The sequence below is a fragment of the Sphingomonas sp. CFBP 13733 genome, assembly GCF_014841795.1.
Classification (GTDB): domain Bacteria; phylum Pseudomonadota; class Alphaproteobacteria; order Sphingomonadales; family Sphingomonadaceae; genus Sphingomonas; species Sphingomonas aerolata.
In genome coordinates, this window is the sequence record NZ_JACYUP010000011.1 from 1 (window position 1) to 53842 (window position 53842).

The following is a 53842-nucleotide window of genomic DNA, read 5'->3' on the forward strand; positions in this document are numbered from 1 at the left end:
GAGAGAACCTCGCCATCGTTGTAACGCCTGGTCGTACCGTCAGTCATATGCCTCACTCTTATCTAAGAGCGGGGCCCTGTCAGGTCATTTAGGGGGCCACCTCAGAAGAAGCCCTCCCGGTCCAATCTCGCTTACTTGGCTCCATTGCCACTTGCCCCTTTCACCCTTCCAAACGACGGTACTAGCTTCGGCATAGATATGATGGACTGCAACGCTATCCACAAAGATAGCGGTTCCACCAATATGCTTTGGAGCATTGTAGCGCTCTCTAAGCGCGAAGCTCCGTTCTATCTCGGGTGCGGTTGGAGCAGAAAAATCCGCGTTGAGTGACACATTGCGGCCAGCGCAGGCTGCCAAAGCAGTTAAGAGAACGAGGGTGTACCATAGCTTCATCCCCCTTTGTCGCACACCTTCGGGTCGTCCGCTATTGGGCGAAAGGAGTCGTCCACTAGCACCAACGACGCTACGCCAACGCTATGGCAACCAGCGACATACAGGCCCGCCTAACAAGGATACTCACTGCCGAAGAGGCACCTATAGTGGATTGGCCTGTCGTAGACCGTCTCTGTGACGAGTTGGATCGCGATCTCGATGCATCCAGCGATGACATCCCTGAGATCGTGACGCATTTCCTCTCTGACAGCGACATCCGCGCTCGCGATGCAAGCTATGGTGAGACGCAGCGCGACGCTGTTCGAACCTATCTCGCCACTGGTGACTATTTCGACGGTGTTGCCGTACCGTGGTGGGGGTGCTTTGCGCTGGTAGCAGCCGTCGTGGGAGCTATTGCGTGGGCGCTGGCTTAGCCGAGCGGCTGCTTCTGGGCGGAAACAAAATGGTTGGAATTGGTGGCTAACGGACATTCCCATCAGGCTGCCGCGGTTCATATGACCAACCGCTATAAGCAGCGTCAAACTGGACAGCAGTTGCATTGAAGGTGCGAATTTGCTCCGCAATACGTGCTTCTTCTGGCTCTAGTAGCTGCCACAACTCGACCCCGACCGGATCACCGATAACGTCGATCAGCGCATCGGTATCAAGTTCCGCAAGCGCCCTCGGCAAGCCTGGCAAGTAGGCGTCCTTCATCGCGCCGTCCAAAGGCAAAAAGTGGTGGCAGACCCTCGGGTGGGCGGCGCCACCTTGGCCAGAAGCCTCAAGCTCGGCGATATATGCTGCACTGTTTGCAAGTAGCTCAGCTTCAGTAAAAGGCGTCATTTGCGGACAATTACGCCGGATCATGAAGGTCCGGTAGTGGGCGAAAGCGGAATGTAGATAGCGGCCCGGCAGCTACCAAGCAGACCAATCGACAAGGCGGCCGCTACATAGAACGAGGCAGACTACCACCGCTCCATCGTTGAAGCCGTTGAAGCGCCCCAAGCAGTTCAGCCGTCGCGATCTGCCCGCTTTCATTCAGGCCTAGAACCTTCGCGGTGGCTTCTCGTGCGAAGATGTCGTCGGGGTCCTCATGAAGCAGCAACTTTAGATACGGTACAGCACGGCTATCTCTACGTCGTCCTAGGCCAATGATGCCCTCGTAACGCACGTGAGCGTCGTCATCCGATAGCGCCACAGCAAGGGCTGCGCGTATCTGGTCTGTGTCGACATCGGTTAGTTGCCCGATACCGAAGGTGGCCCAATTGCGAACATCCGGCTCGCAATCCGTCATCAGCTTCAAAAGAGCCTGTCGAGCCTCCTGTGTATCGACCGCGCCTAAGCCGAAAGCCACGGCATGCCGGATGTTATCGTCCCAATGATCAGCAAAAGGGATGATGTGCGCGGCCGCTCGCACGCGGTCAACATGTTGAAGAGCGTATATCGCGTCATAAACTACGGTCAGCACCTCGTCCTTTAGAAGAGGAAGCACGGCTGAAAAAGATTCTTCGGGGAACGTGCGCTCGGGGAGGCCTAGTTGGCCCAACACATCCGCACCGCGCGCCCGCGATGCTGGGTCACTTGAACGTGTCAAGGCAACAGCGCGATCCAACACTTCCTTGGAGCCGCGCCAGTGAAGAGCGGCGACCGCGTTCCAAGCTGCATCGTCATCAGCCTGAAAGGCTGCTTTCCAGAGGTCCGCTATGGACCGGATATCATCGACAGGGCTCGTCATTCGGTCAGCATAATTATGCCGCTTAACGTCCGCTATCAGGAACGCTGCATTTCATGCCGAACGACTGGATTTGGGCGATAGCGGTCATCAGCTTGGCTGATCCTTTAGCGCCCGCCACAGGGTCGATCGGCTAACGCCGAGCAAGGTCGTCATGCTGGCGGTGGTTTCGCGATCAGCGGCGATCTCGTCTCTGGCTTTGCGAAGTTGCGCACCGGTCAGGGCGCGAGGCCGACCCAGGTGACGCCCCCGCGTACGGGCGGAAGTCATGCCGCAGCCGGCAGCAGTTAGCGCATCGCGTTGAAGGTCGAGGTTCTGTTCTCCGGACGAGACCCGTGCATAGCCGATTTTCATTCGTTCGTTTTGCTACAGCCTTTTGCAACGGCCAACCCATTGATTTCATTGAGGCCGAAATTTGTTGCGAAAGGGAACCCTTTCGCAACAACAAGAAAAGCAAAAAGCGCCCAATTGCGGACATTCGGCTCTTATGCTCCACTTGCGTGATGGGCCCTTCGAAACACGCTAGAGCTATGTTCGTTACCTTGGCGGCAGCATTGGCGATCCTCGGTGGCTGTAACAGGCCCGTGTCTGACCCTAAGCTGCTCAGGGCGATCCATTTCGAGGCTCAAAAGCTGATGAGGTCGTACCGGCCAGAGCATCCGAACGAGCGGAAGAATGTCCCAAAAGGTGAATGGCCAGTCGTTATTGCAGGCCTTCGTCCTGAGAATGTCATGGTTCACTCGTCGGGCGTCGAGATCGTGACGAAGAGCGGTTTCGATGGAGGCTACGGCTACGAGGTGCCGCGCACCAAAGCAGGCCTGTCGATGCCCGCCGCTTGCTACTCTGAACCCAGCCCAGGCGTATTCTGGCATAACCCGTGCTGACGACGGCAACCGCCCACTTGTGGACATACGACAAAGCACTAAGCTGCAGCTCTCACCCCTCAGGGCACAGCCATGCGAAACGCAATCAAATTCAGTGCCGCCTTGACGGCTGCGATGCTTATTGGCGGAGCGGGGTATGCGGCTGTCACGGGTTGGCGCCATAGCGTGCCAGAGTTCATTATAGATTTTCGAACTGCTGATGCAGCCCCTGAGACACCGACTTTGCTTTTGATCTATGGCGAGGAGGGGAGCGATCCCTTCATTGAAGGAAGCGGTCGAGCGGACATTCGGGTCACAGACTGTGAGACGAGAGGCGCGCTTTGTATCAGCCCGTCTTTCCGCAAAGAATATATACCAGGCCCGAAGAAGCCGCAGAGCCTCCAAGTTCGCATACTCAATGGGAATGGAAATCCGATTATTGGCGGGGTCCGCTGGGTTGGTTCATGGCATCCGGATCGTGTCCGCGTGACGTGCGATCTGCGTCTTGCAGATGTTCGAAGATCTTGCGTTATATCCGAAGTCACGTCCTAGACCGAACGTCTTCTTTCCATCAAACCCGGACATTCACGGCCGGCACGCATCGGATTTCTGCATCAAGCGATGCCACGATTTCTGCGGCTTCGAGCCTGATGCAGATCTTGTGATTTTTGCATCAGAAGCTTGAAAACGGGGGAGCTCTCACTCTCGCCAAAAAAGTTGAAATCGGAAAAGGTGACCAGTAGCATTCGATATGCGCTTACTTATTCCAGATATGAGTTCACAAAAGCTCATCGCGGCAGTTTTTTTTGCTTCACTTAGCTCGTGTGCAACAGACCAACCCGGTGTCTTGGGTCAGCGCGTAATACTCTCACAGCCATTCGAGATCGTTCAGGCAAATAGTCTGCCTTCCATGATCTCTTGGAAATTGGAGAGCCTGTCGGAAATCGATCCAGACCATCCCGTGGTATCGGATGGCGACACACAAACCCTTAGCCTGTTCGGGCGTGAGGATTTAATCGCAGCATCTAGCGACGATTATAAACCCACGAACTGCTCACCATCTGCACTGGCGACAGGGGCTGTAGATGAAATCGTGCGTAGAGCCGAGCAGACTTCCATAGTCATTATCAACGAAAGCCACGAACGATCGCGTCACCGCTGGTTTACTGCGGAAGTAGCACGACGCCTGCGCCCACTGGGTTACGATACGTTGGGGCTGGAAACGCTATCGAATCCGCCGGCTACTGTACCGCAGCGGTATCTGCCCTCGCTTCTTGGCCATCCGGACCTGCCCTATCTTTCCGATGACGACGGCCACTACTCTTCAGAGGCGGGCTACGGGCGGCTCGGGCGGCAAGCCAAGGCTCTTGGCTATCGCCTGCTGCCTTATGAGGACAACACACACAACGAGCCGAGCAAAGGTGTCAGTCAGAGCCAGCAGATTGCTCTTCGAGAAGAAGCCCAGGCCAACAACCTAGCGGCATTCGTAAAGAGTCACCCGGCCGCCAAGCTGTTGATTCACGTCGGCTATTCGCATGCAACCGAAGTTCCTCGGGCCGATGGTCAGAAATGGATGGCCGCACGGCTGAAAGAAAAGACCGGTATTGATCCTCTTACTATCTCACAAACGACATGCCGGGGCGGTAGCGAAACCATGCGGCTCGCGACCTTACCTTCGGACCAACCCGCCGGAACGTTCGATCTAATCATCGACCATCCAACCGAGCGGTTCACGCGCGGACGGCCGGATTGGCGTAAGATGGCAGGCGACAGGATCACTACCATTCCCCGCAAATTTCGACCGGCAAAGGGGTGGCGTGTGATCGAGGCCCGCCCCCTAGGTCAGCCGGACACTTCGGTCCCGATCGATCGAGTAGCAATCCGCCCAGGTGAGGATATCGGCTTGCTGTTGCCGCCTGGACGCTACTATGTCCGCGCGATCGACGTGGCTTATTCCAACCCCAAATGAGCATCAGTCGACAGGTAATTTATGGTGCCCTGTTGATGCAAAACTTTTCATTTTTGCATCAAGCGTGGCCGGGATTGGTGGTTAGCGGACGTCGACCGCCGTTGAAGTGTCCGGCGGCGCGCTTGCCACTTCCTTGATTTGGAGAACTGAGCGCGCGCGAAATTCGCAGGAGTATCGGTTTAAATGGCCGGAATGGACGCCGTCTACCCGGGTACCAAGCATCACTATTCCGAAGGTGGCGTATCCTTGCGTTGCTCCTGCCTTGGTGATCGCCGTGTTGATCAAGGTCCGAGCCTCAGGCGTAGCATCGAAGCCGCACTCCGACTCTTTGGCCTTGAAGCAGTTCCAAGGCTTTTTGAGTGAGCACTGCTGGAACGACTCCCCCTCGGTGTAGAGGGTCAGGACACCAGTTATCCTGCGCTCTTCGCCACGTTGCGATGGGTCGTGAGCCTGCTGGGCCAGTGGCGCGGCCTCCCATGGTGCTAAGGCAAGAAGGGCCAAGGCAGCGGAAGCACTCATCAGTCTAGTCTGTACCTATGCTGGAATGTCTACAAGCGGCCGGTTCGGTCCGGAGCAAAAGCGACCCCTTTTGCGACGCGGCCTATGTAGCTTCGATTCTCGAAATGAGATCCTATTTGGGAAGGCCTTTGCCCGCCGTTTGTAGAATGAGAGTTACCGGCCCTTCCGTTAGAACGCTTTGGCTGCCAAGGGGTGCTTAGGTTCTGGAGGGGTACGTCATGAGCGGCAAGGTACAATTCGGCATCATCGCAGCCAGCGTGTGCGTCACGGCCGCGCTAGTCTGGTGCGGCGCAAATCTAACCGCGCTTCTCATGCACGAACTAAGTCAGCATCCCGGTGCAGCAAAAGCTATGCCGCTTCTCCCTATGGTTGTGCTGCCTGTCGTTGCGGTCATTCTTTATCGTCGACGCAGTCGCCCGGTGATCTTGGCCTGAAAGCAGCGCCGTTCCATTTCTTTTGTTCGTGCCCCTCCCCCTTGTGGAACCGGCTCGACCGGCCCGGTTGCCAGTCCTCCAGGAGATCGAGCAGTTCAAATGCCCAAGCCAATACAAAATGCTCGACTTGGTTTCGCCTTCACCGCTACAACGCTGGGCTTGCATCAGTAGACCGCCACCGCCCAATATAGCCCTACACCGTTCGGTCGACCCTGGGCTAGGCACGTCTTTAAGTGTCTCAATTACCCACGTCCGCTTGCTGCCGTTCACTCGAAAGGGTAGCTGCAGGAATGAAATCTGACCGCCTAATCCTGCGAAGCTACGCCCGTGTAACGGCGAAGCTTAAAGAGCGGATCGCAAGTGGCGAGTTTGCAATGGGTGCCCGCCTGCCACCGGAACGCGAACTTGCGACATGCTACGAAGTGTCACGTCCGACGATCCGTGAGACGATGATTGCGTTAGAAACCGAAGGATTTGTGTCAGTTCGTCCTGGATCCGGAGTATACGTGATTTCCACGCGTTCGCGGCTCAGTAGGGCAGTCGAAAAAGACGTTGATCTATTAGAACTTATTCAAGCTAGATGCGCAATGGAATCTGAGGCATGCGTCTTGGCGGCAACTCGGATATCCTGTGAACAATTACAAAGACTTAAATGCGCGGTAGAAGATATGCGTGTATGCCATGAAAAATATGACATTATCGGCTTCGAGTATGCCGAGCGCCATTTTCATATGGTTAATGCTGAAGCTAGTGGGAATGCTGCCGTTTCCATCGCCATTGTCACGCTCTGGAATATTCAACCTTTTAAATCGCAGGCTGGCGTATTAACTAACAAAATAATTTCCGTAGGCGGCCCAAACGGCTTCAAAGATTATGAGGAAGTCATTGCTTCCTTAGGACTCGGAAATGGTAAGAAGGCCAGTTTTCAACTAAAGACATATTACAATATTATTATAGATATAACTTTAAAAGATATGGAGTTGTCGGCTATAAACCAAGTTCGTGCGTCTATTAAATTAAAACGAAATTGTTACAGTCTAGAAGGTATAGACTAGTCATTATATATAGTTAATACAACACTACGTTTATTGAAATATAAATCTAGTCTATACTTAATCTTTGGTTTTTCGCTCGAAGATCGACAAAAATAATGTCGGACAATTAAATGTTTTCTGCAAAGGCTGCATCTATTAAATTGTAATATTTAGTCTTTTTTCGTGTAATTTGGCCACCGAAATTATCTACACATTGCCGGTTTTAGGCGCCGTCACCCCAAGCCGACAGATTTCGCTGTCTGTTGACAATCCATCAATTTGTCGGACATGTTATCGCTATCAGACAGGCGGCGTCGTTAATAAGGCGGCCGTCGGTAATAGGAGCGACCGGTGGCCTTCGCCTCAAATGCTAGAAATGGGCGCGATACCTACGCGTTATTAAGCAATTGGCGGCGGTCTGCTCGATGGCTTGACGTTCTTCTGAGGCTGAGGTTTGGTAACGATCCGGACTGTATAGATATGAACAAGCCCCCACTACATGGACAATTGTATACTTAATGCCCCCTTTTACTTATTGATTCAAATAATCTGATCTTCTGAAACAGCATTTTAACAGTTAAAATATCCGCCTTTGTCTTTATGCCTTACTAAAGAACTCAATAAATACGCTGATTATATATCTCAGACTATATAAAAACAAACAAAAAAAATAAAACAAACAAAACAAAACAAATTGGAGTTGGATAATGAAACTTCACTCGGCTGTACTTACAGTTGCCGCACTAAGTGCGGCAACGCCTGCGTTTGCCGATGTCCCCTCACTCCGTAAGCAAGGTAGCGCGACTCAGCTGATCGTCGGCGGCAAGCCGATGCTGGTTATCGCAGGCGAGCTCAGCAATTCTGCAGCGTCCAGCGCCACGTACATGGCGCCGCACTGGAAGAAATTGCGAGCGATGCATCTTAATACGGTTCTCGCGCCGGTTGCGTGGGAGCTCATCGAGCCGCGGGAGGGGCAATTCGACTGGAGTTCAGTCGACGCCATGGTGCGTGACGCTCGTGCGGCCGACCTGAAGCTGGTCATTCTGTGGTTTGGCGCATGGAAGAACTCGATGTCGACCTACGCCCCGTCCTGGGTGAAGCGCGACCAGACGCGGTTTCCACGTGCACAAGGTCCGAACGGGCAAGGCGTCGACATTCTATCGGCGTTCGCACCCGCGACGTTGAAGGCCGACCAGCGTGCTTACGCTGCACTGATGGCGCATTTGAAGACGATCGACGGTACGCAGAACACCGTCGTGATGATGCAGGTAGAGAACGAGATCGGCATGCTACCGGTCGCGCGCGACTACGGCCCTCTCGCCGAGGCCGCATTTCGTCAGCCCGTACCGACCGAACTGGTCCAGTATCTAATGCAGCACAAGGCCAGTCTCGTTCCCGAGATGCAGGCGATGTGGGTCGAGCGTGGTGCAAAGACGCAGGGCTCATGGGAGGACCTCTTCGGCGCAGGCGACGCTGCGGCGGAAGTGTTCACCGCTTGGCATTATGCACGTTTCGCGGATCAGCTTACCGCGGCAGGCAAAGCGGCGTATCCGATGCCGATGTACGTCAACGTCGCGCTCAATCGCCCCGGTCGCGCACCGGGCGAATATCCAAGCGGCGGTCCGCTGCCTCATCTTATCGACATCTGGAAGGCCGGCGCACCCGAGATCGATTTTCTGGCACCGGACATTTACTTTCCGAACTATGTCGACCTGGTGGGTCGCTATAAGCGTCCCGACAATCCGCTCTTCATTCCGGAGGCGAACAACGCGGACAATACCGCAGTCCCCGCCAACGCCTTCTTTGCGTATGGCGAGCATGACGCGATCGGTTTCGGACCTTTCTCGATCGATTCGGTTGACGATGCTCCCAACGCTCTAACGAAGGCCTATGATGTGATCGACCAACTCTCACCGCAGATACTCGCGGCGCAGGGGTCGAACCGAATGGCCGGGTTTAAGCCACGCGTGTTGTACGACGAGACGGTCGTATACGAACCTCAGGTTCGAGACATCGGCGGCTATCGCTTCACGATCGCCTACGCTGACATTCAGCGGCCAGTCGCAAAGCCAGATACTGCGAGCTATGGCGGGTTGATCATCCAGACCGGTCCTGAGGAGTTTCTGGTGGCGGGTCAGGGTATCACAGTGACCTTCAAGCCCATCGGCGACGGTCCAGCGCTGGCCGGCATCGACAGTGCTTTCGAAGGACGGTTCGACGCCTCAGGTCATTGGGTACCGGGTCGGCTCCTCAACGGTGATCAGACCCATCAGGGGCGCCACATCAGCCTGCCAGCCGGCGATTGGCAGATTCAACGTATAAAACTCTATCGCTACCGCTAGGTAGTCCAGTTGACATGGCTGGTAAGGCCAATTAAGACCATTATACTGATAGCGCTATCACGCGCAGTGTATGACTGACACCGACAACGAAGCGGTGAAGTCGTGAGGAGAGGAACTAGAATGAATTCGATCGTACGCCGCCGTAATGTTCGTGTGGCACTACTTACCGCAGTCGCGGTCAACGTCATGATTGCCATCGCGCCTGCTGCCGCGCAGGTTGCCGCGCCCAGCACGACGACGCCAATCGCGCCGGAGCAGCAGGGCATTACCGGTACGACGACCCAAGCCGAACCGGCCCCCGCTGATGCCAGTGGTCAGAGCACGACCGCCCCCGACAACGGGCTCGGTGGTACCGACGAGATCGTCGTTACCGGAATTCGAGGTAGTCTTCAGAGCGCGACTAATGCCAAGCGGAACGCTGTCGCGTTCGGGGACTCAATCTTTGCGGAAGATATCGGCAAGCTGCCGGCGACCAATCTCGCCGAAACGCTGAATCGCATTCCGGGTGTGCGCCTGAACCGAGACATCACTGGGGAGGGCGTACAAGTCGCGATCCGCGGGCTCGGTCCGAGCTTTTCCAAGGTCCTGCTCAATAATACCCAGATCGCAATCGCTTCTGACGGCGGCACGAACGGTACCGGCGGCGGCAATCGCGAGGTAGATCTTGATTTCTTCCCGTCCGAATTGTTTACGCGCCTCGATGTCTTAAAGTCGCCGGTTGCATCGACGCTAGAAGGCGGGATTGCCGGTACGGTCAATCTCCGCAATGCGCGACCATTCGACAATCCGGGTACGCATCTAACTGTCGTCGGCCAAGGCCAGTATAACGATACTAACAACCGCTTTGGTCCACGCGGCGCGATCGTAGCGAGCAAGACCTGGGACAAGTTCGGCATTCTGATCGGTCTCCAGGGGGTTAACCAAAAGACCCGCGTCGATGGCTTCGAGACCGTTGGCTACACCGATGGCAACGTACCGACCGGTCGACCTGGTGTCGGCGACGTTGGCGGAAACGGTTTTGCGTATGCCCCAGTCGTCCCAGGAAACACCGGGTTCGGCCTGACGCCAGGCGCCCCCGTAGACTTGGCGGCAACATCAGGTTTGACCGATACGCAGATTCGCAGTGCGCTCATCCCGCGGCTTGGTCGTAACAACGTGACGCAGGGTACACGCTCGCGGTATTCGGCGCTGCTCGCCGTGGAATTTCGCCCGACCGATACGCTTAGCTTAGCGTTTGACGGCATCTACGCCAAGTCGAAGCGCGACTTCGTCAAGTCGAACATGAACTGGTACGTTCGCAATTCGGGCCCCGGCCGGGATCCTACGTCTACGGGCGGCATGGTCCCGATCGCTTTGACCGTCGACGCGAACAACGTGGTTACAAGCGGGACGTTCGCGAACTCGGCCTTTTTCCTCGAAGAGAGCATTTTCCGGCAGACCACCGAGTTCTACAATCTAAACCCAAGTCTGACATGGGCGCCGAGCGACACGTTCAAGGTCGAGGCGCAGGTCAATTACGGCAAGAGCACTTTCTACCGTGAGCAGCCTAGCTTCCTGATTCAGACTCCACGCGAGACGGGCATCAACGCCTTCTACGATAATACTGACAGCAAAAATCCGCAGCCGATCATTACATCGAATGTCGACTTAGGCGATCCCAATCTCGGCTGGAAGTGGTATCGGCAGAATGTCCAGAGCGTACGCCGCAAGACCGAAACCAAGGGTGCGCATGTCGACTTCACGCTCGGCGACGCGAACATGAACTTGAAGTTTGGTGGCGCCTACGACAGCGCGCTGCGCAACGTCCGCGCCTACGACAACTCGACTGCCTACCAGACCTCGGTGTGCGGCGCGACGTGCGACGGCACTACCGGCAGCGTCACTAATGCGCAGTTGTCGCAGTACCTACAGCGCCTGAACGTCACAGACATCGGCAAGCTGTCGAAGGGCAATGTAGGCTATAGCAGCATCATCTCGACGAAGCTCAAGGAACTGCAGGCGGCGACTAATTATCAGTCGTTCCTCGACAACGCGCCCGAAGCTCGCGGTTCGGTGACCGGTGGCACGACCGGCGACATTTTAGAAAAGACGTTCGGCTTCTACATGGAGGGCAACGGCGTCAGCGAAATCTTCGGTCGCGAACTGCGCGCTAATGCAGGTGTTCGCTACGTCCATACCGATCAACGTGTTGCAGGGCCGGTCCAGGTGGCGGCAGGACTCGTCGATGTGATTCAGGACTCGTCCTACGAAAAGGTCCTGCCGTCGCTTAACCTTACATATGACGTCATGAACCGCGTGAAGCTGCGCTTCGCCACATCGATCAGCATGACGCGCGCCGACGCAGGTTCGCTACTGCCGGGGCTTACCTTCTCTGATCAGGGCGCACAGGTCGCGACTGCGGGCAATCCCAACTTAAAACCCTACACGTCAGAGAATATCGATCTCGGCGGCGAATACTACACCGGGGGTATCGGCTATGTTGGCCTGTCGTACTTCCGCAAGAACATTAATGGTTTCACAGCTAACATCCAGTCGACGGTGCCGTTCACCGCGCTGAACCTGGCATTCAGCACACTGACCACGACGCAACAGCAGGCGATTAACGGTCGTGGTGGTCCTGATGTCGCACAGATCGTCGTAACGCAGCCGGTCAATTTGAACCAGCTCAAGATCCAAGGCGTCGAAGCGACGTGGGTTCAACCACTGGACTTCCTCGTAACTGGGCTCGGCTTCTCCGCGAACGGCACGCGTATCACGCAGAAGTCCGATACGGGGCTGGTCGCGTCGGGTATCGCGCCGTGGAGCTACAATCTGCAGGGCTTCTACGAGGGGCACGGGGTCTCGCTCAGCCTAAACTATGTCTGGAACGATGAGTCTATCGCGGCAAACGGCCCACAGAATAACATTCCGGTACCGCTTCGCGCTGACGCGCGTGGTCAGTTTGACATGTCGATTGGATATCAGCTGCCGTTCTTTGAAAACCGAATGCGTTTGACCCTCGACGTTCTAAACATTACTAACGAGCCGTTGCGTACTACATTTGGCTACGACAATGCTGCTTACAGCGTTTATTACCCTGGTCGCCAATTCCTCGGCGGTATCCGAGCTAAGCTCTAAGTCTCCTCCCCTCGAGGAACCTAAGAGGCCAGCTTGAGGGCTGGCCTTATTTTTGACAACTGGTAATCGGCTTTTTCCCACGTGGATATCGCCGAGGTGCAGACCGCCGAGGGCAAGGCTCTCCTGAGGTCGTCGAAGGGCTCTATCTGTTTGTAGGCATCGACCGCACGAGTAAGTTCGCAGTGACGCAGTTGGTCGACAAGGCTGACAGGCGGACGGCTTGGGAAATTTCCGGAACACCTGCTGAAAGCGGTGCCGTACCGGATCCACACGATCCTGACCGACAATCCTGTCCTGAGCGAAGTCGAAGCGGGCATCCAGTTCTCTGAGCAGCCGCGCAACCGCAACACCGCCTGTTCGCGGCAGATGCGCTTCGACATGATCTGTGAGGCGAACGACATCGAGCATCGGCTCACAAAGCCGAACCACCCTTGGACTAATGGTCAGGTCGAGCGGCTGATCCGCATTATCAAGGAGGCGACCGTTAAACGCTTCCACTACGAGGGCCACGAGCAGATACAGACGCACCTCGCCGACTTTATGGCTGCGTATAATTTTGCCCGCCAGCTTAAGACGCTCAGCGCTCTCACACCCTACGAATACATCGCCAAAATCTGGACTTCAGAACCAGACCGGTTCATCGTTAACCTGATCCACCAGATGCCGGGACTAAACAGCTAGCCTGCGGCTCCGATAGGCGTCGACAATGCTCGCTGGCTGCTCTCAGCGGTACGTATGAGCATTCGGCCGGCGATGAGCCGTGTGTCGCGTGCTAACAGCCCTCCCCCCAACCTAGAATGTTGCAACGCGGCACCAACCCTCTATGATACGCTATATCATGTCGCTTGCAGATTGAGGCTAATGCCCGATAATAACGGTAACCCTATCGCCATTCACGAACTGGCGCTTGCCTACGGTAACCATCGCGTTCTCGACGGTCTTTCGCTTACCGTTCCCACCAGCAGCATAACGGCGTTGCTGGGTGGCAACGGAGCGGGCAAGTCGACTACCTTGTCCGCTCTGCTTGGCTTCGTGCGCGCCGATGCAGGAGAGATCGCAGTCTGCGGCATCGATCCAGGTGCGGACGCTGACGCGGCACGCCGACGCATTGCCTATCTCCCCGAGAACGTCGCGCTGTACGAGCATCTGAGCGCTGTTGAGAATGCCGATTACCTGTTGGCACTCGCTGATCAACGTCAGGACCGGGGAACGATCACCAATGCGCTGGCATCTGCCGGGTTGCAGGACCGGGCGTGGGACCAACGGCTGGGCGGCTTCTCCAAGGGTATGCGGCAGAAGGTCGCGATTGCAGTGGCGTTGCTGCGCGAAGTGCCGGTGCTGCTGCTCGACGAGCCGACCTCTGGTCTCGACCCGCGCGCAACCGCCGACTTCAACGCGCTGCTCCTGAAAGTCCGCGACCGTGGCACCGCGGTGCTAATGGTAACGCACGACCTCTTATCTGCCGCCGATGTCGCCGACCGGATCGCCTTCCTTGAACAGGGCAGGATCGTCGAGGATGTCACGGCCACCGGGTCCGAAAGATTCGACATTCGCGCCCTGCATGCGCGGTTCCAAGTCGGCGTAGGGACCCGTGCGGCGTGAGTGCGACCCACCTGATCGCGCGTGACGAACTTCGGTTGATGGCACGCAACCGCGTCGCGGTAATCGCGCTTGTTCTGCTCGTCCTGCTGACCCTGGCGGCTGTACTTAGTTCATGGTCGCACCAACGCGGCATCGCCGAGCTGCGCACGCGGCATCAGCAGGTGGCTGCTGCGGCGTTCAAGGCTCAACCTGATCGCCACCCGCACCGCATGGTCCATTACGGCACCTTCATCTATCGTCCGCTGGGAGCGTTGGCCGCGTTCGATCCCGGTGTCGACGCTTTCACGGGCAACAGCATGTTCCTCGAAGGCCACCGCCAGAACAGCGCCAATTTCGGCGACGTCCGGCAAAGCTCCTTGCTGGTCCGTTTTGGGCAACTCACCCCCGCCTTCGTCCTTCAGGTGGTCGCCCCATTACTGCTGATCTTCCTAGGCTTCGGCGTGCTGGCGCGAGAGACCGAACGAGGAACACTGCGATTACTGATGCTGCAGGGTGTCTCGCGCGGACAGCTCGTGCGTGGCAAGCTTGCCGCGCTCGGGATCGTCGCCTTGATCGTCGGATTGCCGGCGATGGTCGGTTTTGTCGCAGTCGTCGCGCAACCCGGTACGCTGGCGTTGCCAATGGCCGCCATCGGGCTAGGCTATGCGCTGTATCTTGCATTGTGGGTCGTCCTGATCCTGCTCGCGTCGGGTTTTGCCCGGCGCGGGCGCGATGCCCTGCTTGCACTGCTGGCAATATGGACGGTCGCGGTCGTGCTGGTGCCGCGCATCGCCCCCGATATTGCGGGGGCCGCGGTGCCGCTCCAGAACCGTCTTCAGACCGATGTCGCCATCGCGCGCGACCTGCGCCAGCTGGGCGACAGTCACAATCCCGATGATCCGCATCTGGCAGCCTTCAAGCAGTCTGTCCTGCAGCGCTACGGGGTAACCCGGGTCGAGGATCTGCCGGTGAACTACAAAGGACTGCTCGCGATGGAGGGGGAGCGGCTGACGTCCGGCCTGTTCGATCGCTATGCAGGTGCCAGCTTCGCGGCGCAGACCGCTCAGAACCGGTTGGTCGATGCGATCGGTGTGCTGAGCCCAACGATCGCGATCCGCGCGCTGTCGATGGCTGCGGCGGACACCGACTTTGCCGGACATCGCCGCTTCCTTGAACAGGCAGAAACGTATCGCTACGCCCTTGTGCAGCGTCTCAACCGGATGGAGGCGAAGAATGTCAGCTACGCCGACGATATAGCCGAGGATGCGGGTGCCGATCGCCGCAAGCGGATCGCAGCGGACAATTGGCAACAGATGCCTGATTTCGCCTTCGTTGCGCCAAGCGCCGCGACGCTCGCGACCGCGGCGCTTCCTGGGATCATTATTCTGGGACTATGGCTGGCCGTCGCCACACTGCTGCTCACGCGTGTGACCCGTCGTCTGGGAGCCCGTCAATGACGCTGTGGATGCATGAACTGCGCCTGTTGCTCCGTGCGCGACTAAGCGTCGTGGCACTGATCCTGATGGCTATACTCACCGCCGCTGCTGTCACCGCAGGCATGGTGGAAATCTCCCGGCAGCGCACCGCAATCGCCGCAATCCCGGCCGCGCAAGCAGAAGACATCGCAGCCGTTGCCGACTATGTCGATCGGACCAAGGACGCAGGCAGTGCGGGCTATTACAGCTTCCACCCAACCTGGGACGCACCGTCCCCGTTGGCCTTCGCCGCACTTGGGATGCGCGACGTCTCGCCCTACATCCTGCGCGTCCGCGCGTTGGGGCTGGAAGCGCAGATCTATGACGGCGACGTTTTCAATCCTGAACTCGCTCTGCCGGGCCGGTTCGATTTCGCTTTCGTGCTTGTCTTCCTCGCGCCGCTGTTCGTGGCGGCGCTGTTCCATGATCTGACGTCCGGCGAACGCGAGGCGGGGCGGCTGCGAATGCTGGATGCCCTACCGCGGGGCGGCGCAATGCTGCTGCGGCGACGTATGCTGTTGCGTATCGCGCTGTTATGGGCCGCGCTTGCCGTGCCCTTCCTCGTTGCCGCGGTAGCGTCCGGCGTCGGGGGCGCATCCATTCTCGCGGTCCTCGCCGTGATCCTTGCCTACCTTCTGTTCTGGATGGCGCTCGCCGCACTGGTCGCGAGACTCCGCTGGAGTTCGGTCGCAAACGCTGCAACGCTGGCAGCGTGCTGGCTTGCACTGGTGCTCGTCCTGCCGACACTGGCGCACGTCGCAATCAACCGCGCCGTGCCGATCGGTCAGGGCGCAGAGATCGCGCTGGCCCAGCGCGAGATGGTCAACCGCGCCTGGGACATTCCCCGCGAAACGACAATGCGCCGCTTCTATGTCGGTCATCCCGAATGGGCGGACTCCGCCCCACTCGGGTCCACCTTTCATTACAAATGGTATTTCGCCTTCCATCAGGTCGGGGATGAAAGCGTCGCGACCAAGGTCCGTGCTTATCGAAGCGGGTTGGAACGCCGCGATGCCGCGGCGCGCATGCTTGGGTGGGTGCTGCCTTCGGTGGGAGTACAGGCTTTACTGACCAGGCTGGCTGACACCGACGTTCGCGCACAGCTGGCATATCAAGACCGAGTGCGTGCCTTCCACGCCAGGCTGCGCAATTTCTACTACGGGTATCTGTTTCGCGACCGGCCGTTTGGCAGAGCCGACTTTGGCCGGGCGCCGAGCTTTACCACTCGAATAAATGCCGCGGGTGGATCCGGCGAGACTGCCGACCTGTGACGATACCGCCCCTCCACGGCGGTGATCGCTAACCCGGCGCTACCAGGCCTTCCGCGCCTCAAAAAAGCGGCCATCAGCAATTCGCCAAACATAATAAGATAACATCACCTAAGGGGATCTACATGCGATCTTTCGCGATAGCGCTTGCCGCCACCGCTGCGATGCCGATGCCTGCGTTGGCGCAGGAGGTCGTTCGGGAAGCCGACGCAGTCGAAGACGACGATGAGGCCGGCGAGATCATCGTTACCGGCAGCCGTTTTGGTGGCCGAACGGCAACGCAATCGTCGACGCCAGTGGACGCCATATCGCGCGAGGCGCTGCAACAAAGCGGGCGTGTCGATCTCATCCAGATGCTGAAGGTTCAGGTGCCGAGCTTCAGCGCTCCGCGACCGCTGGCATCAGGTGTCGGCGATTTCATCCAGCCACCGTCCCTGCGCGGACTAGGGGCCGGCGAACTGCTCGTGCTGATCAATGGTAAACGTCGCCACACCACGGCCGACCTCAATTCGAGCAACGGCATCGGGCGCGGCGACGTCGCGGTTGATTTCAACGCCATCCCGACCCTTGCCATGTCGAGGATCGAAGTGCTGCGCGATGGTGCTGCCGCCCAATACGGCTCGGACGCGATCTCGGGGGTCATCAACATGATCCTCGACCGCTCGCTCGGCACCATCGCGCAGGCGGGCTATGTGCAGACTACGAAGGGCGACGGCGACACCTACGAGGCAAGTGCCTCCACAGGCATCCCGCTCGGAGCGAACGGCGTCCTGCGCCTGACCGCGGCTTACCAAGACCGGGATGGCACCAATCGTGCGCGGGCGGATACGCGGCAGCAGTATTTCGGGACGAACGCCGTTGGTAGGCCAGTCGCGCCTTCTGGCAACTATGGCTCCGGTGTTGGACTGACACCATCGAACGGGACGCTCGACCCGCGGGAAGCCGGGTTCGACCGGAACGTATTCCAGCAGGGCGATCAGCCAAACCGAAACTACCAGCTCTTCTACAACCTCGTCGCGCCCCTGCCAGGGGGGACCGAACTTTACAGCTTTGGAGGGTACAATCGCCTCGATGGCGACATCCAGTATTTCTTCCGCCGTCCTGGACAGGACGAGACGGTACGCGCGCTCTACCCGGACGGTTACAGCCCGGGCCTCGACACCAGGCTGGAGAACATTTCCACCGCGATCGGTCTGCGTGGAGACGACCTGGCGGGGTTCGGTTGGGACCTGTCGACCGTCTATGGCGTCAGTACCGTCCGCACGACTTACGTCGACAGTGTCAACGTGTCCTTGGGGGCTGCCTCCCCATCGCGCTTTTACCGTGGCGGTAGCGACTTCTATCAATGGACCTCGAACCTCGATTTCACGCGAGAGATTCCGGTCGGTGACGATCAGCCGTTCAGACTGGCTTTCGGCGCCGAGTATCGCGAGGAAGCCTACCGTCTTTTCTCGGGGGCGCCCGATGGCTATCGCAATGGCGGGGTATTGATCCCGGATGGGCCCAACGCCGGTCGTCCGGGGCCGATAGGTTCGCAACCCGGACCGAGCAACGGACCCGATGATCGTGCGTCGATCGCTCGCGATAGCGTCGCGTTGTACGGCGAAGTGGAAAAGCAGTTTTTCGGCCGGCTGCTGTTATCAGGTGCGGCCAGGCATGAACGTTATTCCGACTTCGGCAGTACCACGAATTTCAAGGCTGCCGGGCGGCTCGGTTTGTTCGGCGGGCTTGCGCTGCGAGGCTCTTACAACACCGGCTTTCGCGCGCCTGCGCTGGCACAGTCCGGCTATAACGCATCGAATACGCTGATCCTCAACGGCGCCCAAGCGATCGTGCGGGTGGCGGCAGTCGACAATCCTGCGGCGCGGCTCGCAGGCGCGACCGATCTGAAACCTGAACAGTCACGCAACGTGTCTATCGGAACCGTCTTCGAGGCCGGCGGTTTCACGGCGACACTCGATGCCTACCGGATCAAGGTGCGTGACCGCATCGCCATCTCATCGACCTTTCAGGACGCCCGCCTGACCAACTATCTGGCCGCCAATGGGCAGTCTGGCTTCGCTGCATTGTCGTTCCTGACCAACGCGGTCGATACGGAGACAAAGGGCATCGATCTGGTCATGAATTACCGACATCGCTTTGGAGACCGAAGCCGTATCACGGCCACGCTTGCGGGCAATTATAACAAGACGACGTTCGATAGGATCGCGGGCACCCCGGCGCCGATCGCGGCGCTCGGCATCACCACGCCGCTCTTTGACCTGACCCAGCAGCTCCGCTTTTCGGACAGCCTACCTCGCGACAAGATCACGCTGGATCTGAGTTATGCGCGAGGGCCGTTTACGTTCTCCGTCACGAACACCCGGTATGGTCGCGTCGCGACGGTAGCGTTGCTCAATCGTACGCCGGCTCAAGTCGCAGCATTGGTACAGGGCTATGACGTTCGCTTGGTTCCCTCGGTAGGTAGTGCGGCGAACTCGGACATCATCCAGCGCTTTGGTGCCAAGGTCCTGACGGATATCGATGTCAGCTGGCAGGCAACACGTGCATTAAGGCTGAGCGTAGGAGCGCAGAACGTCTTCAACATCTACCCGGATGAGAATATCGCCTCAACGGTCTCCAGTGTTGCGGTCGGGAGCAATGGCGCCGACAATGCTGGCACCCAGCCTTACAACGCCGTTTCTCCCTTCGGATTTAACGGTCGATCCGTGTTTATTCGCGGGAGTCTGAATTTCTGAATCAAGCTGGGCTGCCGATCAACGCGGATCTTCCGCACCGGCACAGTGTCTCATCCGGTTTGTCGATCGGTTTCTAAGATTGATCCCCGACGCCGTCGATCAGAAGGCCAGTATGTCATGGCATATCACACTGGCACGGATGTATTTCGTGTGCGGGCCATCTTCCCGCAGCGCCGGCTTTTCACCAACCTCTTCAGGAAAGTAGCCGATGTTGCCTCCGGCCGAAAAATAACGGGTGCGCCGTCAGCTACGCGAACATCACTCTCATGTGCCTCGCGGCCGTTCGTTCGGCCTTGCGAACTTCGCCAAAGTCCGACGCTCCGAATTGTCGCGGTGCCGCGACCAGCGCATAAAACCGGTCGTGAACAGGATCATGGGCAGTATACCCGCAACCAGCGCGAGCAGCCGGCCGGTGAGCCGGAACGCCTCACCGCCATGCAGCGGGTGGAGCCAGTTTAGCACCGTGTCGCCGCTACTCTCCGCACGGCCGTCACGCACGGCAAGGATGCGACCATCATGGGGATCGAACCAGACATTGGTGCGCGGGAAGCGTCGGCTCGGCTCGCCGGGGCGGGCGAGATTGATACGGACCGCCCCTGTGGGGGTCGCCGGCGTTTCGATCCAGGCCAGCGCAGCGTCGGGAAAGCGCCAACGTGCACGCATGATCAGCGCGTCGATGGTCAAGCGGGTGCTTCCTGGCATCACGGCCGGCTTGGGTGTCTGGTAAAGCGTCGAGACGCTGGAGATGATCGGCCGCGTCTGGTCGGGCAGGTCGAGCATCACCCCCGTCGCGGTCACGACCAGCAACAGGATCAGTCCGGCAAGGCCGGTCAGCTTGTGCCAGTCGTATAGTCGCCGGATCGGCAGGGCGTGCGTCTTGAACCGCAACGCGCGCCACCAGCCCCCTGCTCGCGGCCACCACGCCCATATACCGCTCGCCAGCAGCACCAGCATGACGATCCCGGCAATCCCCATCGCGATCCCGCCGGGCTCCTCTAGCAACAGGCGGTAGTGGAGATCGTAGATCCAGGTGACCAGCGTATCACCCCAGAAGCCGGTGCGGATCGTCGTCAAACGCACCGGATCGACCCAGGCAAGCAGCGGCGCAAAGGCGCGTCCGGTCGTCTCCTTCGGTGTGTAGTACCGGACGGGGATCGCGCCGCCCTCCCCCGACACCTCGATCCGCCACGCGCCGGTGCGCGCCGGATGCTCGCGGTGGAGCGTATCGACCACCGCCTGCCACGACGCAGGGCGTGCTTCCGAGGGCACCGCGCGCAGTACTGGGCTGAGCACAGCGTCGATTTCTGGGTAGAACACCAGCAGGCTGCCGGTCAGCCCGGCAAACGCGAACAGTACGCCGATCGTCAGCCCAAGCCACAGGTGGACGCGCCGCATCGTCACGCGCAGCGATGGACGCGCCGCCATTTTAGAAGCTCAACCGCACTGCGCCGAACAGCGAGCGCGGGTCCGCCGGCGCGTGAAGCCGCTGCGTGCCGTCGTACCAGACATATTCGTAATGATCGTTCGCGAGGTTCTTCAGTTGCGCCGACAGTTCGAGCTGCGGTGTCACCTTGTAGGCGAGTTCCGCGTTCAGCACGACATAGTCGCCATAGCGCCCCTGCGTGTTCGCCGGGTTCAACTCATAGCTTGACTGTCCGTTACCCCAGAACGATACGCGCAGCTTCGGATCCGGGGTTAGGTCCAGCCCGCCCGAGAAGACGTTCTGCGGTACATGGTCGATCGCGTTGCCCGCCTGCGACGGCGTCGCCGGATCGGGCGTCACGATCCGTGCGGTCTGGTGCGAATAACTGCCCCATAGCGCAACGCTGCGCACCGGCTTCACGTCAATTTGGAAATCGACGCCCCGCCGACGCGTCTTGCCGAGATTGTCGAAATCGCCCGATGGATCGTTCAGACGACGCTTCAGTTCGCCACTCGCGGTCTGCTGCCACAGCGCGACGCGCGCTTCCAGCCAGCGACCGCGCGTCAGTTTCACGCCGCCCTCGAACCCTTCGTTGATCGACGCCGCGACATCGACGACGCGGGGCGCCACCAGATACGCACCTGAGCCGGCACCGATCTGGAAGGTCCGGCCGTAATTGCCGTACACCGTGACGCCGTGCACGGGCACGATCGCGACGCTCAGCTTGGGCTGGCTGATCGTGCCGTAATCGTTGATCGGCGCGGTCGTGCCCGCGAGCCGGTTGGTGAAATCCCCCTCGACCCGGTCAAGCCGCCATGCGGGCGTGATCTTCAGCCAGTCGGTCGGTTCGATCACCGCCTGCAGATACCCGCCGTACACGGTTAGGCTGAATTTCTGGTCTCGCGTCTGGCTGGTGAGGATACGCCGGTTGGTCAGCCAGCGCAGACTCTTGTTGTCCTGCACCTGCACGTCGCCGCCCGCCTCGATCATCAGCGCGTTGCTGGCGTGGTAATGCAGCGCGAGCGTGCCGCCATATTGCCATTCCTGGGTCAACCGGCGTTGTTGCGCGACGTTCGCCGAGAAGCGGACGTAGCGGTCGTCGCGCAAAGCGTTGGCATAGCCCTTGGCACTGAGCGCGAGATCGCCGGTGAGGTCGGAATCGAGGTGCACGCTGTACTGTCCGAGCCGGCGCTTGCCGCCATCGGTTTCCGAAACCGCGTAGGAGCGTCGTCGGTTCGTATAGGCATCGGCATCGGTCAGGTAGCCTGGCTCCTCGGCGGTCGCGTTCGAATGGCGGACGATCGCGCCGAGCCGCGTCGATCCGAAGTCGTAGAACCATTTGGCCGCGAGATTGAGCCGGTCGAGATCGGCATGGTCGCGAAACGCATCGGTGCGTCGGTAGCTGACCAGGTAGTTCTGGCTAAACTGGCCGCGTTCCAGACCCGCGGAGACCTGACCGTCGATCGTCCCGAACGCGCCCGCGATGGCCCGCGCGTCGAGGTAGCTACCACCGATCCGCGTCAGGATGTTCGCGTTGCCCGCGATATTATGCAGGCCCCAGCGCGGATCGGAGGTGCCGCGGACCAGTTCGATCCCGGCGATGTCGAGCGGCGAGACCATGTCGATCCCGGTCATGCCGCCTGCATTGTCGTTGGTCGGGACGCCGTCGATCAGCAGCTTGACCGCGTTGATCTCGCCTTCGCCATTGAAGCCGCGGATCGAGAAGCGGCCCGAGGTGGTGCCCTGGTTAAAGTCGGTCAGCACGACACCCGGCAGCCGCGCGAACAGCTCCCAGGTGTTGTCGACCGACTGGCGCTGGACGATGTTGCCGCCGAGTACGTCGACCGACGTCAGCACATTCTCGGTCGAGCGCGCCATGCTGGGCGCGGTCACGACGATATCGCCGATGGTGAAGCGCGTATCGCCCTCTACCGGCCCCGTCGCGGCCGTCCTTGCGGTATCCGTCTGTGCGGTGGCGGGAAAGGCGAGCGCCAGACCCAACATCAGGCCTGGCACAGTGAGCATTATCGTCTTCACTTCAGTCTTCCCCTTAATTCGTTACTTCGTCGATCTGCGGGTTCAGCCGTTGGCGGCGAGGGCCTCGGCCTGTTTCCTGAATCCGGCGATCAGTTCGATCATCGGCGCCTTCACCTCGGGACGCGCGGTCTTGAGCGTGCCGGCGTTGAAGGGTGGCTGCGGATCATATTCGCTCATCAGCTGGGTGCATTCGGCGTAGGTCCGGTCGCGCAGTTCGGCGATCATCGTCGGCCCGAAATCGAGCCCCGACGTCACTCCCGCGCCGGTGATGCGGTTGCGGTCGCGCACGACACGCGCGTCGGTCGGGATCGCGCCGAAACCCGCCAGCGCGTTGCGGCACGACCAGTGCGAGGTGGCCTTGTACCCCGTCAGCAATCCGGCCTTGCCGCGGATCAGCGAGCCCGAGCAGACGCTGGTGACGTATCTCGCGCGGGCACCGCGATCGGCGATGAATGCAATGGTCGCGGGATCCCGAGCCGCAGAGATCGTCCCGTCGGTGCCGCCCGGCGCGAACAGCACCGTCAAGTCCCGCGAACAGGTGTCGAAGGTGACGTGCGGCGTGATTGTCACGCCCGCGTCGCTGGTCACCGGTTCGAGCGTTTTCGCGACCAGCATGACCTTGGCGCCCATCATCGATGCGAACATCGACTGTGGCCCGATCAGGTCCATGACGGTCATGCCGGGGTACATGAGCATCGCGATCTGTTCGTCGCCTATCCAGTGGATGCCGTCGCCGCTGTTGCCGGGCATCGCGTGGTTCATGGGCGGCGCCATCGGCGCAGGTTTAAGCCTGGCGGACGCCGTCTGTGCGCCGGCCGCACCCGCCGCCAGCGGAGAGAGCAGCGTCATCAGCGCAGCGGTACGGCGATCGATGTTGGTCATCGATATATCCTTTCAGAGACGCGTCTTGAGCGTGACGAACGCCGAGCGCGGCTGCGTCGGCATCACGACCGGGAAGGCGAAATACTGATAGGTGTCGAAGCTGCGCGCGCCGCCCAGGTTGACGGCTGACACCTGCACAGTGAACCGCCCGATGTCATAGGATGCCTGCGCGTCGATCGCCGCATAGCCCGGCACGGACACGCTGTTGGGCAGCGTGATCTCGCGCGCGGTGAAGGCGGTGACGCCCGCACCCAGCGACAGGCCCTTCGCCGCACCGCCCAGGACGCGATACCGTGCGGCGATACGCCCGCTGTGCCGCGGCACGCGCGGCAACCGGTCGTCGATCAGCGATGTGTTGGTGTCACGGGTGACCGCAGCATCGGTATAGGCGTAGTTCGCGATCATCGAGAACGCCGGGCGCGGTTCCCAGATCAGGTCGGCCTCGATCCCGCGCGATCGCTGTTGCCCGGTCTGCACCGCGAAAAACGGAAAGGCCGGATCGGGATCGGGCGTCGCGACGTTGTTGCGCGTCTGTTCGTACACCGCCAGCGTGCCCGACAGGCCGATGCCGGTCGCCGCAAGCTTGATGCCACCTTCGACGTTGCGCGACGTTTCCGGCCGCGGCGTAAAGCGGCTCATGAGGCCGAACGCGCCACGAAAGGCTGTGGCATAACCGGCATAGAGCGCTACCCCCGGCACGACGTCGACCGTCGCACCGATCCGCGGCGACAGCCGATGATACGTTTCGTCTGTCGCCTGCTGGTCCTCGCGGAACTTGAACCGCGTGTAGCGAAGCGATCCGGTGAGGTGCAGCCAGCCATAATCGGCCTGATCCTGCGCGTAGATGGCCCGCGTCTCGTATCGGTCCGTCTGCAGGAGACTGGGAGGCAGGATTTCGCCGAACGACACGTCGTAGGTCGGATCGGCGAGGTCGATCGATCCGCGCGTCATGCCCGTGAAGGCCATGTCCGAATAGAAATCGGTATGGTCGTAGCTCGCCCCGACGAGGAACGTGTGCGTCCCGCCCACCATCTCCGTCTTGGCGACCAGGTTCGCATCGAACGTCGCCTCCTCGAAATGGCTGAGCATGTTGAGCGCGAGCAGTGGATAGGTCGTCGGGGTGGCGGGGTCGGCCGGGTACATGTCCGGATAGATGAAGGTCCCGAACTGCGGCACGCGGCTTTCGTAATAGCGGCCTGTGACGGTCAACCGCACGTCGTCGCCGAAGTCGTGCCGCAAGGTGCCGGTGACCATCTGGTTCGTGGTACTGGACCGCGGCTGACCGTTCGGCGCGCCGGGAAAGGCATTGCGATCCACTTCGCCTGCCAAGGTCTGCGTGGCGGGAAGCCCCGAATATTCCAGTTGCTCACGGCGACCATATTGCCCCTGCACCATCAGGTCGGTCCGGGTGCCGAGCTGGAAAGCGATGCTCGGCTGGACGAAGATCCGCTCGCCCTCGATCCGGTCGACCCAGTGGTCGTTGCTCTGATATTCGCCGGCGATACGCGCGGAAATGCCCGTTGTGATCGGCACGTCGAGTTCGCCGTAAGGATTGAAAGTCGCGAAGCTTCCGGCCCGGATCGCGGCATAGCCCTGAAGCTTGGTTCCTGGGCGCTCGCTTTCGATATTGATGAGGCCGCCAAGCGGCGAGCCGACGCCGCCGCCGTAGAGCGTGGCGCTCGGGCCTTTCAGCACGTCGATCCTGCGGATGCCGACCAGGCTTGCGGGATCGTTGGCCGCCGAAAACGCGCCGAACATCGGCAGGCCATCCTGATAGATCTCCGCCATGAAGCCGCGCACGATCGGCCCTACGGTCAAGCCCTCCTCGGGGCGGTTGCCGACGACACCCGAAACATTCGCCAAAGCCTCGCCGAGCTGGCGACGATCCTGTTCGCGCAGCAGCGCGCCGGTCAGCACCTGCACCGACTGCGGCACATGGATCAAAGGCGTGGTGGTGCGCGTCGCGGACGCCGTCTCGGGAACGGCATATCCGTCGCGGATACCCGTGACGACGATCGTATCGCCAGCCCAGCTTGGCCCGGCATTGGTCGGTATGGGGTCAATCGGCGCAGTCCGATCTTCGACGTTCTGAGCGTGCACGGTCGGAATAGAGAAAGACGTACAGGGCGCGGCGACGGCGACAGCCATCGTCGTCCCAAGAAGAGACTTCGGTCGAAACATCGAAAATGCCTTTGACTGGCGCGCGAGCCTTTGGCAGCGCACCATGAACGACAGCGACCCGCCCCCGATGGGAGGCAGGTGCGATTCAACAGGTCAACGGAAGACGGGCGGGCCTTGCGAGGGCGGCCGGAGATGCGGCGTAAGTGCAAGGCGCGGCGATCCGACCGCTCGCGAGCCAACCGCCATGACGAAGGCGATGGCCGCGATCAGCAGGACGGGATCGACCGCCGCGAGCGCGTGCGCCGAAAGGCTGGAGAACGCGCACGGCATCTCCGTCTTGCCATGCTCGTCGGACTTGCCTTGATCGGCCATGTCGCCGTGCATCCCCGGCATGGTCATGTCCATGTCCCTGCTCGTGCTAGGGTTAATGGTCTGCGGTGCGACCCCCGAGCAGATCGTGATCGCGATCCGACCGTGCTCGGCGGAGATCATATAGCCCGATGGGATCAGCAGCTTCAGCGCCAGCGCCGCAACGCAAATCAGCGCAGCAAGATGGCGATGAGCCAGAACATGGCGGCGAAGTGCGAACACCCGATGCGAGGTAGCCCAGTCATGAGCAACTGTCACTTGGACAGGATGACCTCCCCGTGACGTTCGTGCGATCCGAACCTGCCGCCGTTCCATGCGCAATTCCGCCCGGGAACATTCGTTGGCAAAGAAGCAAAAATAATCGCGGGTTCCCAATATCATGGGGATATCGAAATGGACTTAAGCACCAGCCCTGCAGCGCACATGAGACATAATGTCACATCGACCAGGGCGACGGCGTGACTTAGCGCGTTCTCATGCCGGCCATTCGCCATCTTGTTCAAAACCATTCGCTGGCGATAGTCTTGATCCTTGCGGTATCGCTTGCATTACGGCTCGTCGTACCGAGCGGATACATGCCGACGATGTCGCACGGCAAGATGATCGTATCGATTTGCTCGGGCACGATGACCGAGCCGATGGTCCTGGAGGTACCCGGACTGGCGCAGCAGCCGGACGATGCGAGCCACGACGCCCCCGCAAAGCATGACACACCGTGCGCCTATGCCGGCCTGACGATGGCGGCGCTTGCTGCAGTACCGCTCGACCTGCTGATCGTCGCTCTGGCCTTCACGATGGGCAGCGGCCTACGCCCTGGACCGGCACCGGTCGAGACGTCGCGGTACGGGCTTCGACCGTGGGCGCGAGGCCCCCCCTTCCCCCTCTGACCAGTCGTTCATGCGTCTGAACGTCCACTCGGTGGTCTCGTCCAGCTGAGCCGACGCGCGGCGCCCGCTTCGTCAGAGATGCCCGCGTCGATCGCGGGCGGAACAGGATCATCAATGTCTAACTCATCGTCCGTCCGGGCGAGGGCGTCGTGTGCCCGGCGCCAAGGCCCCGTCTCACTGATCGGAAGGGCAGCGGAATGCTGACTCCCGGTGAACGGCGTTTCCGCCGAAAACTCGACATCTTCGTGGTTCTGCTGGTCGCGGTCACCGCGATGCTCCTCATGCTGGAACGCGCGACCGAAGAGCGTGCAGGCGCAACCGATCCGCAGCCGGCCACGAGCACGGCAGGATGAACTTGGTGCCGAGCGCCAGTCGTTCGGCATCGCTCCGTGCCCGGCCAGGTCCGGCACGACGAACAGGCCTCCCATGACAGATTATGCGCTTCTTCTCGCACGGATACAGTTCGCCTTCACGGTATCCTTCCACTTCCTGTTTCCCGCGTTCTCGATCGGGCTCGCCAGCTTCCTGATGACGCTCGAGGGCCTTTGGCTCAGGACCGGGCGCGGCGTGTACGCCAACCTCTACCGCTACTGGCTGAAGATCTTCGCGATCGTGTTCGGCATGGGCGTCGTCTCCGGCATCGTCATGTCCTACCAGTTCGGCACCAACTGGTCGGTGTTCTCCGACCGGGCCGGCCCCGTGATCGGTCCGTTGATGGCCTACGAGGTGCTCACAGCCTTCTTCCTGGAAGCGGGCTTCCTCGGCGTCATGCTGTTCGGCATCACGAAGGTCGGGCGCGGACTGCACTTCTTCGCTACCTGCATGGTGGCGCTTGGCACTCTAATCTCGGCGACCTGGATCCTGAGCGTCAACAGCTGGATGCACACTCCGACCGGCTTCGCGATCAATGCGCAAGGGCAGTTCGTCCCTGCAGGATCGTGGCTGCCGATCATCTTCAACCCCAGTTTCCCTTACCGGCTGACCCACACGGTCATTGCCGCATTCCTGACGACGGCGCTGGTCGTCGCCGCGGTTGGTGGATGGCACCTGCTGCGCGATCGGGCGAACCTCGGCGCGCGCAAGATGCTGGCGATGGGCCTGGGCATGATCGCGGTCATGGCACCGCTCCAGATCCTGGCTGGCGACGAGCACGGGCTGAACACGCTCGAGCATCAGCCGGCCAAGGTGCTGGCGATGGAAGGGCATTACGACGCGCATCCTGACGGAGCGCCGCTCATCCTGTTCGGCCTACCCAGCGACCGCGACGAGCAGGTCCGCTATGCCGTGGAGATACCCAGGCTCAGTTCGCTGATCCTGCGCCATGACCTGAACGCCCCGCTGCCGGGACTGAAGGATTTCGCGCGCAATCGACGTCCCCCGGCAACGATCCTGTTCTGGTCGTTCCGGATCATGGTCGGGCTTGGGCTGGCAATGCTCATGCTCGGCGTGTGTGGACTGTGGGCACGGTGGCGAGGCCGGTTGTACGACACACCCTGGCTACACCGCGCGGCGGTGGCAATGGGACCGGCGGGCTTCGTGGCAGTGCTCGCCGGCTGGATCACGACCGAGGTCGGCCGGCAGCCATGGGTCATTTATGGTCATATGCTGACGGCGGACGCGCGCTCGCCGATTGCTGCCCCCGCAGTGGCGACGTCACTTGCCGCTTTCGTCGTCGTCTACTTCGCGGTCTTCGGATTGGGCGTCCTCTACGTCCTTCGCCTGATCGCCAAACCACCCGAAGCGCATGAGGCTGAGCCGCGCCGCACGCCGCGCCATGCAGCCGGCATCACGCCGGCAGCGACCTTCGAGCCGACCAACAAGGAGAAGGACGCATGACCGGCCTGACATACAGTCTGGACCTTACGGTCGTCTGGGCCGTCATTATCGCATTCGGCATATTCGCCTATGTCGTCATGGACGGGTTCGATCTTGGCATCGGCATCCTGTTCCCCGGCTTCGAGGTCGGGGCGGAGCGTGACGCCGCGATGAATTCGATCGCGCCGGTGTGGGACGGAAACGAGACGTGGCTGGTGCTAGGCGGGGGCGGGCTGTTCGCGGCCTTCCCTCTTGCCTACGCGATTATCCTTCCCGCCACCTATCCGCTGGTGATCGCCATGCTGCTGGGCCTGGTGTTTCGCGGGGTGGCGTTCGAGTTCCGCTGGCGCGATCCGGTGCACAGACGTTGGTGGGACAGGGCCTTCATGCTGGGTTCTCTGGTCGCAGCGATCGCCCAGGGCATGATGCTAGGCGCAATCCTGCAGGGCATCCGGGTCGTGGGCCGTGCCTTCGCCGGGGGATGGCTGGACTGGCTCACTCCGTTCACCGTCCTGACCGGTATCTCTGTAGCGGTCGGCTACGCGTTGCTTGGCGCGACCTGGTTGATCGGTAAGACGGACGGCCCCGCACAGGCGCACGCGCGACGGATGGCCAGGATGCTGAGCATCGCTACGGTCGTTGCAATGGCCGCGGTCAGTGTGGCGACGCCATTCCTCAGCTACGATTATTGGCGACGCTGGTTCGCGATGCCAGGGGTCCTGCTGACCGCGCAGGTACCGTTGCTGGTCATCGTCATCACAAGAGTCCTGTTTTGGTCGATCGCCCGCGGTAGGCACAAGCTACCCTTCCTCGCGGCGCTTGCACTGTTCCTGTTGGGCTATGTCGGGCTGGGCATCAGCATCTTCCCCTATGTTGTACCGCGCGCCATCACGATCTGGGCAGCTGCGGCACCGGCGCAGAGCCAGTTGTTCATGCTGGTCGGGACCGTCGTCATTATCCCGATCATCATCGGCTATACCGGTTGGGCCTATTGGGTTTTCAGGGGTAAGGTCGGCGAAGGGTATCACTGATGGCCACGCCCAAATCTCCGTTCGTCCGGCGGCTGTGCTGGCTGGCAGCGATCTGGACCGGGAGCGTGCTGGCACTTGCGGCGGTCGCCTTCGCCATTCGTTCGGTGCTACTTTAGTCTCTTCTACTCCGGCCGGGAAAGGCGAGTTTCCAGGCCGGAAGGGGGGCTGCATGCATCGGTACGCGCCACGTGCCGGCGTCCGTCGGCGCACGCTCTAATCGGTGATCTTATCAGCCCGGGCGTCGATCATTCGCCGTGGCGGCGACTTCACGCACACCTGCCACGAAGCCCGTAAGCATGTCCTGCGCCCGAGCGAGTACCGCAGGGGGCGCGTGGTCCGGCGTACCGCTATCGAGCGAAGGCGCCGGTGCATATTCGGCAAACAGCTGGACCATCTGTGCAAACTCGGTGGGACGAAGCCGCTGGATCAGGGCAAGCGCTAGGTCGAGGCCAGCGGAGACCCCTGCCCCGGTCGCCCTGTTGCGGTCGAAGACGACGCGCTCATCGACTTCGACCGCGCCGAATTCCTTCAGCAGCGGTCGGCCAATCCAGTGCGACGTCGCGCGATACCCGTTAAGGAGTCCGGCGCGACCGAGCACGAGCGATCCCGTGCAGACACTCGTCACCCACTTGGCGCGCGCTCCACGATCGCGCAGGAAGGCGAGCATCGCCGGATCGCGCATCGCCGCCAGCGTGCCGGCGGTACCGCCACCAATCAGCAACACGTCGAGATCCTTGGGGCAGGTCTCGAACGTGGCGGTTGGCGTCAGGACGAGGCCGTTCTCGGACGGTATCGGGCGAATACTGTCGGCAACGAAGTGGATCGTCGCACCGGCCAGCCGGCCCAGGAAATAATGCGGCCCAATAACGTCGAGCGCCGTGACGTGATCGTACAGGACGATGCCGATCTGCTCATTGCCCTTCCAGGCGGCAGGAACCTTGTCCATGTAGCCGTTCGGTTCGGCGCTGGTGTATGATGCCTCCAAGGGCGCCGTTCCGCTTGCCAGAAGCGTTCCAAACAGAGTCATCATCGTTGCCGTTCGGCGATCGCAGTCGACCATGTGTGGCTCTCCAGTGGTTCGTGGATACTCGTACGCCGGATGGTATCATCGCAACTTTCCCGGCCGAGGCCGAACCCAGCGCCTGTTTATCGCATGACTAGCCACCGCAACCCCCTTGTCACTTGGGCAGAATGCCCAAGTGACAAGGCCCCCTGATCACGATAGCTCTGCGTCGTGCCTGCGATCCGCCGCCTCCTTGCGCAACGTCATCTTGCCGTGCTGCTATGTGTCGCGGTGCTGCTGTTGAAGCTGCTCGTTCCGACCGGGTACATGATCGCGAACGACGGCGGTGCGATCACCATCGTTACTTGCTCGGGCATGACGACCGAAGCGACGGCGATGCCCGGAATGGGCGACGACATGGCCACGATGAAGGCAGCGATGCCCGACCACGCGCCGTCGACCGATCACGGCAAGACCGAAATGCCCTGCGCCTATGCGGGTCTTTCGGCACAGATCCTCGGCGCCGTCGATCCCGTCATCCTGTTGGCCGCGCTCGCCATCGTCGCCGCGTCGGCCTTGCGGACAGCGCCCAAGGCAACGCTGCAACCTCATCCGTATCTACGCCCACCGCTACGTGGACCACCGCTCTCGCTGAACTGACGATCGTCCGCCCACCGGCATGACCGGATGCAGCGGCACTGTCACCGTGCACCCGTCGCGTGATCGGGTGTGCGTACAGGCTCGTCACGTCGATCGACTGACCGGGAGGCGCCGACACCATGTCGGCGACCAAGCTTTCGCGCACGATCGATGGAGCCTTTCGCGATAAGGAAATCATCAATGTTTCGCTGCCTGTTTTTCGGGGTGATCGCCCTGTGCGCGCCGGTGCCGTCGTTCGCTCAAGGCGCGCCGGCACCGTTCACGCTTCCCGCGTTACCCTATGCCACCGAGGCGCTTGATCCCGCGATCGACGCGACGACCATGACGATTCACCACGACAAGCATCATCAGGCCTATGTCGATGCGCTGAACAAGGCCGTGGTGGCCGATCCGTCGCTCGCGGGCCGATCGCTGGAGGCGTTGCTGGCGAAGGCCAGCACGCTCCCGCCGGTCGTCCGGAACAACGCCGGCGGTCATTGGAACCACAGCTTTTTCTGGAAGACGATGGCGCCGGCCGCACAGTCCGGGCAGCCTTCCGCCCCGCTCGGGGCCGCAATCGATCGACAGTTCGGTTCGCTCGCGGCATTCAAGGTCGCCTTCAGGGAAGCCGGTACGAAGCGGTTCGGCTCGGGCTGGGTGTGGCTGGTGGTGAAGGCGGATGGCACGCTCGCCATCACATCCACCCCCAACCAGGATAATCCGCTGATGGATGTCGCCGATGTGAAGGGCACCCCGGTGCTGGGCAACGACGTGTGGGAACACGCCTACTACCTCAAATACCAGAACCGCCGCGCCGACTATCTCGATGGCTGGTGGCAGGTTGTGAATTGGAAGACCGTTTCGGACCGCTTCGCTGCTGCGCGCACGCGCTGAACCCTATCAAAGGAAGTAGAATGACCTATCGCATCGCGCTGGCGCTCGTCGCCACGCTTGCCACCCCTGCCCTTGCGCAGGATGTCCGCAAGGGCTCGCTCACCATCTCGCAGCCCTGGTCGCGGGCTACGTCGCCGCGTGCCACGGTAGGGGCGGGCTTCCTGACGATCCGCAACGCCGGAGCACGAGGAGACCGGCTTATTTCCGCCACGTCGCCGCGCGCGGAACGCGTCGAGATCCACACCATGTCGATGGACGGCGGGGTCATGCGGATGCGCCAGCTCGTCGATGGTCTCGCAGTGCCGGCAGGCGGCACTGCGACGCTCGCGCCGAGCGGCAATCACATCATGCTGATCGGCCTGAAGTCTCCCCTCAAGGCAGGCGAACGGGTTCCGGCGACGCTGCGTTTCGCGCGCGCGGGGACGGTGACCGTGCAGTTCGCCATCGGTGGCGCTGGCGATGCAGCGCCAGCCGGTCAGAATGGGGGGCGCAAGTAATGTCGGATTCACGCACGCGCGGTCTGTTACGCGGTACCGCTCTAGCTACCGTACTCACGCTCGGGCTGATTGTGACCGTCACAGGGTGCTCGCGCCAACCCGAAGCGTCAGGCAACGGCGCCACGACATCGCAGCGGGCCGGACCGGGCGGTCCTTTCAAACTGGTCGATACCCAAGGTCGGATAGTCACCAACGAGACCCTCAAGGGCAAGCCCTACGCGATCTTCTTCGGCTTCACGCGCTGCCCGGATGTGTGCCCAACGACGATGGCGCGCATGGAACTTCTCCGCAAGCGGCTTGGGACCGAAGCGGACAAGATGAACGTCGTGTTCGTCTCGGTCGATCCCGAGCACGACAAGAAAGAGGACATCGCCAGCTTCCTCTCGATGTTCGATGCGCCGGTGATCGGTCTGACCGGAGACCCAGCCGAGCTGAAGCGGATGGAGAAGTCGTTCAAGATCTATGTCGAACGTGTGCCGCTGCCGAACGGCGATTACACGATCGATCACACCGCACGGATACTGCTGTTCGATCGTGATGGGCAATTTGTCGACACGATGGACGCCAAGGAACCGGAGGCTCAGGCGGTAACTAGACTGAAGCGACTGATCGATGCTTAGGTTTCTCGGGATGGCGGGCGCTTTTGCGCTCGCCGGCTGCGGCATTCCGAACACGGTCGTCGACAAAGGGCGCATCGCTCAAGCGACCGAAGCGCACTTCGGCAGTGCGCGGTTTCCGATCGAGCTTGGTCCGGTCGTCATAAGCGGCGATCACGCGATCGCGGACTGGACCCAAGGCGACTTTGGCGGTCGGGCCTTGTTCGAGCGGGGGACGTACGGCTGGATGCTGGTGCTCTGCAGCGGCGATTCGATCCGACGCGCGGAGAATCTGAAGCGCGCTGGCGTGCCCGACTTCAACGCCGGCTGGATCGCCGACCGGCTTGCCAAAGCGGAAGCCGAACTGCCCTCCGAGAACCTGGCTCGCATGAAGCGCTTCGTAGGCACGGCGCAGGACCACGAAAACTATCTGAAGACACTGGAGGGGAAGTGATATCCGGATCGAGCTCAGCGCTACCTTTTGATCATGCGGAAGGTTTCACGGCGTTCATCCTCCGGCGTGATCGAACGAGGTCAGGATCGGGCACGGTCCCGCGGAACCACTGGCGCATTCGCGTTCTAGCCGTCGAAGCGACTCCCGTGCCTTTTCCAGCGCCTCGATTTGCGAGCCCAGCGCAACGAGCCGCTCCTTCGCGAGCGCCCGGACCCGTGCCCGATCCTCGGTCGCGTCGAGTGCGAGCAGTTCGCCGATCTGCTCAAGCGTGAAACCGGCTGCCTACGCGGAACGGATGAACCGAAGCCTACGAACATCGTCGTTGTCATAGCGCCGGATACTCCCCGACTGGCCGTACCCATCCGGTCGAGCCGGCGTCCCGAGGAGGCCCCGCCGTTGATAGTAGCGAACTGTCTCGACACCCACATCGCCCGCGCGCGCCAGCCCGGCAATCGTAAATCCTGACACCCCTTGACTCCGTACCACAGTACGGACCCTATACAAGTGGCAGTGCATGGATACCAGCCAAAGGCCGCTGCAATGACTTCAATCGCCGATCCCCGCCGAGCCGTTCTCTACCGCATGGTGATGGACCAGCACGTGTGCCCCTATGGGTTGAAGGCGAAGGACCTGCTGCGCCGAGAAGGCTATGCCGTCGAGGATCGCTGGTTGCGCACGCGCGCCGATACCGATGCGTTCAAGGCGAAATACGGTGTGAAGACGACGCCGCAGACTTTCATCGGCGGTGAACGGATCGGCGGATACGACGATTTGCGCCGGCATCTCGGCAAGACCGTCGCCGATCCCAAGGCGACCACCTACCGGCCCGTAGCGGCATTGTTCGTCATCACCGCGTCGATGGCTTTGGCTGTAAGCCACGCGGTATATGCCACGCCGTTCACGCCGCAGGCTGCGGCGTGGTTCATCGGGTTCAGCATGACGGTACTGGCCTTGTTGAAGCTCCAGAACATCGAGGGCTTCGCGACGATGTTCCTCAACTACGACCTGCTGGCGAAGCGCTGGGTGCCGTATTCGTACGTCTATCCGTTCGCCGAAGGACTGGCGGGCGTACTGATGATCGCAGGCGTGCTGACCTGGCTGTCGGTGCCGATCGCGCTGGTCATCGGTACGGTCGGCGCGGTGTCCGTGGTCAAAGCCGTATATATAGACCGACGTGATCTCAAGTGCGCGTGTGTTGGCGGATCAAGCAACGTTCCGCTCGGCTTCCTGTCGCTGACCGAGAACCTGATGATGATCGCGATGGCGGCATGGATGGGGCTTTCGGTTCACCCAACCCTGTGATCGGCATCCTCGAAAGCATGACCGGGCTGGGAATGAGCCCGGATCAATGCTCCTTTCGGCATTGACGTTCAGTTGCGAGGAACGCGGACAATTACGAATCCGCCCTTGATCGATCGCATCTGCAATCCCGTACCGTCCAGCATGGCCTGCAACGCCCGTTGAGGCACCATGGTGCCGACGACCGGCTTTGAGCGCTTGCCCTTGGCCAGCTTCGTGCCGGAAATCGGGCACCTGGTCGTGAGGCGCAGCTGGTTGAGCGCCCGGTCCAGTCGATCACCCGGGATGGCGATGGCGACCGGTTCATTCCGGCAGTCATACTGGAGACCCTGAGCGCTGACGTTGGCGCCAATGCCGGTCACCATCACAGCCAATGTTGGAATTACCAGTCGGGCGATGGAGGTGCGCATTCGCTTGATCCTTATGTATGCGAGATGGCCGTCGCGGGCCGTATGCCGTGACGGCAATCCTCTCTAACGGACTGTCATTTCAGTCTTCTGAACATGTAGGTGCCTCGTTGACCCGATGTACCGGTACCGAGCGCATACGCATCGCTCGGCTTGTGCGACACCAATTTTGAGAACCAAGTGCCCGATGGCGCAAAACCAGTGATCCAAGTCCTTTACGCCACCGCTTCGTCGGCAGACAGATCGTCGCATAGGCGGCAATCAGGAATCCCCATGCAAGACTTCAATCGACGGACAGCGCTCATCTCCGCAGCCGTGACACTAGGTGGGCTCGCACTCGCTGGCAGGGCCGCGATCGCCGGACAGGCCGCCAAGACATCATCGCTCTTCGACGCCTCCAAGAACCCAAATCCGGAGAGAATAGCGCCGTACAAACCAAGGTTCGGTCGCTCGAAGCCTCTCGTCGCCATCGTCGGCTTGAACGAGGGCACGATCATCAGCGATTTCTGCATTCCATTCGGGGTAATGGCACGCTCGGATGTGGCCGACGTCGTATCAGTGTCGGTGACATCTGGTCCGGTGAAGATGCAGCCTCTCACCTTCCAGCTGCAGACGACCGTGGACGAATTCGACAAGAACCATCCCGAGGGCGCTGATTACATCTTCGTTCCGGCCGTCGAAAACGACAGTGATGCGGGCCTGCTGCGGTGGATCAAGGCGCAGGCGGGCAAAGGCTGCACCGTAATCAGCATCTGCTACGGTGCGATGGCGGTCGCGAACACCGGCCTGTTCGACGGCCACCGGGCGACCTCGCACTACAGCAACGAAGAGATGCGGGTACGGCGTTTCCCGAACGTGAAATGGCAGAAGAACATCCGCTACGTCGCCGACGGCAAAGTAGTCTCCAGTGCCGGCGTCAGTGCCTCGATGCCGACCTCGATCGCGCTTGTCGAGGCGATCGCCGGTCCCGCCAAGGCTGCCCAGGTCGCACGCGACGTCGGCATCGACGGCTGGAGTTCGAAGCATGACAGCGACGCGTTCCAGTCCGATCCGGGTAATGCGGACATGCCGGCGCGCGATGCGAAGCCCGATGTCAAGCTCGGTATCCCGGTAAAGACGGGAGACGACGAGATCGCGCTTGCGTTGACCGCAGAGTCCTACAGCCGGACGGGGAACACGATGGCCTACGCCGTCGCGGCAAGCAGAGCTCCCCTGCGACTTGCACACGGGCTGGTCCTCCTGCCCGATCTGGTGGCAGGAAGCCCCACGAAAGTCGATCGCACCCTTGCCCCGCTCGAAGCACATGAAGCCACTCGCGCGCTGGACATCGCGCTGGCCGACATCACCAAGACCTACGGTCCGAAGGCCGCGCGTCATGTCGCCCTGTTCATGGAATATCCCGGACCGACGTAATCCCAGGCACCATTCAGGTCGTCGGCTGATCCCCGCTCGCGAACCGTCGTCGGTAATCGGATGGGGAGCCACATGTGCATCGACGCAACCGCGCGTGCCTCATTCGATTTCGAACGGTGGTCGGCGACGCCTGCGCTACGCACGCGCGGTTCAGCGATGGCGTCGACGTCCTGGCCCCACAGGTCCACGCGAGGTTCATGGCAGCGCTTGCCTTCGCCTATGCCAAGGTCGTGCCAACATCAGTGTTGCTTGCTGACCGAATTGCGATTGGAGGGGGAATCTAAATTAACGCCCTCTAACTGCCCGATCTGGCTCTCCTAAATTCCCATGTCGGTGAGCCACTGCCCCACGCTGCGCGGGCAAAGGCCGAGTTGCTCCTGCGCGCTGGTGTTGGCAGTCACCACGTTATCAGGCATCTGCAGGAGCGCGGTGTAGAAGCTTGCGATGTTCACAGCAGCAGGACCGATCAGTGGTTCGAGCTGCGCGCCAAATGATTTGGGAGACAGCGCCTCGAACCGGATCTCGCGAGCAAGATGCTCTGAGAACGCGTAGGCCAGTTCCGGTCCTGTCAGACCTGGGATATGGCCGATGCCGACTATGCCAGTCACGGAATGGTCGGTCAGCAGCCGTTCCGCCGCGATTGCCACATCGAGGTGTGAACTCCACGACACGGCGAAATCTTCGCGCATCGGGTAGAGCAATACGCCTTCCGACTTCACCGGCCCGATAACCATCGGCAGCAGCAGGTTTTCCAGATACTGGCGCGGCGCGATGACAGCATGAGACACGCCGCTGCCGGCGACGCCGCGGAGCAGCGTTGCGATAGCACTATCAGCAGATGCCTGCAGTATGCTTTCGGGCTGATCAACGATCGCGCCGCTGGTTGAGATCACAACGCGCTTCGGCCGGGCGACGGCTATTGCCTCGACAATGTTGTTCGCCTGTTCCAGCCGCACGGATTCTGCCGTCTGCGGCAGATGCACGAACACGCCGTCCGCACCGGTGTAAGCAGCGATCAGCGACTTGATCGAACCGTTGTCCATGATGATGGCGGGCATGTCTTGCGCGCTGGCGGGGCTGCGTACCGCAGCAAGCGCAGCCCGATTGGATGCGAGAAGCTGCTTGTAGAGGGGCGCGCCCTGCGCTCCAGTCGCGCCATGGATGATGTAGGACATGTAATGTTCCTTTTCGATAACGCCGGCTAATCTACCGACACGGATGAGTTCGATGATTTCGGTTCCGGCGCAGCCTAGAACATGCGCGGCAGGACATCGCTTCCAGGCCGTGTGTCGAAATACCGGTGCTTCACGACACCAGCGACATGCAGCCCAATCAAGGTCAGAAGCATGTAGGCCATAACTCGGTGCAGCCACTGGAAAACTGCGAAGCGAGCGTCGTCCTTGGGCAGCACCTCCGCAACCGGAATGCCGAAGAAAGTGACTCCGTCACTTTGACTATAGCTGCTCGACATAGCGTAACCCATCAACGGCACTGCCACTAGCAGTCCGTACATAGCGGTATGGACCGAGGTCGACATCCGCTGTTCCCAGATGGCAATTGCGGCAGCGGGTGGCGGCAGCGCAGTTCGCAATCGGATCGCGATCTGGGTGACGATGAGGCCGAAGACCAGCAGCCCGAACGACTTGTGGGTCGGATAGAACGTGCCGTATTTTGACGGAACCGTATCGTCGAGCCGGGTCATCCACCACCCTGCACCGAGCAACCCGATAACCAGCAGCGCACGGCTCCAGTGCAGCAGTCGCAAAACAAGGGGATAGCGCGAAACTTCTCGCCCCGAAGCGGTCACCATCAGTGGCCCATCGTTCCGGAACGAGACGCCACCCACGGTTACTTGCTCACCGAAAAGCCGCCGTGGATCATCCGGCCTCTGAGCGGCGTATTCCGCAACATGCGGACCAGTGCCTGTTCAGGCGTCAACCGCCCCTTGATCAGCACGGTCTTCATGCTGCGCGTCGAGCGGCCTCTTACCCGATCCGTGTCGATCGAAACCGGGCAACGGGTGACACTGGTGAATTTGGCCAACGCCTTGTCCAACGGCATCGACGCGATCGCGATCGGAATCCTGTCATTCTGACAGTCGTAGAAGCTGGCGTCCTGCGCCTTGCCGGCATGTGGCAGTAGCGCGACGAACCCAATTGCGATCGGAAGAAGGAACTTGGACATGAAATCATCCTTTGACTGAAGCAGGACTTGCCGATGGTATGACCCGTCAGGACGGGTCGCCTCCTCAGCGGCGGTACTGAGCGATGATCGGTCCGATCATCCCTCGGGCGGCGTCTCGCATCTGCGATGAAGCAGCATCCACGGTGCCTGTGCGGAACGGAGGGTGCGGGTCATACTCGATCGCGAACTCCGCTAGTTCGCCTGCTTCGCGTCCAAACGCGTCTGCCGCAACCAGCAGCGCCACCTCGAAGCTACCGATGCCGGGGCCAGCGGTATAGAGATTGCCGTCGACCGCGGCCCCCGAGCCGGACGCCAGCACCTTGGCTGCGCCAAGGTCCTCGAGAAGCCGTTCGGCGGCAAAGTTGCTTGCGACCGTCCGGCCCTCGATTAACCCGGCCGCACCCAGTAGCGCGACGCCATTGCAGACGCCGATGACATATCGCGCGCTTTCAGCCGCCTTCCGGGTGAAAGCGATGACGTCTGGATCATTCTGGACTTCGGGCGGGTTCATACCAACCGCAAAGACGTCCAGCGGAGGGCACGTCTCGAAGGTGGCCGTAGGCACGGTCGGCCACGATCGAAAGCCTTCGACCACGTCATAGTTCTTCCAGATAAAGTGGATCTGCGATCCCGGCATCATCGCCAGCACGGTCTGCACACCGATGATGTCCATCGGCACGAAGCCGGGTCCGATCAGGATACCAACGTGGAACGGCGGAACGCCTTCGGGCGCGAGCGAGGCGAGCATGCCATCGTAGGAGGTGATCTTCATGGCTGATTCCGTCACACGTGTCAGTTGGCAACGAGCGCACTACCGCCCCGTCACGGATGGCTGTAGGGCATTAATCCCTCAATTTCGGCCATAGGTCGCTTTTGCCGATGCGTCCGGAAGCAACTTGCCTAGGAGGTGAGTTGGCTTGGTTCATGAGGAGGTACGATGTCAGCGCCGTTCGCTTTCTACCTGTGCGAAGGCTTTCAACTTCTGGATCTGGCCGGGCCAACGGCGGCTCTGACTGCGGCAAACCGTTTGCTTGGTGCAGAGTATTACCGGATCGAACTCATCTCCAAAGACGGCGATACTGTTTTGGGTGATGCGGGGCTCAGCCTGGCGGCACGTCTCGCGGGGTCGTCCCCGGTCGAGACGGTCGTGGTGGTGGGGGGCATGATCGAACCGATGCTGGAACCTGACAACATTGCAGGTATTCAGCGTGCATCTGCCGAAGCCTCGAGCATCGCAAGCATTTGCACCGGTGCGTTCCTACTTGCCGCTGCGGGCTATCTGGACGGCAAACGAGCGACAACGCACTGGCAGTTCGCGCAAAGACTGCAGGATCGATATCCTAGAGTGACGGTCGATGCAGACCGGATTTTCATCAACGATGGTGCGATCTGGACGTCAGCGGGCATGACCGCTGGTATTGACTTGATGCTGGCACGCATTGAAGTCGATCACGGCGCAGAAATAGCCAAATCGGTATCACGCGAGCTCGTCGTGTATCACCGGCGACCAGGTGGACAATCGCAGTACGCGGCAATCTCCCAGATGGAGCCGCGGACCGACCGCATCCGCAAGGCGCTAACCTACGCACGCGACCACCTCTCAGAACCGTTATCAGTCGATCGGCTTGCTGAGGCTTCCTGCCTTAGTGTTCGTCAATTCACTCGCCTGTTTCGGAAGGAGACGGGTGAATCACCTGCACGTGCGATCGAACGTCTGCGCTGCGAAGCCGCACGCATCCGTCTCCGCGACGGGAATGAACCGGTCGGAACCGTCGCGCTGCTTGTCGGGTTCGCAGATGCGGAGCGCATGCGGTGCGCATTCCTACGCAACTTTGGTCATCCGCCGCAGACGCAGCGTCGGCTTGACCAGCCATTTGCAGTAAACGTTAGTGGCCTTACCTGCTGGCCTCCAGCATAACGGTGCTGACACATCAGATCCTGTAATTCCTCATCTTCGTTGCTATTTCTCATTCGGGAAGCGCTAGCAGCAATAGATCTTGGGACCGTCGCGCGGAGGTGGCGGGGCCTTGTGCCTGTCCCATCTGGGCGGCTTGGTTGACCCTCTCAGTCGGGAATGCAGACCGCTAAGCGCGGTGGGGTCCAAAGAAGATTACGCCGGTACCTAGAATGCAGAGTGCCGTGCCAACCAAATCCCAGCGGTCAGGCCTGACACCTTCCGCTCCCCAGAGCCATAAAACTGCAAAGGTGATGTAGATGCCGCCATAGGCGGCATAGGAACGTCCCGCAGCAGCGCTATCAACGCGGGTCAGAAGATAGGCAAAAATCACCAACGAGAGGCAGCCGGGAATAAGCCAGAACGGTGACTTCGACATGCGAAGCCACGCCCAAAAGGCGAAGCAACCGGCAATTTCCGCGATAGCTGCACCGCCGTAGATAAAGATCGAGAGCATTTTTAAAGCCTAGCAACCCGGCGCGATGATGTCAGTAAGGTTTTCATGCTTTACTAATCATCTAATCCAATGGGGGAGCTGAACCGGGAATAAAGCCTTTTTAAAGATCTTCTTAAGAATTATAAAGTGTCGGCTACTCTATATCACTGCGAGGTTCGTCACGCTGAAAATTGGGTATTAGAACCATTCCGGAGTTTCCGGTTTTAGTATTGATGGCGCTGACGTAAATCTGCGTCGGGGTGGACGATGGTACGTCGATTGAGCCGGTGAATACGCCGGGAGATTCCGTAAACGGCAGCGATGTTGTCACCAGTTTCTTGCCGGCCGACCAGACGGATGCTGTTACCACATACTCCGATGCATCCCATTCTCCCCCCGGGGTGATTGGGCATCCGCACATCAACTCGACCTTAGCTTGAACCACCACGGCACTGCCGCTGCGCATTGCGGTCGGGGTAATCGCCAGCCCAGGCAGTTCGACCATCCAGCCATTGCCGATATCGATTGCCTGGCCTGGCACCATCCATCGTTGAGACTTTACCTGGAGGAGCGACCCAAGCCGCCCAAGTGGTCCAGCCACCTCGAGATCGACTAGAGTTGGCTCTGCAATGTCGACAATCGTATCAAAGGTTGCCGCGCCGTCGGTTTGCAACAGTGGAGAGCGACCGGTCGCTCGCATGATCCGGTCGGTGTTCCCGGTGCCGCCCTTCGTAATGCCTTGAGCCAGCGTTTTACCGGACTTGGCGTCGCGGAGGGTGATGCGCGCACCGCCAGTATGATCGCCGACAAACTTGCCGTCCTGACTCAATACCCGAACCACCACACGGGTAGGCTCAGCGTACGCGGGAGTAGCGACTGCCATCCCAAAAGCTGATACGAAAAGCCCGATTTTCATCCCCATCTCCTTGCTGACATCAAGGACTAATCCGCTAGCCGCATGTCAAGCCGTTGCTGACGCCGTGGGGCAGCATCACCGTTGTTGGCCCACGGCGCCTTGCTTAGATCGAAATATTCTCGCCGTCGGCGGGGATAAGTAGCCGCTGAGCGAAGCCTTCCTTTTTAGCAAAGGCTGCGAGATCGGCCCGACTAAGGACACAGTGATTGATTGCTTCCATATGCGTCGCGACGAGCTGAGCGGTCGGTGCCGCGCGATGGACGGATGATACCCCTTGTGGACCCATCAGTATCGGCCCCAGATCAACCCATTGGGCATACCCCGCGTTGAGGACGATGACGTCGGGTTTGTAAGTCTCGACCGCCTGCGCCACGGCTGCATCCCAAATAGTGTCCCCCACGACGTAAACCGACTTATGCGATTGGTGACGAAAGACAACGCCGCTGACGGGATCGAGCGTTGGCACTGCGCGCAACACAGCGTCTCCGCCATGATGCCCACCTGTCCGGGCAAGTTGAACACCCTTGAAGCGCGTATCCGTCGTCATAATCCGCACATCAGAAAAGCCCTGCCCCCGAATGGTGGCAGCGTCCGTTGCGTTCTGAACGAAGATTGGCATCGCCTTCGGCAGTGCCTTCTGCGCGGCGTCGTCCCAGTGGTCGATATGCGTATGGGTAACTATAACAGCGTCGGCATCGACAAGGTCTGCAACTGCAACTGGCAAAGGAACGAGCGGATTGCGCAGATGGCTCATCGCTGAACCAGGGAAGCCCGGATAGGCCCCTGGATCCGCAAACATGGGATCAACCAGGAACCGCACCCCGGCATAGTTGACGCGAATTGTCGCGTTCCGGATCTGGACTATCGAGTTCCCGGTGCTTGGCGCAGGCAACGGCGCTGCCTTGAGCGAAGGGGCAACGCTGAGGGTAACGGCAGCGGCACCACCGGCTGCCAGAAGCTGGCGGCGAGAGAGGCCGGACAGAGTTTCCGATGTCATAGTAATGCTCCAGCTCAGGCAGGAAGGAAGTCGGCGGTGGAGACTACCTGACCGTAGGCAAAGGCGAGTGCGGCCATGAAGGCGGCATGAACATGGTCCGCAGGGACCTCGACGCCGTTGATCGACAAGGCGCGCGTGGCACAGGCATCATCAATGACGGTCACGGCATAACCGAAGTCGAACGCTGCGCGAGCCGTCGCATCGATGCACATGTGGCTCATCGCGCCGACGATGATCACCTCCTGCACGCTCGCGTCATCGAGCAGCGCCTTCAGCCCCGTGTCGCGAAAGGCGTTGGGGTAGTGCTTGGTGAGCGTTGTTTCACCATCGACGGGCGCTACTGCCGCGATGATTTCGGTGCCGCTCGTACCGATCGCAAAAGGTACCGCGTCCAAATTCGGTGTCTCGTGACGAATGTGAACGATCATTTCCTCGCCGTCACGCGCGGCGGTAAGGACACGCTTCGCATTCGCGACGGCTTGATCCAGATTCTCCAGCGGCAGCTTACCACTGGCTTCATATTCGTTCTGCAGATCGACTACGATCAGGGCTCGTTTGGCCACAACATTGCTCCCGTTGAGTATGGAGCCTGTCTAACAGGATGATCAGGCCTATATGAGTGGCGACAGCGACAAAAACCGGGTTAGAAATGACATGATGGAAATTGCTCTCCTTGCCTATCGTGGAGCCCAGCAAGCAGCGATTTTGGGCATGACGGATCTCCTGATTGCCGCCGATCGCATTGCCGCTGCGTTGCCGGCGCAAGCGCACAGATCCAGGCTAGTGGTCAGTCACTGGGCTGCAGCGAAGGCAACGGGCCGGTTGGAGCGCGTTTATTCCTCGGCGTCATGTAGCACTGATCCATCGATGTGCATTTTGCCACCGGCGTTGGATGGCCCGCATGATGACAGGGATCCAGATATAAAGAGCTGGTTGCTCGAACGGCACGCCGAGGGCGCCGTGCTGGCCTCCATCTGCTCAGGTGCATTCGTGCTTGGCGATACCGGCTTGTTTGACAACCGAACCGTCACGACGCACTGGACCTACGAAGATCGCTTTCGAAGCCGCTTCCCTTTGGCGCGGGTCGAAACCGACCGGATCGTCATCGACGATGGTGACATCATCACGGCCGGGGGCGTCATGGCCTGGACCGATCTTTGCTTGACGATCATCGCGCGGTTCATGGGAGATGCCGTGATGATAGAAGTGGCCCGTGGCTTCCTCATTGATCCGCCCGGACGCGAGCAGAGCTATTACAGCGGCTTCAGTCCCCACGTTGGCCACAAGGATGAAGCCATACTGAAGGTACAGGAATTTTTAGAGGATAGTGAGGGCAAAACCGTCGACGTGGCAACGCTTGCAGCTCAAGCCAGCCTTGAGGAAAGAACACTTCTACGCCGCTTTCAAAAAGCGACCGGCTATACCACGACCGAATACTGGCAACGCCTGCGAGTATCGAACGCCAAGACAAAGCTGCGGGGTACGAGGCTTGCTATCGACCAAATCGGCTGGGATGTGGGCTACACCGACCCTAGTGCCTTTCGTAAAGTATTCCATCGCATTGTCGGCTTATCTCCTTCCGATTATCGGCGACGGTTCGCTACGGCGCTCAAGACTGTAGCCTGACATTGGCTATCATCGCCAACCTAGGCGATTCCCGAAATACCATCACTTTTAAGAAACGCGGCAGTCCCGCAATGGCGGCTATGCCACCCGCCTCCCCGAAGACTGTCGTTCCGGTTCCCTTTCCATCAGCGTCGCTCAGCGGTCAGATTGTGAGGAAAACCCGGACGTAATCAGGACTTTGCGACAAACTGGTGCTTTGGGTCTCCCGCGCGGCCTTGCCGGTGCTTAGGGTCAGGACCCATTGATGTGAGAGGCGCAATCTGATTCAGGCTCCGTGAGGAGAGCGTGGATGAGCGACCTGTACTGGCTGACGGATGAGCAGATGGCGCGTCTGCAACCGTTCTTTCCCAAGAGCCATGGCAAGCCTCGGGTCGATGATCGGCGGGTGCTCAGTGGCATCGTTTTCGTCAATCGCAACGGGCTACGCTGGTGTGATGCGCCGAAGGACTATGGGCCGCACAAGACGCTCTACAATCACTGGAAGCGGTGGGGCGAGAGGGGTGTCTTCTTGCGCATGATGGAGGGGCTCGCGGCAGCGGAAGCCGTACCGAAAACGGTCATGATCGACGCGACCTACCTGAAGGCACACCGCACGGCATCGAGTCTGCGGGTAAAAAAGGGGGTCTCGGCCGCCTGATCGGCCGCACGAAGGGCGGCATGAACACCAAACTGCACGCCGTCAGCGATGCGGATGGGCGGCCCTTGAGCTTCTTCATGACCGCCGGGCAGGTCAGCGACTACACCGGCGCGGCAGCCTTGCTCGACGATCTGCCGAAAGCGCAGTGGCTGCTTGGCGACCGTGGTTATGACGCCGATTGGTTCAGGGACGCCCTGGAAGCCAAGGGCATCCAGCCCTGCATCCCGGGCCGCAGATCGCGCAACGAGCCGGTCAGATACGACAAGCGCCGCTACCGGCGCCGCAGCCGCATCGAGATCATGTTCGGCCGTCTGAAGGATTGGCGTCGCGTCGCCACTCGCTACGACCGCTGCCCAACCGTCTTCTTCTCTGCCGTCGCGCTCGCGGCCACCGTCATCTTCTGGCTATGACCAATGAGTCCTGACCCTAGGCCCCGCGACGGATACGACTAGAGTGTCAACCGCTTCGCGCATGAGAGCTTGATCAATCATATTCAATTAAAAGTTTGAGGCAGACCCGGCAAGGTTCAAACGGTCGCTGGCGTCGGCGTCTGCAAAGGAGCAAATTTGCCAACGTCTCGGATGGTATTTGGGAAAGCGTATTCTCGGGTTCAGTTGATGTGTCGATATCAAACAGATGGTCGAGCGCGACCTGAGATTGCTAGCGAGCAATAAAGTACCTAGATGCGCGTCCAGAAATGGAGACTTCTATGTCCGACACTACCCTCGACCTGAACCCCGTTGAACTCGCCACGGAATTGACAATCGCTTGGTTGGCCAATCCTAACACGCGTACCAACGCTGACGACGTTCCGGCCTTCCTGAACAAAATGTACGAAACTGTTTCGGTGCTGGTTGGCGGACACGCGACGGCTGCTGAGCCCGAAGCATCTGCTCAAGAGTACACCCCGGCAGTGACGGCGCGTAAGTCGCTTGCCAGCCCCGATCACATCATCAGCATGATCGATGGCAAGCCCTACAAGACGCTGCGCCGCCACCTCGCGACTAACGGCATGACGCCTGTGGAGTATCGCGAGCGTTATGGCCTGAAGGTCGATTACCCCATGGTCGCTCCTACCTATTCGGAAGCACGTCGCACGATGGCCAAGAGCATTGGGCTCGGTCGCAAGCCTGGCCAGACGAATGTAGCCAAGGCAGACGCAAAGCCCGCTTCGGCTCCGCGCAAGCGGAAGGCCGAAGAAGCAGCAGCGGAATAATCTAGAGGCTGGCTTCCTAGGAAACTGGGAGCCAGCCATTCATCGTGCGTGTAGATCGGCTGCATGCTTCTAAGCGACATTCTGTTCCGCGCTAATTGCCTCTTGTTCTGGTGCCGGCAAATGGCGGTATAGCGTCGCGAGCGAGACGCCGATGGTTGGAGCTATTTCGCGAGCAGTCATTCCAGAGGACAAAAGTTTCCGCGCGGCCTCGATGCGTTTGGGTGTCATTACTGTCTTCCGGCCACCTACCCTGCCCTCACGCCGAGCGACGATCAACGCAGCCGTCGTACGCTCACGTACCAAGTCACGCTCCATCTCGGCCATCGCCGCCATGATATGAAAAACGAGTTTCCCAGCTGTGCCTGCGGTATCGATCCCGTCTGTAATCGATCTTAGCCCGATCCCCCTCGCCGCCAGATCGGCCGAGAGATCGATCAGCCCCTTTATGGTACGGCCGAGCCGGTCGAGCTTCCACACAACGAGTATGTCGCCGGTGCGTGCATGGGAGAGAGCGTCGGCCAACCCGGCGCGATCGGCTTTTGCCCCGCTTGCCTTATCTGAAAAGGTTCGTTCGCACCCGGCGCTGTGCAGTGCTTCGAGTTGGGGTCCGGTGAGAAAGTAGCCGAAAACGTACGCTAAGCCGAACAGCTCGTCTGACCAGGCGCGGTAGATTGTCGAAATCCTCGTCTTGCTATTATGATCCGTGGGCGGACGGTCTGCTGCCGAGCATGTTTCTGTCTGAGGGGGAGCATAGCTGCTCAACCTCGAGGCAGGGGAGCCATCATTTCGAGGTGTATGGATGAGATTTTTTCGTCGGATTCTTGCCGCCTTACCAGCTGCGCTGCTGCTATCTGGTGCTGCGCTGGCTCAGTCCTCGGAAGAAAGGTTGGTGCATCAACGCATGGCTGCGTCCGGCTTCATTCCGCTCGATGAGATGACCTTCGGTGGTCGTGACGTGCGCCGGGTCTTGCCTGTCGATCCCTATGGTATGCTACCGATCCCCGGTATCGAACTCGAACGCCACGCGGATGGGCGCCTGACCCTCCGAGCACAATATCGTGGCTGGAGCGGGCAAGCCTACGACCTGTCGGCAGGCGAATGGGAACAGGTCGCAGGCTTGGAAACCGCGGCCTATGCACCGCCAGCTAAGAGCAGCACACGGTCGAATCCGAATGTCGTGGTACATTGCTGGAGCGGGTTTCTAGAGGCCAGCCCCGACAAAGCGGCAAGTTGGTGGGGTTGCAACGACGGAACACGTCCTGCTCAAGTCTATACCGAAGCCGTGCTCACGCTTGCCATGCGAAAGATGGATTGCGATCCTAGTGACAAGGAAACGCTGTGGCGCTTTTCAGAATGTTTGGCCAGAACGCGCAAAATCGATGACCCGGCGCTTGCGGCAAATTTCACCGAACTTCAATCGCGATGGGAGAAGCAGCGTGAACCGGGTTCGGATATACTCGCTAGGGCGCGCCTTTCTTTGAGAGCAGCACAAGCGAACCGGACGGACAGTCTGGTCGCCACTGCTCGGGATGCAGTGTTCGCCTTTGGGCGTCAGCAGGAGGCCCTCCGGACAATCATTCAGACCAGTTTCTCACCTTTTCGAGCGGCCGAGGAGCGCGGCGGAGGGAGCGCCGTTATTCTGGCCGAGACACGACGGGCGTGGCTCGAGGACGTAAACGCGCAAGACCGGAACTATATTGGTCTCCTTGAGGAGTTGGCACGCGTCCAAGCCGTCGGTTCGAACAGTCAGCGCTGAAATTGACCACCGTGAATGTCGGCTGAGAGGGCGACGACCGCTTCATAGTTTAGCGAAATCACCTCGCACGCATGGCAAGCAGCTTCTCGCCATCGGGTCTGATCTGCCCATTAGGCGTGACGTGACGATAGAGCGTCTGCCGCGTGATCCCGAGTTCGGCGCACAACTCAGCAACCTTCGTCTCGGGCTTACCCATCGCGGCCTGTGCGAGCCGCAGCTCGGCAGGCGTCATCTTGAAGGGGCGCCCGCCGTGACGCCCACGGGCGCGGGCAGAGGCGAGGCCGGCACGGGTACGCTCGACAATCAGCTCTCGTTCGAACTCCGCGAGGCCGGCGAAGATCGCGAAGATCAGCCGACCGTTGGCCGTTGTGGTGTCGATCGATGCGCCCTCGCCCGCCAGCACCTTGAGGCCGATCCCGCGCTTGGTCAGGTCGCCGACCGTGTTGACGAGGTGGCGAAGATCGCGCCCGAGCCGGTCGAGCTTCCAGATGACGAGCGTGTCGTCGCGACGCAGCGCTTTCAGGCAGGCGTCCAGCCCCGGCCGCTTGTCGAGCCGGCCCGATGCCGCATCCTCATAGATATGGTCGGGATCGACCCCCGCTCCGACCAGCGCATCGCGCTGAAGGTCATAGACCTGGCTGCCGTCTGCCTTGGACACCCGCGCGTAACCGATCTGCGTCGTCACATATACGTCCGTCTGCGTGACAGAGCGGCATTGCCCGTCGATCGATCTCTCTAATGTCACATAACCCGTATTGTGGTCTATGCTCCGTGAACAGGGCCGCTTGCCTGTTGCGTGACGAACAGGAAGCCGATGCCCTCCAGGACCATATTGTCGCCCGCGCAGCGTAGCGCGATCTTCGATCCGCCTGCCGATCGGGCAACGATCGAACGACTCTATACGCTCGGCCCCGATGACCTTGGACAGGTGGCGCGGCGCCGGCGCGGACCGAACCGGCTCGGCTATGCGGTGCAGCTCTGCTATCTGCGTCACCCGGGACGGAGCCTGCTGCCGGGTGAGACGGTGCCTGCCGCCATGCTGGCGCTCCTCGCCGACCAGATCGGTTGCCGTATCGACGACTTCGCCGACTATTCCGCGCGAGCGACGACGCTGCGCGAGCATCGTGCCGAGGTCGAAGCGTATCTTGGTCTGCGCTCCTTCAACCGGATCGACGTGAGATCGGTGCTGGCGCTGGGATCGGAGATCGCCACCTCGACCGACCGGGGCGACGCGATCGTCGCAGGCATGGTCGATCGCCTGCGGCTCGACCGGATCGTGCTGCCCGCGGCATCGACGCTGGAACGGCTCGCCCTCATCGTGCGGGCGCAGGCACGCAAGGCTGCGCATGCCGGACTGATCCGCGACTGCTCAAGCGAACAGGAGACAGCGCTCGAACGCCTGATCGCATCCGACGACAAAGGTCGTACCCGGCTCGGATGGATACGCGAATGGCCGGAAGCGCCATCGGCGTCGAACCTGAAGGGGATCGTCGAACGGCTCGACGCGGTGCGCGGCATCGGGATCGCAACCGATCGGGCACGACGTATCCATGCCGCCCGCTATGCCGTCATCGCCCGGACCGCCGGTATCGTCACCGCGCAGCACCTCCGGCGTCTCGAACGTCCGCGCCGGCTCGCGATGCTGGTCGCCTCCATGATCGAGATGGAGGCGGCATTGACCGACGCCGCACTGGTCATGGTCGAGAAGATGGTGGGCGCGCTGTTCCGCCGCGCCGATCGTACCCGGTCCGACCGGCTGCTCGGGCAGGCACGGATGCTGAAAGACACGGCGCGCTTACATGCCCGGCTCGGCCGCCTGCTGGTCGATGCACGCGCGAGCGGACGCGACGCCTTTCGCGTGATCGACGCCAAGGTGGGCTGGGATCAGCTCGAACGCAGCATCCGTTTCGCCGAGGATCTGACGCGCTCGGCCGATGACGGCCTGGGGGAAGTGGTCGAGCGTTATCCCGCCGTGCGGCGGTTTGCCGCGATCTTCCTCGCCGCCTTCACCTTTCGCACGGCGCGGTCAGGTGATCCGCTACTCGGCGCAATCGAGGTGCTGCGGACGATGTACCGCGACGGCCGATCGGTCCTGCCGAAGCGGGCGCCGACAAGCTTCATCAAGCCGCGCTGGCGCAAAATCGTGGAGCCGGCCGAAGGGACGATCGACCGGCGCGCCTATGAGATCGCGGTGATCGTCCACCTGCGCGAGCGACTTGGCTCGGGTAGCGTCTGGGTGGACGGCAGCCGGGCCTATCGCACGCTGGACGATTACCTGCTGCCGGTGCCCGCGTTCGACACGATGCGTACCGATGGCAATTTGCGCTTGGCCGTACCGTCCGGCTTCGCCGAATGGCATGAGGATCGGCGCACGGTGATGACCCGGCGCATGACCGAGGTGGAGCGCGCAGCCGCGACAGGCGAGCTGGTCGACGTGACGATCGAGCGCGGGCAGTTGCTGATCTCGCCGATCCGGCGATCCCCGTCCGAGGATGCCGAGGCGCTGAAGGCCCGGCTCTATGCCATGCTGCCGCGTGTGCGGATCACCAACCTGCTGGTGGAAGTCGCCGCATGGTCGCGCTTTGCCGACCGTTTCGTTCATGCCCGCAGTGGCGAGCCGGCCTCTGACCAGTCCGCGCTGATGGGGGCGATCCTCGCCGATGCGACCAATCTCGGCCTCGGGCGCATGGCGGAAAGCTCGCGTGGGCTGACATTGTCACGCCTGCGCTGGACTGCGGAATGGCATGTGCGCGATGAAACGTACCTGTCGGCGCTGGCGGCGATCGTCGACTGCCACACCGCGCACCCGCTCGCCCAGGTCTGGGGACCGGGCGACACATCGTCCTCGGACGGGCAGTTCTTCCGCGCCGGTGGTCAGGGCGAAGCGCGCGCCGATCGCAACGCCCGCTACGGCACCGAACCCGGCGTGCTGTTCTACACCCACGTCACCGACCGCTTCACGCCGTTCCATACCAAGGTCATCGCCGCCAATGCCGGCGAGGCCGCGCATGTCCTCGACGGCCTGCTCGATCACGAGAGCGAACTGGTGATCCGCGAACATGCGACCGATACCGCCGGGGCGGTCGATCATGTCTTCGGCTTGTGCCATTTGCTCGGCTTCCGCTTCGCGCCGCGCATCCGCGACCTCAACGAACGTCGGCTGTACGGTCTGTCGTCGCTCGATCCCTGGCCGATCTTGCGCCCGCTCGTCGCCGGCCCGGTCAACGTCCGCGCGATTGAGGAGCACTGGGACGAGACACTGCGGCTTGCCGCCTCGATCCGGGCCGGCACCGTCAGCGCCTCGGTCATGCTGCGCAAGCTGGCGGGTTTTCCACGTCAAAACCCGGTCGCTCGCGCATTGCGCGAGATCGGACGGATCGAGCGCACCCTGTTCATGCTCGATTGGTTCGATGATCCCGAGCAGCGACGTCGTACCGGTAGCATCCTCAACAAGGGTGAGGCCCGCAACGCGCTTGCCCGTGCTATCTTCTTCAACCGCCTCGGCGAACTGCGCGACCGCACGTTCGAGAACCAGCGTCATCGTGCCTCCGGGCTGACCCTTCTCACCGCGGCCGTCACCCTTTGGAACACTGTCTATCTCGACCGTGCCGTCCGGCATCTGCGCGGCAGCGGTGTTGACGTGCCCGACGAACTGCTCGCCCATGTCGCACCGCTGGGCTGGGAGCATGTCGGTCTCACCGGCGACTATCTCTGGAGCGAGATCGACAAACCCCGCGAGCGGTTCAGGCCACTACGCCTCCACCAGCAGCGCCAAGATGCTTAGCGTACGTTTTCGACCATCCTCTCACCGGTCCCCAACGAGGCCTTGCGCATCGCGAATAGCGCACTGTGCAGACGCGCTGCCGCAGCTCGCGAGGGCTACAGACGCGGTAACGATCGTGAGAAGTCGTATCATGCTCAAAACATGCGCTTGAAGGGTTAGGATAAACTGAACGAAGGCGGATTGCCTCCAGCCTTCTTGAGCCCGCCGCGCTATTGTCAGGCCTGATGCCAAACTTTTGGTTTTGCATCAGGAACGAAGGTGATGGTAGATTTTGGCGGGCGCCGGTCATTAATAATAAACTATCGAGTGTAAATTATTTACGATATCCCACGACGATCCGAACACCTAGTGCGTCGACGCTGCCTGTTGTTGCAAGTTCAACAATGTGTTCTGCGGGGAACCAATAAGCAGGTATGGCCTTACCATCCTTTATTTTCCGGTCTGCTTTTAGCGCGATATCAATCGCATTTGCAATATCACCAACGGCGGATACATTAGGTACTTTCGCCATAACAGCGCAGATTGGAGTTTCTGCGCCCGACTTATGAAGAATTATAATATTTCCCTTGGATAATAACGGTATCGGCAACCCTACCGACTTTCCAGCCTCGGAAGCTGACACTGCGCCCCATCCATCTTTCTTCAGAATCTCGACATTCACCTGATGACTATCAACCGCCATCAGGCAAGATAGGACGCCCTTTAGGACCTCCGGCGTTTTAGCTGCGGGAAGCGTATCAGCTAACGCTGCGGACGCTGTGAGGCCTAAAATCAAGCATCCATATAAGATTTTCACGGGCACCCTTCACATGACGGCAAGCCGTCTGACTATTACTAACCTGCGCCATTCCATCGATGTCTGGCAATGTGCAGTTTCAGCGTTGCAAATGGGACCCTTTTTGCGACGCAGCTCGTGCCAGCCTCAATTCTGGAGATAGGATCGATTCCAAGACGTCCGCGCCATCTCATTGGGCCCCGTTCCTATTCCGTTTACGGCGGCGAGGAATATGCCGCGGGTCGGGCGGCCCTAGGGTCAGGACCCATTGATGTGAGAAGCGCGATCTGATTCAGGCTCCGTGAGGAGAGCGTGGATGAGCGACCTGTACTGGCTGACGGATGAGCAGA

General features: G+C 60.5%; 51 protein-coding genes and 2 pseudogenes. 30 read left to right on the plus strand and 23 right to left on the minus strand.

Annotation, left to right across the window (positions count from 1 at the left end; translation table 11 throughout):
• The first annotated feature begins 476 nt into the window (after positions 1-476).
• Entirely contained in the window at positions 477-806 is a 330-nt protein-coding gene (locus IFT71_RS19520) for a hypothetical protein (RefSeq protein ID WP_192143076.1), read from the plus strand.
• A gap of 46 nt (positions 807-852) precedes the next feature.
• Here IFT71_RS19520 and IFT71_RS19525 read toward each other — a convergent pair whose 3' ends face one another.
• The 3 genes from IFT71_RS19525 to IFT71_RS22055 form a co-directional block, all read right to left on the minus strand.
• Positions 853-1239: a hypothetical protein gene (locus tag IFT71_RS19525; protein ID WP_192143078.1), complete on the minus strand. Its 387-nt coding sequence runs from the start codon at positions 1237-1239 to the stop codon at positions 853-855.
• A gap of 79 nt (positions 1240-1318) precedes the next feature.
• Positions 1319-2107 (minus strand): HEAT repeat domain-containing protein, encoded by a 789-nt coding sequence (locus IFT71_RS19530; protein ID WP_192071982.1) that lies wholly within the window; start codon positions 2105-2107, stop codon positions 1319-1321.
• Between the two features lie 87 nt (positions 2108-2194).
• Positions 2195-2458: a recombinase family protein gene (locus IFT71_RS22055; protein ID WP_446740777.1), complete on the minus strand. Its 264-nt coding sequence runs from the start codon at positions 2456-2458 to the stop codon at positions 2195-2197.
• A gap of 176 nt (positions 2459-2634) precedes the next feature.
• Here IFT71_RS22055 and IFT71_RS19535 point away from each other — a divergent pair, with 176 nt between their 5' ends.
• Positions 2635-2988, plus strand: a complete 354-nt coding sequence (locus IFT71_RS19535) for a hypothetical protein (RefSeq protein WP_192071777.1) — start codon at positions 2635-2637, stop codon at positions 2986-2988.
• Between the two features lie 730 nt (positions 2989-3718).
• Complete coding sequence (locus IFT71_RS19540; RefSeq protein ID WP_192143080.1) at positions 3719-4936, plus strand: hypothetical protein; 1218 nt, start codon at positions 3719-3721, stop codon at positions 4934-4936.
• Positions 4937-5017: 81 nt separating this feature from the next.
• Here IFT71_RS19540 and IFT71_RS19545 read toward each other — a convergent pair whose 3' ends face one another.
• On the minus strand, positions 5018-5455 hold the full coding sequence (locus tag IFT71_RS19545; protein WP_192071779.1) for a hypothetical protein: 438 nt from the start codon (positions 5453-5455) through the stop codon (positions 5018-5020).
• Positions 5456-5673: 218 nt separating this feature from the next.
• Between IFT71_RS19545 and IFT71_RS19550 the strand changes: the two genes are divergently transcribed.
• The 9 genes and pseudogenes from IFT71_RS19550 to IFT71_RS19590 all read left to right on the plus strand — a co-directional run bounded on the left by IFT71_RS19550 (position 5674) and on the right by IFT71_RS19590 (position 19444).
• On the plus strand, positions 5674-5889 hold the full coding sequence (locus IFT71_RS19550; RefSeq protein WP_159043592.1) for a hypothetical protein: 216 nt from the start codon (positions 5674-5676) through the stop codon (positions 5887-5889).
• Positions 5890-6179: 290 nt separating this feature from the next.
• Entirely contained in the window at positions 6180-6944 is a 765-nt protein-coding gene (locus tag IFT71_RS19555) for a FadR/GntR family transcriptional regulator (protein ID WP_192143082.1), read from the plus strand.
• A 686-nt stretch (positions 6945-7630) separates the two neighbouring features.
• Positions 7631-9265, plus strand: coding sequence for a GH35 family beta-galactosidase (locus IFT71_RS19560; RefSeq protein ID WP_192143084.1), 1635 nt, complete (start codon positions 7631-7633; stop codon positions 9263-9265).
• A 120-nt stretch (positions 9266-9385) separates the two neighbouring features.
• Positions 9386-12382 carry a TonB-dependent receptor gene (locus IFT71_RS19565; protein WP_244655073.1) on the plus strand — a complete coding sequence of 999 codons (2997 nt, stop codon included), beginning with the start codon at positions 9386-9388 and terminating at the stop codon, positions 12380-12382.
• A gap of 72 nt (positions 12383-12454) precedes the next feature.
• Positions 12455-13063 (plus strand): annotated as a pseudogene (locus IFT71_RS19570) (integrase core domain-containing protein); the annotation flags it as partial.
• A gap of 180 nt (positions 13064-13243) precedes the next feature.
• Positions 13244-13984 carry an ABC transporter ATP-binding protein gene (locus tag IFT71_RS19575; protein ID WP_192071782.1) on the plus strand — a complete coding sequence of 247 codons (741 nt, stop codon included), beginning with the start codon at positions 13244-13246 and terminating at the stop codon, positions 13982-13984.
• Positions 13981-15420: a DUF3526 domain-containing protein gene (locus tag IFT71_RS19580; protein ID WP_192071783.1), complete on the plus strand. Its 1440-nt coding sequence runs from the start codon at positions 13981-13983 to the stop codon at positions 15418-15420. Before IFT71_RS19575 ends, IFT71_RS19580 begins: the two co-directional genes overlap by 4 nt.
• Positions 15417-16709 (plus strand): DUF3526 domain-containing protein, encoded by a 1293-nt coding sequence (locus IFT71_RS19585; RefSeq protein ID WP_192143085.1) that lies wholly within the window; start codon positions 15417-15419, stop codon positions 16707-16709. The genes IFT71_RS19580 and IFT71_RS19585 overlap by 4 nt, the downstream gene beginning before the upstream one ends.
• Positions 16710-16831: 122 nt before the next feature.
• Positions 16832-19444: a TonB-dependent receptor plug domain-containing protein gene (locus IFT71_RS19590; RefSeq protein WP_197976241.1), complete on the plus strand. Its 2613-nt coding sequence runs from the start codon at positions 16832-16834 to the stop codon at positions 19442-19444.
• A gap of 264 nt (positions 19445-19708) precedes the next feature.
• On the opposite strand, the gene IFT71_RS19595 is transcribed toward IFT71_RS19590, so the two are convergent.
• The 5 genes from IFT71_RS19595 to IFT71_RS19615 all read right to left on the minus strand — a co-directional run bounded on the left by IFT71_RS19595 (position 19709) and on the right by IFT71_RS19615 (position 26657).
• Complete coding sequence (locus IFT71_RS19595; RefSeq protein ID WP_197976242.1) at positions 19709-20869, minus strand: PepSY-associated TM helix domain-containing protein; 1161 nt, start codon at positions 20867-20869, stop codon at positions 19709-19711.
• A gap of 1 nt (position 20870) precedes the next feature.
• A complete protein-coding gene (locus IFT71_RS19600) occupies positions 20871-22892 on the minus strand; it encodes a TonB-dependent receptor (RefSeq protein ID WP_244649272.1) in 2022 nt (673 codons plus the stop codon).
• A gap of 54 nt (positions 22893-22946) precedes the next feature.
• Positions 22947-23786: a DJ-1/PfpI family protein gene (locus IFT71_RS19605; protein WP_192143086.1), complete on the minus strand. Its 840-nt coding sequence runs from the start codon at positions 23784-23786 to the stop codon at positions 22947-22949.
• A gap of 12 nt (positions 23787-23798) precedes the next feature.
• Positions 23799-25934 carry a TonB-dependent siderophore receptor gene (locus IFT71_RS19610; protein ID WP_192003476.1) on the minus strand — a complete coding sequence of 712 codons (2136 nt, stop codon included), beginning with the start codon at positions 25932-25934 and terminating at the stop codon, positions 23799-23801.
• Between the two features lie 126 nt (positions 25935-26060).
• The gene (locus IFT71_RS19615) at positions 26061-26657 is read right to left on the minus strand and encodes a hypothetical protein (RefSeq protein ID WP_244649276.1); all 597 of its coding nucleotides are present in this window, start codon (positions 26655-26657) and stop codon (positions 26061-26063) included.
• 194 nt (positions 26658-26851) lie between these two features.
• Here IFT71_RS19615 and IFT71_RS19620 point away from each other — a divergent pair, with 194 nt between their 5' ends.
• The 5 genes from IFT71_RS19620 to IFT71_RS19640 all read left to right on the plus strand — a co-directional run bounded on the left by IFT71_RS19620 (position 26852) and on the right by IFT71_RS19640 (position 30125).
• Positions 26852-27163, plus strand: coding sequence for a hypothetical protein (locus IFT71_RS19620; protein WP_192003475.1), 312 nt, complete (start codon positions 26852-26854; stop codon positions 27161-27163).
• 197 nt (positions 27164-27360) lie between these two features.
• Positions 27361-27516, plus strand: coding sequence for a hypothetical protein (locus IFT71_RS19625; RefSeq protein ID WP_167398894.1), 156 nt, complete (start codon positions 27361-27363; stop codon positions 27514-27516).
• Positions 27517-27589: 73 nt separating this feature from the next.
• Complete coding sequence (locus IFT71_RS19630) at positions 27590-28999, plus strand: cytochrome ubiquinol oxidase subunit I (RefSeq protein WP_192143087.1); 1410 nt, start codon at positions 27590-27592, stop codon at positions 28997-28999.
• Positions 28996-30009: a cytochrome d ubiquinol oxidase subunit II gene (gene cydB, locus IFT71_RS19635; protein ID WP_192143088.1), complete on the plus strand. Its 1014-nt coding sequence runs from the start codon at positions 28996-28998 to the stop codon at positions 30007-30009. The genes IFT71_RS19630 and cydB overlap by 4 nt, the downstream gene beginning before the upstream one ends.
• Positions 30009-30125 carry a DUF2474 family protein gene (locus IFT71_RS19640; protein ID WP_107959533.1) on the plus strand — a complete coding sequence of 39 codons (117 nt, stop codon included), beginning with the start codon at positions 30009-30011 and terminating at the stop codon, positions 30123-30125. Before cydB ends, IFT71_RS19640 begins: the two co-directional genes overlap by 1 nt.
• A gap of 113 nt (positions 30126-30238) precedes the next feature.
• Here IFT71_RS19640 and IFT71_RS19645 read toward each other — a convergent pair whose 3' ends face one another.
• A complete protein-coding gene (locus tag IFT71_RS19645; protein ID WP_192143090.1) occupies positions 30239-31036 on the minus strand; it encodes a DJ-1/PfpI family protein in 798 nt (265 codons plus the stop codon).
• Between the two features lie 207 nt (positions 31037-31243).
• On the opposite strand from IFT71_RS19645, the gene IFT71_RS19650 reads away from it, so the two are divergent.
• The 5 genes from IFT71_RS19650 (at position 31244) to IFT71_RS19670 (ending at position 34092) form a co-directional block, all read left to right on the plus strand.
• Complete coding sequence (locus IFT71_RS19650) at positions 31244-31672, plus strand: DUF2946 family protein (RefSeq protein ID WP_244185384.1); 429 nt, start codon at positions 31244-31246, stop codon at positions 31670-31672.
• A gap of 150 nt (positions 31673-31822) precedes the next feature.
• Complete coding sequence (locus tag IFT71_RS19655; RefSeq protein ID WP_244649278.1) at positions 31823-32545, plus strand: superoxide dismutase; 723 nt, start codon at positions 31823-31825, stop codon at positions 32543-32545.
• 20 nt (positions 32546-32565) lie between these two features.
• The gene (locus IFT71_RS19660; RefSeq protein WP_192003471.1) at positions 32566-33042 is read left to right on the plus strand and encodes a copper chaperone PCu(A)C; all 477 of its coding nucleotides are present in this window, start codon (positions 32566-32568) and stop codon (positions 33040-33042) included.
• Positions 33042-33662 (plus strand): SCO family protein, encoded by a 621-nt coding sequence (locus IFT71_RS19665; RefSeq protein ID WP_192143092.1) that lies wholly within the window; start codon positions 33042-33044, stop codon positions 33660-33662. The genes IFT71_RS19660 and IFT71_RS19665 overlap by 1 nt, the downstream gene beginning before the upstream one ends.
• Positions 33663-33672: 10 nt before the next feature.
• Entirely contained in the window at positions 33673-34092 is a 420-nt protein-coding gene (locus IFT71_RS19670) for a copper uptake system-associated protein (RefSeq protein WP_192071789.1), read from the plus strand.
• A 54-nt stretch (positions 34093-34146) separates the two neighbouring features.
• Here IFT71_RS19670 and IFT71_RS19675 read toward each other — a convergent pair.
• Positions 34147-34608 (minus strand): annotated as a pseudogene (locus IFT71_RS19675) (MerR family transcriptional regulator).
• Positions 34609-34632: 24 nt separating this feature from the next.
• On the opposite strand from IFT71_RS19675, the gene IFT71_RS19680 reads away from it, so the two are divergent.
• Positions 34633-35394 (plus strand): MauE/DoxX family redox-associated membrane protein, encoded by a 762-nt coding sequence (locus IFT71_RS19680; RefSeq protein ID WP_192071790.1) that lies wholly within the window; start codon positions 34633-34635, stop codon positions 35392-35394.
• A 68-nt stretch (positions 35395-35462) separates the two neighbouring features.
• On the opposite strand, the gene IFT71_RS19685 is transcribed toward IFT71_RS19680, so the two are convergent.
• Positions 35463-35801 (minus strand): STN domain-containing protein, encoded by a 339-nt coding sequence (locus IFT71_RS19685; RefSeq protein ID WP_192143094.1) that lies wholly within the window; start codon positions 35799-35801, stop codon positions 35463-35465.
• Between the two features lie 270 nt (positions 35802-36071).
• Between IFT71_RS19685 and IFT71_RS19690 the strand changes: the two genes are divergently transcribed.
• The gene (locus IFT71_RS19690) at positions 36072-37211 is read left to right on the plus strand and encodes a DJ-1/PfpI family protein (RefSeq protein ID WP_192003467.1); all 1140 of its coding nucleotides are present in this window, start codon (positions 36072-36074) and stop codon (positions 37209-37211) included.
• 317 nt (positions 37212-37528) lie between these two features.
• Here IFT71_RS19690 and IFT71_RS19695 read toward each other — a convergent pair whose 3' ends face one another.
• The 4 genes from IFT71_RS19695 to IFT71_RS19710 all read right to left on the minus strand — a co-directional run bounded on the left by IFT71_RS19695 (position 37529) and on the right by IFT71_RS19710 (position 40167).
• Entirely contained in the window at positions 37529-38386 is an 858-nt protein-coding gene (locus IFT71_RS19695) for an SDR family oxidoreductase (protein WP_192143096.1), read from the minus strand.
• 74 nt (positions 38387-38460) lie between these two features.
• Positions 38461-39021, minus strand: coding sequence for a cytochrome b (locus IFT71_RS19700; protein WP_192143098.1), 561 nt, complete (start codon positions 39019-39021; stop codon positions 38461-38463).
• Positions 39022-39059: 38 nt separating this feature from the next.
• Positions 39060-39395, minus strand: coding sequence for an STN domain-containing protein (locus tag IFT71_RS19705; protein ID WP_192071794.1), 336 nt, complete (start codon positions 39393-39395; stop codon positions 39060-39062).
• Between the two features lie 64 nt (positions 39396-39459).
• On the minus strand, positions 39460-40167 hold the full coding sequence (locus tag IFT71_RS19710; protein ID WP_192071795.1) for a DJ-1/PfpI family protein: 708 nt from the start codon (positions 40165-40167) through the stop codon (positions 39460-39462).
• Positions 40168-40332: 165 nt separating this feature from the next.
• Here IFT71_RS19710 and IFT71_RS19715 point away from each other — a divergent pair, with 165 nt between their 5' ends.
• A complete protein-coding gene (locus IFT71_RS19715; RefSeq protein ID WP_192003462.1) occupies positions 40333-41313 on the plus strand; it encodes a GlxA family transcriptional regulator in 981 nt (326 codons plus the stop codon).
• Positions 41314-41479: 166 nt separating this feature from the next.
• On the opposite strand, the gene IFT71_RS19720 is transcribed toward IFT71_RS19715, so the two are convergent.
• The 4 genes from IFT71_RS19720 to IFT71_RS19735 all read right to left on the minus strand — a co-directional run bounded on the left by IFT71_RS19720 (position 41480) and on the right by IFT71_RS19735 (position 44261).
• Entirely contained in the window at positions 41480-41806 is a 327-nt protein-coding gene (locus IFT71_RS19720) for a YnfA family protein (protein ID WP_192071796.1), read from the minus strand.
• A gap of 133 nt (positions 41807-41939) precedes the next feature.
• On the minus strand, positions 41940-42701 hold the full coding sequence (locus IFT71_RS19725) for a hypothetical protein (RefSeq protein WP_192143100.1): 762 nt from the start codon (positions 42699-42701) through the stop codon (positions 41940-41942).
• Positions 42702-42804: 103 nt separating this feature from the next.
• Positions 42805-43698 (minus strand): MBL fold metallo-hydrolase, encoded by an 894-nt coding sequence (locus IFT71_RS19730; protein ID WP_192143102.1) that lies wholly within the window; start codon positions 43696-43698, stop codon positions 42805-42807.
• Positions 43699-43712: 14 nt separating this feature from the next.
• Positions 43713-44261, minus strand: a complete 549-nt coding sequence (locus IFT71_RS19735; protein ID WP_192003458.1) for an isochorismatase family protein — start codon at positions 44259-44261, stop codon at positions 43713-43715.
• A gap of 52 nt (positions 44262-44313) precedes the next feature.
• Here IFT71_RS19735 and IFT71_RS19740 point away from each other — a divergent pair, with 52 nt between their 5' ends.
• From IFT71_RS19740 to IFT71_RS19750, 3 genes are all read left to right on the plus strand, one after another.
• Positions 44314-45324, plus strand: coding sequence for a GlxA family transcriptional regulator (locus IFT71_RS19740; RefSeq protein WP_244651716.1), 1011 nt, complete (start codon positions 44314-44316; stop codon positions 45322-45324).
• Positions 45325-45613: 289 nt separating this feature from the next.
• Positions 45614-46371 (plus strand): IS5 family transposase gene (locus IFT71_RS19745; protein ID WP_192143104.1). Its coding sequence is split into 2 segments (ribosomal slippage): positions 45614-45935 and positions 45935-46371, totalling 759 coding nucleotides; the frame shifts between segments, so codons are not numbered across the junction.
• Between the two features lie 299 nt (positions 46372-46670).
• Positions 46671-47177 (plus strand): MucR family transcriptional regulator, encoded by a 507-nt coding sequence (locus IFT71_RS19750; RefSeq protein WP_192071799.1) that lies wholly within the window; start codon positions 46671-46673, stop codon positions 47175-47177.
• 69 nt (positions 47178-47246) lie between these two features.
• Here the strand turns inward: IFT71_RS19750 and IFT71_RS19755 are convergent, their stop codons facing one another.
• The gene (locus IFT71_RS19755) at positions 47247-47825 is read right to left on the minus strand and encodes a recombinase family protein (protein WP_192071808.1); all 579 of its coding nucleotides are present in this window, start codon (positions 47823-47825) and stop codon (positions 47247-47249) included.
• Positions 47826-47976: 151 nt separating this feature from the next.
• On the opposite strand from IFT71_RS19755, the gene IFT71_RS19760 reads away from it, so the two are divergent.
• Complete coding sequence (locus IFT71_RS19760) at positions 47977-48933, plus strand: hypothetical protein (protein WP_192143106.1); 957 nt, start codon at positions 47977-47979, stop codon at positions 48931-48933.
• 58 nt (positions 48934-48991) lie between these two features.
• On the opposite strand, the gene IFT71_RS19765 is transcribed toward IFT71_RS19760, so the two are convergent.
• A complete protein-coding gene (locus tag IFT71_RS19765) occupies positions 48992-49618 on the minus strand; it encodes a recombinase family protein (protein WP_192143108.1) in 627 nt (208 codons plus the stop codon).
• A gap of 129 nt (positions 49619-49747) precedes the next feature.
• On the opposite strand from IFT71_RS19765, the gene IFT71_RS19770 reads away from it, so the two are divergent.
• The gene (locus IFT71_RS19770) at positions 49748-52717 is read left to right on the plus strand and encodes a Tn3 family transposase (RefSeq protein ID WP_192143110.1); all 2970 of its coding nucleotides are present in this window, start codon (positions 49748-49750) and stop codon (positions 52715-52717) included.
• Between the two features lie 313 nt (positions 52718-53030).
• Here IFT71_RS19770 and IFT71_RS19775 read toward each other — a convergent pair whose 3' ends face one another.
• Positions 53031-53513, minus strand: a complete 483-nt coding sequence (locus IFT71_RS19775) for a hypothetical protein (protein WP_192143112.1) — start codon at positions 53511-53513, stop codon at positions 53031-53033.
• Positions 53514-53842 lie beyond the last annotated feature (329 nt).

Excerpts from the sequence above, each read along its gene's own strand:
- IFT71_RS19620 (WP_192003475.1), top strand. The coding sequence starts at position 26,852 with ATGCCGACGATGTCGCACGGCAAGATGATCGTATCGATTTGCTCGGGC.
- IFT71_RS19600 (WP_244649272.1), bottom strand. The coding sequence starts at position 22,892 with ATGCTCACTGTGCCAGGCCTGATGTTGGGTCTGGCGCTCGCCTTTCCC.
- IFT71_RS19610 (WP_192003476.1), bottom strand. The coding sequence starts at position 25,934 with ATGGCTGTCGCCGTCGCCGCGCCCTGTACGTCTTTCTCTATTCCGACC.
- IFT71_RS19770 (WP_192143110.1), top strand. The coding sequence starts at position 49,748 with ATGCCCTCCAGGACCATATTGTCGCCCGCGCAGCGTAGCGCGATCTTC.
- IFT71_RS19640 (WP_107959533.1), top strand. The coding sequence starts at position 30,009 with ATGGCCACGCCCAAATCTCCGTTCGTCCGGCGGCTGTGCTGGCTGGCA.
- IFT71_RS19715 (WP_192003462.1), top strand. The coding sequence starts at position 40,333 with ATGTCAGCGCCGTTCGCTTTCTACCTGTGCGAAGGCTTTCAACTTCTG.
- IFT71_RS19660 (WP_192003471.1), top strand. The coding sequence starts at position 32,566 with ATGACCTATCGCATCGCGCTGGCGCTCGTCGCCACGCTTGCCACCCCT.
- IFT71_RS19615 (WP_244649276.1), bottom strand. The coding sequence starts at position 26,657 with ATGATATTGGGAACCCGCGATTATTTTTGCTTCTTTGCCAACGAATGT.
- IFT71_RS19730 (WP_192143102.1), bottom strand. The coding sequence starts at position 43,698 with ATGACATCGGAAACTCTGTCCGGCCTCTCTCGCCGCCAGCTTCTGGCA.
- IFT71_RS19595 (WP_197976242.1), bottom strand. The coding sequence starts at position 20,869 with ATGGCGGCGCGTCCATCGCTGCGCGTGACGATGCGGCGCGTCCACCTG.
- IFT71_RS19605 (WP_192143086.1), bottom strand. The coding sequence starts at position 23,786 with ATGACCAACATCGATCGCCGTACCGCTGCGCTGATGACGCTGCTCTCT.
- IFT71_RS19565 (WP_244655073.1), top strand. The coding sequence starts at position 9,386 with ATGAATTCGATCGTACGCCGCCGTAATGTTCGTGTGGCACTACTTACC.
- IFT71_RS19530 (WP_192071982.1), bottom strand. The coding sequence starts at position 2,107 with ATGACGAGCCCTGTCGATGATATCCGGTCCATAGCGGACCTCTGGAAA.
- IFT71_RS19695 (WP_192143096.1), bottom strand. The coding sequence starts at position 38,386 with ATGTCCTACATCATCCATGGCGCGACTGGAGCGCAGGGCGCGCCCCTC.
- IFT71_RS19545 (WP_192071779.1), bottom strand. The coding sequence starts at position 5,455 with ATGAGTGCTTCCGCTGCCTTGGCCCTTCTTGCCTTAGCACCATGGGAG.
- IFT71_RS19560 (WP_192143084.1), top strand. The coding sequence starts at position 7,631 with ATGAAACTTCACTCGGCTGTACTTACAGTTGCCGCACTAAGTGCGGCA.
- IFT71_RS19750 (WP_192071799.1), top strand. The coding sequence starts at position 46,671 with ATGTCCGACACTACCCTCGACCTGAACCCCGTTGAACTCGCCACGGAA.
- IFT71_RS19525 (WP_192143078.1), bottom strand. The coding sequence starts at position 1,239 with ATGATCCGGCGTAATTGTCCGCAAATGACGCCTTTTACTGAAGCTGAG.
- IFT71_RS19630 (WP_192143087.1), top strand. The coding sequence starts at position 27,590 with ATGACAGATTATGCGCTTCTTCTCGCACGGATACAGTTCGCCTTCACG.
- IFT71_RS19520 (WP_192143076.1), top strand. The coding sequence starts at position 477 with ATGGCAACCAGCGACATACAGGCCCGCCTAACAAGGATACTCACTGCC.
- IFT71_RS19685 (WP_192143094.1), bottom strand. The coding sequence starts at position 35,801 with ATGCGCACCTCCATCGCCCGACTGGTAATTCCAACATTGGCTGTGATG.
- IFT71_RS19700 (WP_192143098.1), bottom strand. The coding sequence starts at position 39,021 with ATGGTGACCGCTTCGGGGCGAGAAGTTTCGCGCTATCCCCTTGTTTTG.
- IFT71_RS19705 (WP_192071794.1), bottom strand. The coding sequence starts at position 39,395 with ATGTCCAAGTTCCTTCTTCCGATCGCAATTGGGTTCGTCGCGCTACTG.
- IFT71_RS19760 (WP_192143106.1), top strand. The coding sequence starts at position 47,977 with ATGAGATTTTTTCGTCGGATTCTTGCCGCCTTACCAGCTGCGCTGCTG.
- IFT71_RS19625 (WP_167398894.1), top strand. The coding sequence starts at position 27,361 with ATGCTGACTCCCGGTGAACGGCGTTTCCGCCGAAAACTCGACATCTTC.
- IFT71_RS19690 (WP_192003467.1), top strand. The coding sequence starts at position 36,072 with ATGCAAGACTTCAATCGACGGACAGCGCTCATCTCCGCAGCCGTGACA.
- IFT71_RS19680 (WP_192071790.1), top strand. The coding sequence starts at position 34,633 with ATGACTTCAATCGCCGATCCCCGCCGAGCCGTTCTCTACCGCATGGTG.
- IFT71_RS19555 (WP_192143082.1), top strand. The coding sequence starts at position 6,180 with ATGAAATCTGACCGCCTAATCCTGCGAAGCTACGCCCGTGTAACGGCG.
- IFT71_RS19590 (WP_197976241.1), top strand. The coding sequence starts at position 16,832 with ATGCGATCTTTCGCGATAGCGCTTGCCGCCACCGCTGCGATGCCGATG.
- IFT71_RS19645 (WP_192143090.1), bottom strand. The coding sequence starts at position 31,036 with ATGACTCTGTTTGGAACGCTTCTGGCAAGCGGAACGGCGCCCTTGGAG.
- IFT71_RS19725 (WP_192143100.1), bottom strand. The coding sequence starts at position 42,701 with ATGAAAATCGGGCTTTTCGTATCAGCTTTTGGGATGGCAGTCGCTACT.
- IFT71_RS19710 (WP_192071795.1), bottom strand. The coding sequence starts at position 40,167 with ATGAAGATCACCTCCTACGATGGCATGCTCGCCTCGCTCGCGCCCGAA.
- cydB (WP_192143088.1), top strand. The coding sequence starts at position 28,996 with ATGACCGGCCTGACATACAGTCTGGACCTTACGGTCGTCTGGGCCGTC.
- IFT71_RS19665 (WP_192143092.1), top strand. The coding sequence starts at position 33,042 with ATGTCGGATTCACGCACGCGCGGTCTGTTACGCGGTACCGCTCTAGCT.
- IFT71_RS22055 (WP_446740777.1), bottom strand. The coding sequence starts at position 2,458 with ATGAAAATCGGCTATGCACGGGTCTCGTCCGGAGAACAGAACCTCGAC.
- IFT71_RS19740 (WP_244651716.1), top strand. The coding sequence starts at position 44,314 with ATGAGTGGCGACAGCGACAAAAACCGGGTTAGAAATGACATGATGGAA.
- IFT71_RS19540 (WP_192143080.1), top strand. The coding sequence starts at position 3,719 with ATGCGCTTACTTATTCCAGATATGAGTTCACAAAAGCTCATCGCGGCA.
- IFT71_RS19655 (WP_244649278.1), top strand. The coding sequence starts at position 31,823 with ATGGAGCCTTTCGCGATAAGGAAATCATCAATGTTTCGCTGCCTGTTT.
- IFT71_RS19720 (WP_192071796.1), bottom strand. The coding sequence starts at position 41,806 with ATGCTCTCGATCTTTATCTACGGCGGTGCAGCTATCGCGGAAATTGCC.
- IFT71_RS19585 (WP_192143085.1), top strand. The coding sequence starts at position 15,417 with ATGACGCTGTGGATGCATGAACTGCGCCTGTTGCTCCGTGCGCGACTA.
- IFT71_RS19670 (WP_192071789.1), top strand. The coding sequence starts at position 33,673 with ATGGCGGGCGCTTTTGCGCTCGCCGGCTGCGGCATTCCGAACACGGTC.
- IFT71_RS19535 (WP_192071777.1), top strand. The coding sequence starts at position 2,635 with ATGTTCGTTACCTTGGCGGCAGCATTGGCGATCCTCGGTGGCTGTAAC.
- IFT71_RS19575 (WP_192071782.1), top strand. The coding sequence starts at position 13,244 with ATGCCCGATAATAACGGTAACCCTATCGCCATTCACGAACTGGCGCTT.
- IFT71_RS19550 (WP_159043592.1), top strand. The coding sequence starts at position 5,674 with ATGAGCGGCAAGGTACAATTCGGCATCATCGCAGCCAGCGTGTGCGTC.